At 30.6% G+C, this 56,754-nt stretch carries 66 protein-coding genes and 4 pseudogenes (1 of these 70 only partly in view); 12 read left to right on the forward strand and 58 right to left on the reverse strand.

Annotated features, from left to right (window positions below; genetic code table 11):
• Positions 1-428: 428 nt before the first annotated feature.
• The gene (locus tag J8H85_RS14260) at positions 429-1,490 is read right to left on the reverse strand and encodes a phosphatidylinositol-specific phospholipase C1-like protein (protein ID WP_317195011.1); all 1,062 of its coding nucleotides are present in this window, start codon (positions 1,488-1,490) and stop codon (positions 429-431) included.
• A gap of 368 nt (positions 1,491-1,858) precedes the next feature.
• Here J8H85_RS14260 and J8H85_RS14265 point away from each other — a divergent pair, with 368 nt between their 5' ends.
• From J8H85_RS14265 to J8H85_RS19185, 4 genes and pseudogenes are all read left to right on the forward strand, one after another.
• On the forward strand, positions 1,859-4,906 hold the full coding sequence (locus J8H85_RS14265) for a SusC/RagA family TonB-linked outer membrane protein (protein ID WP_209655891.1): 3,048 nt from the start codon (positions 1,859-1,861) through the stop codon (positions 4,904-4,906).
• A 3-nt stretch (positions 4,907-4,909) separates the two neighbouring features.
• Positions 4,910-6,676, forward strand: a complete 1,767-nt coding sequence (locus J8H85_RS14270; RefSeq protein WP_209655892.1) for a RagB/SusD family nutrient uptake outer membrane protein — start codon at positions 4,910-4,912, stop codon at positions 6,674-6,676.
• A 635-nt stretch (positions 6,677-7,311) separates the two neighbouring features.
• Positions 7,312-7,530, forward strand: a pseudogene (locus J8H85_RS19180) (IS3 family transposase); the annotation flags it as partial.
• A gap of 185 nt (positions 7,531-7,715) precedes the next feature.
• Positions 7,716-7,841 (forward strand): IS3 family transposase, encoded by a 126-nt coding sequence (locus tag J8H85_RS19185; RefSeq protein ID WP_394368996.1) that lies wholly within the window; start codon positions 7,716-7,718, stop codon positions 7,839-7,841.
• Positions 7,842-7,973: 132 nt separating this feature from the next.
• Here the strand turns inward: J8H85_RS19185 and J8H85_RS14285 are convergent.
• From J8H85_RS14285 to J8H85_RS14300, 4 genes and pseudogenes are all read right to left on the reverse strand, one after another.
• Positions 7,974-8,600, reverse strand: a pseudogene (locus J8H85_RS14285) (phage integrase SAM-like domain and Arm DNA-binding domain-containing protein); the annotation flags it as partial.
• Between the two features lie 835 nt (positions 8,601-9,435).
• On the reverse strand, positions 9,436-10,353 hold the full coding sequence (locus tag J8H85_RS14290; RefSeq protein WP_449566797.1) for a HipA domain-containing protein: 918 nt from the start codon (positions 10,351-10,353) through the stop codon (positions 9,436-9,438).
• A gap of 28 nt (positions 10,354-10,381) precedes the next feature.
• Positions 10,382-10,714: a HipA N-terminal domain-containing protein gene (locus J8H85_RS14295; RefSeq protein WP_209655895.1), complete on the reverse strand. Its 333-nt coding sequence runs from the start codon at positions 10,712-10,714 to the stop codon at positions 10,382-10,384.
• A 5-nt stretch (positions 10,715-10,719) separates the two neighbouring features.
• Complete coding sequence (locus J8H85_RS14300) at positions 10,720-10,938, reverse strand: helix-turn-helix domain-containing protein (protein WP_209655896.1); 219 nt, start codon at positions 10,936-10,938, stop codon at positions 10,720-10,722.
• 304 nt (positions 10,939-11,242) lie between these two features.
• On the opposite strand from J8H85_RS14300, the gene J8H85_RS14305 reads away from it, so the two are divergent.
• Genes J8H85_RS14305 through J8H85_RS14320 form a run of 4 tightly spaced genes read left to right on the forward strand, consistent with a single transcriptional unit; the run spans position 11,243 to position 12,825 of the window.
• The gene (locus J8H85_RS14305; RefSeq protein WP_209655897.1) at positions 11,243-12,001 is read left to right on the forward strand and encodes a hypothetical protein; all 759 of its coding nucleotides are present in this window, start codon (positions 11,243-11,245) and stop codon (positions 11,999-12,001) included.
• 40 nt (positions 12,002-12,041) lie between these two features.
• A complete protein-coding gene (locus J8H85_RS14310) occupies positions 12,042-12,443 on the forward strand; it encodes a DUF5675 family protein (protein ID WP_100612932.1) in 402 nt (133 codons plus the stop codon).
• A 3-nt stretch (positions 12,444-12,446) separates the two neighbouring features.
• Positions 12,447-12,662, forward strand: a complete 216-nt coding sequence (locus J8H85_RS14315) for a hypothetical protein (protein ID WP_209655898.1) — start codon at positions 12,447-12,449, stop codon at positions 12,660-12,662.
• Positions 12,649-12,825: a hypothetical protein gene (locus tag J8H85_RS14320; RefSeq protein WP_209655899.1), complete on the forward strand. Its 177-nt coding sequence runs from the start codon at positions 12,649-12,651 to the stop codon at positions 12,823-12,825. The genes J8H85_RS14315 and J8H85_RS14320 overlap by 14 nt, the downstream gene beginning before the upstream one ends.
• 104 nt (positions 12,826-12,929) lie before the next feature.
• Here J8H85_RS14320 and J8H85_RS14325 read toward each other — a convergent pair whose 3' ends face one another.
• From J8H85_RS14325 to J8H85_RS14455, 27 genes are all read right to left on the reverse strand, one after another.
• Positions 12,930-13,319 carry a DUF1398 domain-containing protein gene (locus tag J8H85_RS14325; protein ID WP_209655900.1) on the reverse strand — a complete coding sequence of 130 codons (390 nt, stop codon included), beginning with the start codon at positions 13,317-13,319 and terminating at the stop codon, positions 12,930-12,932.
• 129 nt (positions 13,320-13,448) lie between these two features.
• A complete protein-coding gene (locus J8H85_RS14330) occupies positions 13,449-14,213 on the reverse strand; it encodes a helix-turn-helix domain-containing protein (RefSeq protein ID WP_209655901.1) in 765 nt (254 codons plus the stop codon).
• A gap of 137 nt (positions 14,214-14,350) precedes the next feature.
• Positions 14,351-14,773 (reverse strand): DUF6943 family protein, encoded by a 423-nt coding sequence (locus J8H85_RS14335; RefSeq protein WP_209655902.1) that lies wholly within the window; start codon positions 14,771-14,773, stop codon positions 14,351-14,353.
• Between the two features lie 1,482 nt (positions 14,774-16,255).
• Complete coding sequence (locus J8H85_RS14340) at positions 16,256-17,866, reverse strand: hypothetical protein (RefSeq protein ID WP_209655903.1); 1,611 nt, start codon at positions 17,864-17,866, stop codon at positions 16,256-16,258.
• Between the two features lie 50 nt (positions 17,867-17,916).
• Complete coding sequence (locus J8H85_RS14345) at positions 17,917-19,755, reverse strand: Eco57I restriction-modification methylase domain-containing protein (RefSeq protein ID WP_209655904.1); 1,839 nt, start codon at positions 19,753-19,755, stop codon at positions 17,917-17,919.
• Positions 19,752-20,492 carry a hypothetical protein gene (locus tag J8H85_RS14350; protein WP_209655905.1) on the reverse strand — a complete coding sequence of 247 codons (741 nt, stop codon included), beginning with the start codon at positions 20,490-20,492 and terminating at the stop codon, positions 19,752-19,754. Before J8H85_RS14350 ends, J8H85_RS14345 begins: the two co-directional genes overlap by 4 nt.
• Before the next feature lie 24 nt (positions 20,493-20,516).
• The gene (locus J8H85_RS14355) at positions 20,517-21,623 is read right to left on the reverse strand and encodes a hypothetical protein (protein WP_209655906.1); all 1,107 of its coding nucleotides are present in this window, start codon (positions 21,621-21,623) and stop codon (positions 20,517-20,519) included.
• 11 nt (positions 21,624-21,634) lie between these two features.
• Complete coding sequence (locus J8H85_RS14360) at positions 21,635-23,935, reverse strand: sensor histidine kinase (RefSeq protein ID WP_209655907.1); 2,301 nt, start codon at positions 23,933-23,935, stop codon at positions 21,635-21,637.
• Entirely contained in the window at positions 23,935-24,147 is a 213-nt protein-coding gene (locus tag J8H85_RS14365) for a helix-turn-helix transcriptional regulator (protein WP_209655908.1), read from the reverse strand. The genes J8H85_RS14360 and J8H85_RS14365 overlap by 1 nt, the downstream gene beginning before the upstream one ends.
• 178 nt (positions 24,148-24,325) lie before the next feature.
• Positions 24,326-24,955 (reverse strand): hypothetical protein, encoded by a 630-nt coding sequence (locus tag J8H85_RS14370; protein ID WP_209655909.1) that lies wholly within the window; start codon positions 24,953-24,955, stop codon positions 24,326-24,328.
• A 184-nt stretch (positions 24,956-25,139) separates the two neighbouring features.
• The gene (locus J8H85_RS14375) at positions 25,140-25,751 is read right to left on the reverse strand and encodes a P-loop NTPase family protein (protein ID WP_209655910.1); all 612 of its coding nucleotides are present in this window, start codon (positions 25,749-25,751) and stop codon (positions 25,140-25,142) included.
• 126 nt (positions 25,752-25,877) lie between these two features.
• The gene (locus J8H85_RS14380; RefSeq protein WP_209655911.1) at positions 25,878-26,795 is read right to left on the reverse strand and encodes a transcriptional regulator; all 918 of its coding nucleotides are present in this window, start codon (positions 26,793-26,795) and stop codon (positions 25,878-25,880) included.
• Between the two features lie 152 nt (positions 26,796-26,947).
• Positions 26,948-27,235, reverse strand: a complete 288-nt coding sequence (locus tag J8H85_RS14385) for a helix-turn-helix domain-containing protein (RefSeq protein ID WP_209655912.1) — start codon at positions 27,233-27,235, stop codon at positions 26,948-26,950.
• A gap of 89 nt (positions 27,236-27,324) precedes the next feature.
• The gene (locus J8H85_RS14390; protein WP_209655913.1) at positions 27,325-28,173 is read right to left on the reverse strand and encodes an RteC domain-containing protein; all 849 of its coding nucleotides are present in this window, start codon (positions 28,171-28,173) and stop codon (positions 27,325-27,327) included.
• A gap of 146 nt (positions 28,174-28,319) precedes the next feature.
• On the reverse strand, positions 28,320-29,291 hold the full coding sequence (locus tag J8H85_RS14395) for an NAD-dependent epimerase/dehydratase family protein (protein ID WP_209655914.1): 972 nt from the start codon (positions 29,289-29,291) through the stop codon (positions 28,320-28,322).
• 1 nt (position 29,292) lies between these two features.
• Entirely contained in the window at positions 29,293-30,084 is a 792-nt protein-coding gene (locus J8H85_RS14400; protein ID WP_209655915.1) for an SDR family NAD(P)-dependent oxidoreductase, read from the reverse strand.
• 135 nt (positions 30,085-30,219) lie between these two features.
• Entirely contained in the window at positions 30,220-31,239 is a 1,020-nt protein-coding gene (locus J8H85_RS14405) for an AraC family transcriptional regulator (RefSeq protein ID WP_209655916.1), read from the reverse strand.
• 453 nt (positions 31,240-31,692) lie between these two features.
• Complete coding sequence (locus J8H85_RS14410; RefSeq protein ID WP_209655917.1) at positions 31,693-32,463, reverse strand: MerR family transcriptional regulator; 771 nt, start codon at positions 32,461-32,463, stop codon at positions 31,693-31,695.
• Between the two features lie 158 nt (positions 32,464-32,621).
• A complete protein-coding gene (locus J8H85_RS14415) occupies positions 32,622-32,873 on the reverse strand; it encodes a hypothetical protein (protein WP_209655918.1) in 252 nt (83 codons plus the stop codon).
• Between the two features lie 5 nt (positions 32,874-32,878).
• Positions 32,879-33,796, reverse strand: coding sequence for a DinB family protein (locus J8H85_RS14420; RefSeq protein ID WP_209655919.1), 918 nt, complete (start codon positions 33,794-33,796; stop codon positions 32,879-32,881).
• A gap of 156 nt (positions 33,797-33,952) precedes the next feature.
• Positions 33,953-34,567, reverse strand: coding sequence for a YdeI/OmpD-associated family protein (locus tag J8H85_RS14425; RefSeq protein WP_209655920.1), 615 nt, complete (start codon positions 34,565-34,567; stop codon positions 33,953-33,955).
• Positions 34,568-34,586: 19 nt separating this feature from the next.
• Positions 34,587-34,964, reverse strand: a complete 378-nt coding sequence (locus J8H85_RS14430) for a DoxX family membrane protein (protein WP_209655921.1) — start codon at positions 34,962-34,964, stop codon at positions 34,587-34,589.
• A gap of 4 nt (positions 34,965-34,968) precedes the next feature.
• The gene (locus J8H85_RS14435; protein WP_209655922.1) at positions 34,969-35,472 is read right to left on the reverse strand and encodes an SRPBCC family protein; all 504 of its coding nucleotides are present in this window, start codon (positions 35,470-35,472) and stop codon (positions 34,969-34,971) included.
• Positions 35,462-35,794 carry a metalloregulator ArsR/SmtB family transcription factor gene (locus J8H85_RS14440; RefSeq protein WP_209655923.1) on the reverse strand — a complete coding sequence of 111 codons (333 nt, stop codon included), beginning with the start codon at positions 35,792-35,794 and terminating at the stop codon, positions 35,462-35,464. The genes J8H85_RS14435 and J8H85_RS14440 overlap by 11 nt, the downstream gene beginning before the upstream one ends.
• Before the next feature lie 125 nt (positions 35,795-35,919).
• Positions 35,920-36,531, reverse strand: coding sequence for a dihydrofolate reductase family protein (locus tag J8H85_RS14445; protein ID WP_209655924.1), 612 nt, complete (start codon positions 36,529-36,531; stop codon positions 35,920-35,922).
• Between the two features lie 12 nt (positions 36,532-36,543).
• Entirely contained in the window at positions 36,544-36,921 is a 378-nt protein-coding gene (locus J8H85_RS14450) for a VOC family protein (RefSeq protein ID WP_209655969.1), read from the reverse strand.
• Between the two features lie 147 nt (positions 36,922-37,068).
• Positions 37,069-37,884, reverse strand: a complete 816-nt coding sequence (locus J8H85_RS14455; RefSeq protein WP_317195012.1) for an AraC family transcriptional regulator — start codon at positions 37,882-37,884, stop codon at positions 37,069-37,071.
• Between the two features lie 205 nt (positions 37,885-38,089).
• On the opposite strand from J8H85_RS14455, the gene J8H85_RS14460 reads away from it, so the two are divergent.
• Entirely contained in the window at positions 38,090-38,893 is an 804-nt protein-coding gene (locus tag J8H85_RS14460; protein ID WP_317195013.1) for a helix-turn-helix domain-containing protein, read from the forward strand.
• A gap of 13 nt (positions 38,894-38,906) precedes the next feature.
• Here J8H85_RS14460 and J8H85_RS14465 read toward each other — a convergent pair whose 3' ends face one another.
• On the reverse strand, positions 38,907-39,215 hold the full coding sequence (locus J8H85_RS14465) for a phage integrase SAM-like domain-containing protein (RefSeq protein ID WP_209655971.1): 309 nt from the start codon (positions 39,213-39,215) through the stop codon (positions 38,907-38,909).
• Between the two features lie 138 nt (positions 39,216-39,353).
• A pseudogene (locus tag J8H85_RS19190) lies at positions 39,354-39,566 on the reverse strand (fasciclin domain-containing protein); the annotation flags it as partial.
• A 370-nt stretch (positions 39,567-39,936) separates the two neighbouring features.
• Between J8H85_RS19190 and J8H85_RS14475 the strand changes: the two are divergent.
• The 3 genes from J8H85_RS14475 to J8H85_RS14485 all read left to right on the forward strand — a co-directional run bounded on the left by J8H85_RS14475 (position 39,937) and on the right by J8H85_RS14485 (position 42,264).
• The gene (locus J8H85_RS14475; protein WP_209655926.1) at positions 39,937-40,455 is read left to right on the forward strand and encodes a hypothetical protein; all 519 of its coding nucleotides are present in this window, start codon (positions 39,937-39,939) and stop codon (positions 40,453-40,455) included.
• A gap of 235 nt (positions 40,456-40,690) precedes the next feature.
• Positions 40,691-41,275 (forward strand): diheme cytochrome c-553, encoded by a 585-nt coding sequence (locus tag J8H85_RS14480; protein WP_209655927.1) that lies wholly within the window; start codon positions 40,691-40,693, stop codon positions 41,273-41,275.
• A 92-nt stretch (positions 41,276-41,367) separates the two neighbouring features.
• Positions 41,368-42,264 carry a helix-turn-helix transcriptional regulator gene (locus tag J8H85_RS14485; protein WP_209655928.1) on the forward strand — a complete coding sequence of 299 codons (897 nt, stop codon included), beginning with the start codon at positions 41,368-41,370 and terminating at the stop codon, positions 42,262-42,264.
• A 1-nt stretch (position 42,265) separates the two neighbouring features.
• Here the strand turns inward: J8H85_RS14485 and J8H85_RS14490 are convergent, their stop codons facing one another.
• The 24 genes and pseudogenes from J8H85_RS14490 to J8H85_RS14595 form a co-directional block, all read right to left on the reverse strand.
• Positions 42,266-43,399, reverse strand: a complete 1,134-nt coding sequence (locus tag J8H85_RS14490; protein ID WP_209655929.1) for an MFS transporter — start codon at positions 43,397-43,399, stop codon at positions 42,266-42,268.
• Positions 43,374-43,961 carry an HD domain-containing protein gene (locus tag J8H85_RS14495; RefSeq protein ID WP_209655930.1) on the reverse strand — a complete coding sequence of 196 codons (588 nt, stop codon included), beginning with the start codon at positions 43,959-43,961 and terminating at the stop codon, positions 43,374-43,376. The genes J8H85_RS14490 and J8H85_RS14495 overlap by 26 nt, the downstream gene beginning before the upstream one ends.
• Before the next feature lie 47 nt (positions 43,962-44,008).
• The gene (locus tag J8H85_RS14500) at positions 44,009-44,509 is read right to left on the reverse strand and encodes a cysteine hydrolase family protein (protein WP_209655931.1); all 501 of its coding nucleotides are present in this window, start codon (positions 44,507-44,509) and stop codon (positions 44,009-44,011) included.
• A gap of 190 nt (positions 44,510-44,699) precedes the next feature.
• Positions 44,700-45,482 carry an MBL fold metallo-hydrolase gene (locus J8H85_RS14505; protein WP_209655932.1) on the reverse strand — a complete coding sequence of 261 codons (783 nt, stop codon included), beginning with the start codon at positions 45,480-45,482 and terminating at the stop codon, positions 44,700-44,702.
• A gap of 65 nt (positions 45,483-45,547) precedes the next feature.
• Positions 45,548-46,174 (reverse strand): hypothetical protein, encoded by a 627-nt coding sequence (locus tag J8H85_RS14510; protein ID WP_209655933.1) that lies wholly within the window; start codon positions 46,172-46,174, stop codon positions 45,548-45,550.
• Entirely contained in the window at positions 46,158-46,685 is a 528-nt protein-coding gene (locus J8H85_RS14515) for a hypothetical protein (RefSeq protein WP_209655934.1), read from the reverse strand. Before J8H85_RS14515 ends, J8H85_RS14510 begins: the two co-directional genes overlap by 17 nt.
• 34 nt (positions 46,686-46,719) lie before the next feature.
• Positions 46,720-47,145: an ester cyclase gene (locus J8H85_RS14520; protein WP_209655935.1), complete on the reverse strand. Its 426-nt coding sequence runs from the start codon at positions 47,143-47,145 to the stop codon at positions 46,720-46,722.
• Between the two features lie 40 nt (positions 47,146-47,185).
• A complete protein-coding gene (locus J8H85_RS14525) occupies positions 47,186-47,647 on the reverse strand; it encodes a RidA family protein (protein WP_209655936.1) in 462 nt (153 codons plus the stop codon).
• A gap of 31 nt (positions 47,648-47,678) precedes the next feature.
• The gene (locus tag J8H85_RS14530; protein ID WP_209655937.1) at positions 47,679-48,125 is read right to left on the reverse strand and encodes a PaaI family thioesterase; all 447 of its coding nucleotides are present in this window, start codon (positions 48,123-48,125) and stop codon (positions 47,679-47,681) included.
• A gap of 61 nt (positions 48,126-48,186) precedes the next feature.
• Complete coding sequence (locus J8H85_RS14535; RefSeq protein ID WP_245243823.1) at positions 48,187-48,912, reverse strand: TetR/AcrR family transcriptional regulator; 726 nt, start codon at positions 48,910-48,912, stop codon at positions 48,187-48,189.
• Between the two features lie 41 nt (positions 48,913-48,953).
• Positions 48,954-49,163, reverse strand: a pseudogene (locus J8H85_RS14540) (tyrosine-type recombinase/integrase); the annotation flags it as partial.
• Between the two features lie 163 nt (positions 49,164-49,326).
• The gene (locus J8H85_RS14545; protein WP_209655939.1) at positions 49,327-49,566 is read right to left on the reverse strand and encodes a hypothetical protein; all 240 of its coding nucleotides are present in this window, start codon (positions 49,564-49,566) and stop codon (positions 49,327-49,329) included.
• Between the two features lie 29 nt (positions 49,567-49,595).
• Positions 49,596-50,339 carry an SDR family oxidoreductase gene (locus tag J8H85_RS14550; RefSeq protein WP_209655940.1) on the reverse strand — a complete coding sequence of 248 codons (744 nt, stop codon included), beginning with the start codon at positions 50,337-50,339 and terminating at the stop codon, positions 49,596-49,598.
• Between the two features lie 16 nt (positions 50,340-50,355).
• Positions 50,356-50,574, reverse strand: coding sequence for a DinB family protein (locus tag J8H85_RS18975; RefSeq protein ID WP_245243824.1), 219 nt, complete (start codon positions 50,572-50,574; stop codon positions 50,356-50,358).
• Between the two features lie 50 nt (positions 50,575-50,624).
• Positions 50,625-50,867, reverse strand: a complete 243-nt coding sequence (locus J8H85_RS18980; protein ID WP_245243825.1) for a DinB family protein — start codon at positions 50,865-50,867, stop codon at positions 50,625-50,627.
• A 15-nt stretch (positions 50,868-50,882) separates the two neighbouring features.
• Complete coding sequence (locus J8H85_RS14560; RefSeq protein WP_209655974.1) at positions 50,883-51,434, reverse strand: DUF1572 family protein; 552 nt, start codon at positions 51,432-51,434, stop codon at positions 50,883-50,885.
• 85 nt (positions 51,435-51,519) lie between these two features.
• On the reverse strand, positions 51,520-51,960 hold the full coding sequence (locus J8H85_RS14565) for a PaaI family thioesterase (protein ID WP_209655941.1): 441 nt from the start codon (positions 51,958-51,960) through the stop codon (positions 51,520-51,522).
• Positions 51,953-52,483 (reverse strand): hypothetical protein, encoded by a 531-nt coding sequence (locus tag J8H85_RS14570; RefSeq protein WP_209655942.1) that lies wholly within the window; start codon positions 52,481-52,483, stop codon positions 51,953-51,955. The genes J8H85_RS14565 and J8H85_RS14570 overlap by 8 nt, the downstream gene beginning before the upstream one ends.
• Before the next feature lie 39 nt (positions 52,484-52,522).
• A complete protein-coding gene (locus tag J8H85_RS14575) occupies positions 52,523-53,044 on the reverse strand; it encodes a DinB family protein (protein ID WP_209655943.1) in 522 nt (173 codons plus the stop codon).
• Position 53,045: 1 nt separating this feature from the next.
• Positions 53,046-53,690 carry a cysteine hydrolase family protein gene (locus tag J8H85_RS14580; RefSeq protein ID WP_209655944.1) on the reverse strand — a complete coding sequence of 215 codons (645 nt, stop codon included), beginning with the start codon at positions 53,688-53,690 and terminating at the stop codon, positions 53,046-53,048.
• Between the two features lie 210 nt (positions 53,691-53,900).
• Positions 53,901-54,713 carry an isocitrate lyase/PEP mutase family protein gene (locus J8H85_RS14585; RefSeq protein ID WP_209655945.1) on the reverse strand — a complete coding sequence of 271 codons (813 nt, stop codon included), beginning with the start codon at positions 54,711-54,713 and terminating at the stop codon, positions 53,901-53,903.
• A gap of 118 nt (positions 54,714-54,831) precedes the next feature.
• The gene (locus J8H85_RS14590) at positions 54,832-55,422 is read right to left on the reverse strand and encodes a TetR/AcrR family transcriptional regulator (protein ID WP_209655946.1); all 591 of its coding nucleotides are present in this window, start codon (positions 55,420-55,422) and stop codon (positions 54,832-54,834) included.
• Between the two features lie 102 nt (positions 55,423-55,524).
• Positions 55,525-55,866: a site-specific integrase gene (locus J8H85_RS19110; RefSeq protein ID WP_317195014.1), complete on the reverse strand. Its 342-nt coding sequence runs from the start codon at positions 55,864-55,866 to the stop codon at positions 55,525-55,527.
• A 5-nt stretch (positions 55,867-55,871) separates the two neighbouring features.
• A protein-coding gene (locus J8H85_RS14595; protein ID WP_317195015.1) for a site-specific integrase crosses the window boundary here: on the reverse strand, positions 55,872-56,754 show its 3' portion. Its footprint extends 11 nt past the window's final position; 883 of the gene's 894 nt are visible here — the last part of the coding sequence; its start codon lies beyond the right edge, outside the window; the stop codon is at positions 55,872-55,874.

A 56,754-nucleotide genomic window follows, 5' to 3' on the forward strand; every position in this document is an offset into this window, starting at 1 on the left:
AACAAAATCAATTGAAAAGAAAACAATACAAATCAAAAAAGCTGAACAATGATAACATTGTTCAGCTTTAATTTATAAATTTAATCCTTTAATAATCTGTATCGGTTATTTAGGACTAGACATCAGGTTAAAGTATTTCAATTCAATATTCTAACTCATGGAATGGTTTTGATATTATTTTTGATTTTTATTGAATTAAAAATGCTGATGTTTTAGCTATTAATAATATTGGGACTAAACAAATTGCATTATATAAATGGCTTTTTAAAAATTATAAAAGCAATTAAACATATCAAAGCGCTGATTTAAACAAGCAAAAACTACTAGAATTTTACCATATTTTCTATCAATTTTTAAATGGTGCACCTTCCAACAATTTTATAATTGATTATAATACTGGTGCCTTAAAAAATCTTGATTAATGCTCGCTATTTTGCTGTTACAGGATTGTGTCTTACAAAAGTGTTGTTTTCAAATGAAACATGATAGTCACTTTCAAAAAGTTTACTTGGTAAATAATAATCGGTTGTAATTATTTGTGCGCCTGATTTTTTTGCGGCTTCAAAATTAGTATAATCATTAGTTCTTGCCTGTTTGGTATTTGCATCAGCACGTGTTCTAATGATATAGCCCTTTTTAACTAAATTTGGTATGTTTTCATCATCAGGATTATTAAGAATCATGGCAGCCGCTTCAGGTGTCCCTGCTCCAGCATTTATAAATAAGACCCTTCCTTTTAAAGAAGGATGATTTTTAGCATAAATCGCTTGTTTTTCATCATGAGCATCTAAAATAAATAAGAATTTACCTTTAGCTTCTTTTACTGTAGGCCAATTGTTATGTAAAATGGCATTTTCTAAAGTCGAATAATGCCCTCTAACATCATCTGGTATAATAAGATGATCTTTGCTCAAATGCTTAGTAATTGTTGCATCTAATTCATCGTAGACATCCGTTGTGAAAGGTTCTGCCATGGTGCCAAACATATTAGCTTTATCATCTTTGGGTTCTAATGTTATAAAAATAGGTTCATGGTTAGGATGTGCTTCTGACCATTTTTTTAAATCATCTAAGCAATCAGAAAGCAAGTCATACTCACTTCTAAAATCAATATCCATGACATGAAACATTTTAAAACCAGGTATATTCATATTTCCTTCAGAATTATAAATAGGTTGGTCTTTAACCAAATCCATACCTCTTGGGTGTGCAAAACGTCCACCTCTAGCATCTGCATATACATCCAGTTCCAAGTTGCGCAAGCCCATATCTAATTGTTGCAACACAGGAATATGTTCGTATTGTAAAGCATACATACGGTTTGTGCTATCCTTTTCAGTCAAATATTCAAAAAGCTTCGGGTCAATAGCTTTCTTATAGCTATTGTGAGAGCCAATAACTTGAAGCTGATTTATTCTTAAAGTATCTTGTTGAGCACTTCCATAGGAAAACATCAAAAAAAGAATTAAAGCAAATCTATAATACATCATACTGTAAAATTTTAGACAACCAAAGTAATTAATGTGAGTTAAATAGATGTTATCAAATGAAAATAAAACATGTTTATTTAATTTTTTTTTAAATTCAATTAAAATATAGATAATCAATTATATAAGATTTATTTTTAATAAACTACACTAAGATTCTTTTAATAATTCTATAACATTCAGTTAAAACATTCTTGCTCATTTTTTTATTTTTTAGCACTTTGTTACAAACGAATACTTATAAAAAAACTCTCACTAAATTCTCTAACCCTATGGATTAAACAGTATTATTTACAAATTAAAAAAACCGCAATTGCTACGAACAATAACGGTCTAACCATTAAGCATTGTAAAAAACAAATCACTTAAAAATGTATAGTAAAATTAATTATTTCAGATTAAAAAACACAGTTTTTTTAATTTTAACCATCCTATTGTGTCAATTAGGATATTCAAGTAGTAAAACATTAATAAAAATAGGCTTTTTTAATGTTCCCGTTCAAAACACAATTAACGGCAAAATTTTGAATGAGGCAGGAATACCTTTACCAGGAGCTAGTATTTTATTAAAAGGTAGTACGAGTGGTGCTACTACCGATTTTGATGGGAACTTTTCCATTCAAGCAGAAATTGGCCAAACTCTTCAAATCTCTTTTTTAGGATATAAAACTAAAGAAATTGTAATTGATGCCAAAGTATTAACCATTGTTCTAGAAATGTCAACAGCTTCATTAGATGAAGTTTTAATTGTAGGTTATGGAAGCCAAACAAAATCAGATGTTACTGGAGCTCTTGCTCAGTTAAAAGCAGATGATTTCAAACAAGGCGTTAACATATCGGCAGATAATTTAATTCAAGGTAAAATTGCAGGTGTACGGGTTGTGGCTTCTAGTGGAGAACCTGGTGCAGGATTAGATGTTTCTATACGTGGTGTAGGATCTATACGAAGCGGAAGTACTCCATTATTTGTTGTAGATGGAGTGCCTTTAAGTAACGAGAGTGTAAGTGCTTCTAGTCCAAATTTTGGACTTGGAAATTCAAGTGCAAAAAACCCTTTAAATTTTCTTAACACTAGTGATATAGCATCTATTACGGTATTAAAAGATGCTTCTGCAGCTGCTATTTATGGAGCAAGAGGTTCTAACGGAGTTGTTATTATAACAACTAAGCAAGGAAAAACAGGTGATGCCTCTATTACTTTAGATTCTTATATGAGTGTTGCTTCGGTAATAAAAAAGATTGATGTTTTATCTGCCAGTGAATTTCGAAATGCTATAACAGATAGTGCTTATGACCATGGTGGAAGTACCGATTGGCAAGATGAACTATTCCGTGATGCTATTACACAAAATTTAAACTTTTCTTATTCAAAAAAAACAGAGAGTGGTAACTACTACACATCACTATCTTATATGGATCAAGATGGTATTGTTGAAAGTAGTGGGTTTAAAAGAACTACAGCACGCTTAAATGCTGAAGAATCCTTTTTTGATAGAAAACGTTTAAAAGTAAAGGTAAATTTAACAGCTAGTCAAATTAACGAAACTGGTATCCCTAATGGTGCTGATGCTGGTTCGGATGGACAATTAATTATACACAGTTTAATTTCTAACCCAACACAGCCTGTATTTGATGCCGATGGTAATTATAACAACTTTAATTTAAACCAAAATTATAACCCTATGTACTTGTTACATATTTATGATGACCATACACAAACACTGCGTGTTTTAGGAAATATTGAAACAACTTTTAGAATTGTGAAAGGATTAGAGTATAAATTCAATTATGGAATAGATCGCTCTGTTTCAGAAAGAAATTCTACTATCTATCCTAATTTTACAGACAGAACACAAGATGGTGCTTATGTACAAAATAATTTAGATTCAGAAAGTATTTTGATGGAGCATTATTTAACCTCTAATTTTAGTTTTGACAAAAATAATTTTGAAATCTTAGGAGGGTTTTCTTATCAAAAATTTAATTTTTCAGGAACATCTTTTTCTATTAGTAATATTGATGATATGGGTACTGGTGTTGCTCCAGAATATGATCCAGGATATTCTGGAGAACAATCTGGTGTTAGTGGTTATGCACAAGAAAACGAAATTCAATCTTATTTTGGTCGATTTAATTATAATTTTGATAATAAATATTTATTAACAGCATCTTTAAGAGCCGATGGTTCCACCCGTTTTGGTGAAAATAACAAATATGGCTATTTCCCTTCTTTTGCTTTAGGATGGAACTTAGATAAAGAATCTTTTTTTAATAATCCAGACGTTATCAGCCAATTAAAATTAAGAGGTAGCTGGGGGCAAACAGGTAATCAAGAAGTACAAAATAAAATTACCCAAGCAAGTTATTCTCAATCGGCTTCTGGAGGATATTATTTGTATGATGATTATAATTTAATTAATGGAATTGTGGTAAACAGAACTGCAAATCCAGATTTAAAATGGGAAGTAGTTACACAATTAAATATTGGAGCAGATTTCAGTTTATGGAATAACAAATTATACAGTTCTTTAGATTATTACAATAAAACAACTACCGATCCTATCTTAAATATTCCTTCAGAACCTTTAAGTCCTACAACTACTGTTTGGAAAAATATTGATGGTAAAATAGTAAATAAAGGTTTTGAATTCTCCTTAGGTTCTGAAATAGTAAAGACTGATAATATTACATGGTCATTAGATTTAAATGGAGCCACTTTAAACAATGAAGTACAAGACCTACCTGTAACAGAATTATATTCGGGTAGCGTTGCAGGTCCTGGATTATCAGGTGTTGCCGCTAATGTTTATAAAAGTGGTTATGAAGCTGGTTCTTTCTTTATGTTGAAACACCTAGGTTTTGACGAAAATGGAAATGATATGTTTGAAGATTTGAATGAAGACACCGTTATAAACAGTGATGACCGTCAAATATTTGAAGGTGCACTTCCAAACTTTACTTTTGGCATCAACAGTAACTTAAATTACAAACGTTGGAATTTAAATCTTGCATTTATTGGTCAAACAGGTGGTTTATTGGTAAACAACACCAATTTAGCCTTAAACATCAATAATATAGCTTCAGATAGAAACGTGTTATCCGAATACTATTATACAGGTGCAAGCTCATCTAATACCGTACAACTTTCTACTCTTTACCTAGAAAAATCTGATTTTATCCGGTTAAACAATGCACGTTTAGGCTATTCATTTAATACCGAAAGTCTTAACATCAATTGGTTAAAAGGTTTAAATCTTTATGTAAGTGCTCAAAACGTATTTACAATCACAAACTATTCAGGTTTTGATCCTTTAGTAAACAGTCCACGATCAAGCGGAGGTAATCAATCTATAGGTATAGATTACACAACATACCCGTCATCTAAATCTTATATGATAGGTGCAACTTTAAAATTATAATTTATGAAAATTTCAAATATATTATTAAAAATAGCATTCGCTATAATTTTTGGTGCAGTATACAGTTGTACTGATTTAAATGAAGAAGTAATAGATGAAGTCATTGGAGGAGAAAGTTCAAATCCAGAAAGTGCTATGGCTGCAGCTTATGGACAGTTAGCAAATGGTACCTTTGTAGACCACGGCAATGTATTTGGTTTACAAGAATACCCAACGGATGAATGTATGCTTCCAACACGTGGAAGCGACTGGGGTGATGGCGGTAAGTGGCGAGCATTAACCGAATTCACTTGGGGAACAAGCAATGCCGCCGTATCTTCTACGTGGAATAACTTAACAAGTGGAATCACGAAAACGTTAACTGCTATTGAGTCTTTACAAGAAAATCCAGATTATGAAAATTATGATTTATTTTTAGCGGAAGCTAAGGGCTTATTAGCTTTTTATGTATATAATACTTTAGATCTTTTTAACCAAGCACCTTATAGAGATCCATTTTCTAACGATGATTCCTTAGTAATTCTTCAAGCAGAAGATGAAATTGATCATTTAATTTCAGAGCTTGAAAGTATTATTCCTAATCTAGCAAATCTTGGAGAGAAGCAAACTTATAATGGTCGTTTTACAAAACAAGCTGCTTATGCTCTACTTGCGGATATGTACCTAAATAGAGCCGTTTTTAAAGATCGATATAATAAAACCTCAGCATTTAATTTTACGGAAGCTGCAGTAGATAATAATGGTACAGATATGGATAAAGTAATTTACTATACATCATTATTAATAAATGGTAGCTTTAGCTTAGAAAGTAATTACTTTGATAATTTTTCTATAAATAATACAGGTGGATCTGAAATTATTTTTGCAGTAGCTCAAGAAAATGATAATACTAGAAGTAGTGATAACGATTTTGCTTACATGTCTGTAGAACGGGGTCAAAAACCAACCGCTGATAACAGAGGAACCAATGCGTCTTGTGTAGAGCCTGAGTTTTATCACACATGGGACGGAAACCATGAAGATCCGCGTTTCCATAGATATTACCAATATTCAGATGGTACCTGGTTTATGAACGATGGCACTACAACAAGTGTTCCTGCTGAAGATATACGGCCTGATACTGGTAAATATTGGTTTCACTTTAATAGAGGTTTACAAGTAGGTCAACAATATGGCCCTACGCTTGACGGGAAAGGTGGATTTAACATGACTAGCGATGGTAGAATTGCAGTTAGCATGTTATATATGGAAAAAAGTACCCCTACCTCCATGGATTTTACACCAGAATTAAATTTTGATAATCCATTGCAAGCAGTATTTTCGCAAGATCAAATAAATAGAGGTGTTAGAAACTTTAAATGGGAATTTGATCCTGAATACGGCAATGGAACTAGTGCTGTTGATATTCCTTTATACCGCTTGGGTGGTATTTATTGCATGAGAGCTGAAGCTTATTATCGAAGTGGAGAAACAGGACTTGCTCTAGCAGACATCAATATGCTTCGTACCAGTAGAACCAGAGAGGCTCTTTTTGGTAATGCACCTGGTGTAGCTATCCCTTCTCTATCAGAAGAGATTCTTTATAATGAAATTGGTTTTGAAATGTATTGGGAAATGTACAGAAGAAAACAAATGATTCGCTTTGGTACTTTTGATAAAGCTTACACAGCAAAACCACTAACAGCTCCTTATTTAAGAGTTTATGCTATTCCTCAAGCAACTATTGATGTAACCGATGGAATAAAGCAAAATTTTGGATATTTAAATTAAAAGTTAAAAACCCCGATTTTAAGTCGGGGTTATATTTTTTACATCAATTATTTTATGACCTTCCTATTTAAACACCAACTTTAACGGAAAAAAGTGAGCATCATTAGTGTGGAGTTATTACTTTTACTCGGACACAAAATTTAAGACAGTTTGCTATAAAACAAATATCTTAGAAACATGAAAAACGATATTACAGTCCAGAGCTAAAAGAATAAGCTGTTCGATCGAGTTACCAGGGAGAGAACATAAATGAATTAGTAGAGAAACTAGGCATAGAGGTACAAAGGGATTTGCAAATGGCTCAGAGCGGGCAAATCACCTACCAATGCTAAGGCAGAAAAGTCAATAGTCTATGACACCTTAGAAGTTCAAAGGCTACGTAAAGCCCTTTAGTAAAAGAACTTGGGCTGAAAATATTAAAAAAGGCCGTGCACATCTTCTCCATGAGCGATGGGTATTGAAAATCAGCTTAAGCTAAATCTATGGGTTTATAGCCAGCTATGAACATTTATATCCCATCGAGAAGACGTGCAGGGTTTTAAAGTAAGCAGGAGCAGTTTTTACAGGTGGTGCACAGCAGGTTCATCCAAACGAACACTGGACATAGATTGTTTGCAGATTAGGTTAAAAAGGAATTTGATTTAAGCAAGCAGCGTTATGGATCTACTAGAATAGCAGAACAGTTAAAACGCAAAGGTTACCTTATTTCCAGGCGTAGGGCGGCTAAAATTATGAGAAAGAACAATTGGTTTAGTAAACATAAAAGGAAATTTAAGGCAACCAGAAATTCCAATCACAGCTATCCTGTCTGTAGACACTTATTAAACAGAACTTTAACCCCGTATATTAATTAAAGCTTGGGGAAGCCACATCACTTATATTATATCCAAACCAAACTATCGTACGTGCATGGAAAATGGCCATAAGTAAGCGTAAGGCAAACATGGATTTAACTTTTCATTCATATAAAGGCATACAATATGCCTCAAAAACATTTAGAGCAATTATTTAATTCAATACTCTGGTTACGCAATCGACGATCAGAAGAACTAATTGTTGGGATTACGCCGTAGCTGAATCTTTCTTTAAAACTTTAAAAGTAGAACTTATTTACGGGCATGATTTTAAAACTATAAATCAAGCTAAAACTTGCATCTTTGGATAAATTGAATAAAAGGAAGATATCTCGAATTAATGATAATCTTTCTGTTTTGAAATTTATTTCAATGATAGATTGGATTTCAGTTTCAGTTAGATAAACTCGTTCTACTTCTTTAACTTTTGATTTGTAGTTTGCAAATGGGTTTTTATCAAGCCAATCATTGGCCAAACAAATTTTGATTATTTTATTGAAGTTCTTGATGTATTTAACAGCTGTGTTATTAGAACATTTTCTAACGCTGCGTAACCAGAATTCATAATCGGTAATAAAAGCATGATCAATCTTGGAAATATCAATGTCTAAAATATTGTATTTCCATTGCATGAATTCAATGGTATGTTTCAAAGAAGTGGTGTAACGTTCTAATGTACCTGGTGCATATTCTTTACCAACTAATTCTTTGATTTTGTTGTTGTGGTCTTGAAAGATGGGTACTAACATTCTTTGACGCTCTTCATTACCAAGCAATTTATTTTTAAAGTTTTCAATTGATAAAGTTTCATTACGGTGGAGTAGTTCCATTTGAGCATCTAAAACTTTTGATTTCATTAAATCAAGGTAGCTATTGATTGAACGTGCTTCTTCGGTCATGCCTTTCATTTTGGATAGCTCATTAGACCATTTGGATTTTTCTACAAACTTTTTGGTACTGAATTCTAACCGTTTTCCATCAACTGTTAATCTTACATAAATTGGAAGTAGTCCGTTTGTATTGGCTTTTGTGCTTTTGGCATAAAAGTGAAGTGTGATTTTTGTTTTCATTGTGGTGACCAATTAATTATTATTCAATTTAATTTTCTAATTGAAATCAAACAAGATGTTTGATGAGTGAACAAGCTATTGAACACGTCATTAAACCTCCTGTTTGCAATGCTTTCGAGAATTTAGCGAGACCCTAATTTTCGGATTTTCTAGGGTCTCGATTTTATCTCGATTTAAATAAGATTAAATGAATAATTTGGTATGTCTGGAAAAGCAAAAACCCTGTGAATCATAAGATTTACAGGGTTTTGATACCGTTTAGGATTTTTTCAGCGGAGAAAGAGGTATTTGTCATCCATTTCTAACCGTTTGATATTGTTTGTTTTAATATCTTGAAAGCTCCTAGGGTCTCGCTTTTGCATCTATAAATAACATGCAAATTCTTCGAAATCTTATAGTTCAAATCTATGAAAACTAGATGATTAAACAAAGTGAATTGTTGAAATTATTGTTCAATAAATGAACTGGTTATTGGACTTATTTAATAGTATTTAGAAGTATAATAGTTAATACTTTCTTTAAGAACCTCATCCAATAATTAAAGGTTGAACCTGTTCAATCTTTAAGCTTGTGTAGTTACAGAACTCTTCAACTGATACAAACTCGTTTTCAAGTTTATTAAGGTCACTTCTTATCTTTTGCAACAATCTGGCACTTTGTCTATAACTCTTTCCTGTAATGCGTTGTATATCCTTCGGGTAGATACATAACCTTTTTTGTTCATTCCTCATACTTTATCTATAGCTTTGATTGGGCTTTGACTAGCATTAAAATAGTATTAGTTAATACATTATTTTAGTAAAGTTATAAAAAATAGTTTTTGACTAATAAACGTTTATTGGAATAGGATTGCGTATCTGTCTTCTAAAAGGGCTTTGTATTTTTCTTTGTACTCTTCTGATAAGAACGAATTGTTGATCCATTGAATGGCAATGGGTTTGTTTTTTTTGAAGCGTTTTGCAATGCTAGTAATTTGTTTCTCATTTAAGTCTAACATTTTACCTAATCGTTCAAAATGTTCCCATTTTAGTTTTTTCTTTTTTCCTTCTAAGGTTAAAGCGAGTTCTTCGGTGTCGTCTGGGTTTACTATAGCTACGTTCAATAGGTCGTAGGCTGGAGATAAAACCCAGAGTTCCCCAGTGTTTAACATAGAAAAATTTTTTAAATGCATGTCGTTGTTTCCTGTTAGAAAACTGAAAATAGCTAATTCTAGAAAATATAATTTGTCTAACAACGTGTTATCTGAGTACTCATTTAGGGCTTTGCCTATTTTTTCCATGGAGCTTTTGTATTTGTCAAAAGCTTCTGTGATTTGGAACATGTCGAGCATGTGTATTTTTTCTCCAGTTTCTGTTCTGTCGATACGTTTGGTAATATAGGATAGTTCACCAGACTGTAATCTTATTAAACTGGAATTTACGGTCTTTATTCCGAAAGCTTCAGCGATTCGCATGGTTAGATGTTCGTTCTCGGGCATTTGTGGAAATTGTTCAGAAGGAGGTTTGAAAATATAGTTTCCACCTAAAGCACCAACAACGGTTAAGCGCCCTTTGTTTCCATCCTGGATAGTATCATTTATTAGCGATAAGGAAAGCTTAGGCTGTACTCCAGGAACGGCTATACTTCTTTCCACTACATTTTTTGCTAATGCTGCCATTTGCTTTAATGAATGTTCAAACAAAGGTTGTTGTTTTGTTCCAAAAAAAGCCAAACTGCATTTTTCGTGAAAATCACCAACTGTGTTTTTGTCCAATGTTTTGTAGCAATATAAGCACTTTCTATTATTCATTTTCTTGTGGTATTGGTTGAACACTTACAGCTCCGATACAATTTTGGCAACAGGCTAAGAGTAAGCCCATGCGGTCATTTTGATTGATTTTCCAGTTTTTGGAAGCAATATCCAATAGCCATCCTTCGGGAATCAATCCTTCAAAAAAAGGAAACAGCCTTTTGTCAACGTAAGGTTTAGAGTTTACTGGCATGGTAAAAGTGAGAAACTGATTTGGATGTTCTTTGGTATATTTTTCTTCATATTGAAAAATGTATTCGCCTTCATCTGTTTCTGTAAGTATTCCTGCTAAGTTATGGTTATAGTATATGGCTGCCTTTTTCATCCTTCTTATGGGTTAGTTTTGGTTAATTCTCTGGCATTAACGGGCGCCAAAGCATGTCCAAACATTTTTAAAACCTGATTGACCTTTTCCATATTCAGATTTTCTTTGCCTTGTTCTATTTTTCGAATCACTGTAAGTGCCACTCCAGCACGTTCGGCAAAAGCCTCTTGTGTTAGGTTTACTTCGTTTCTTTTTTCTTTTACAAAATCGGCTAGTGTTATCATGATTATATGCTTTTACAACGAATTTAAGCAAATTTAACCAATTATATGTAAAAGCATATAATTTTATTTGATTAATTAAATTTATATGCTTTAGCATATAGTTATAATAATGTAATTATAAGGCCAAACATGTGGAATTTATGTCTAAAAATGTCATTTATGCGTTTATATGTCATTTGGAACAAGTCATTATTTAATACATTGATTTAATATTAAACTTTGCTGTAATCATTCAAAATATAGTTGCAACTAATGGTAAGAATGGAGGAGAATTTAAATGAATGTTTAATTAAATTTTAAAGTTATGGCTAGACAGAAAGGCATAATTAAATTAAAAGGTACTATTGGAGATATTACTTTTTACAAAACGCAAGATGGCCATTTGGCTCGTGAGAAAGGTGGCATCGATGCTAGTAGAATTGCTAGCGACCCTGCGTTTCAAAGAACTCGTGAGAATGGTTCCGAGTTTGGTAGAGCTGGAAAAGCCGGCAAGCTTTTGAGAACAGCTTTTAGATCCTTACTATTGAATTCTGCGGATAGTAGAATGGTAAGCCGCTTAACGCAACGCATGGTTAAGGTTATTCAAGCGGATTTAGTGAGCGAAAGAGGCTTGAGAAACGTTATTGATGGAGAAGCTGAATTGTTATTTGGATTTGAATTCAATATTCGTGGTAAGCTTGGAACTTCTTTGTTTGCTCCGTTTGTAGCGACTATTGACCGTGTTGCTGGTGAAATTAAAGTGGATTTAGCATCATTTATCCCTGCGAATATGATTGCTGCTCCAAGTGGAACTACTCACTTTAAAATCATTTCTGGAGGAGCGGAAGTGGATTTTGAAACAGAAACTTTTGTGGTTTCTAGTTCTGAAACTGCGATTTTACCTTGGGATAATACAGAAACTGCAGTTATAAGCCAAACGAATGCTATTACTGCTAACTCAACGAAACCATTGTTTTTAGCATTAGGTCTTGAGTTTTATCAAGAGATTAATGGACAAATGTATCCATTGAAAAATGGTGCGTTTAATCCGTTGTCTATTGCTAAAATTGATGGTGGTGTTTAATGGACTTCGACAAGCTCAGTCTGACAAAAAAGGTTAAAAAATGATATTAGTTTTAACCAGAACTTATTTCCCTGATGGAACTAACGGAAAACTCGAATGTGAGGGTAAATTGATTTGTAATACTATTGAATTGCCTTGGAAGAATAATGAAAAGAGAGTTTCCTGCATTCCTGAAGGGAAATATTTTATTAGAAAACGGTACAGTCAGAAATTCAAATGGCATTTGGAAATTATTGATGTACAAAATAGAAGCTATATTTTGTTTCACCCTGCCAATAATGCTTTGAAAGAATTAAATGGATGCATCGCTCCAGTAACAAAACTTTCTGGTCCAGGGTTAGGATTGATGTCTAGAAAGGCTTTTGAAAAACTGAAAATTCATGTTTATCGAGCAATTGATCAGAAAGGAAGTGTTGAATTATTAATTACATCTAATTTATAGATTATGAAAAAAGTTTTAAATAGAGCTTCGGCTCCTACTCCAAAGTTTTTTAAAGTGCTTCGAACTGTTGGTTTAGCTTTAGCAGCTGTAGGTGGCACCATTTTAGCAGCTCCTGTAGCTTTGCCAGTAATCGTTACTACTATTGGTGGCTATGTTGTTGTTGCAGGCGGTGTATTGACTACGGTAAGTCAATTGACTACAACTAATGACAGCGAATAACCATACTTTGTCGGGTACGGCTGGAGGCACATTTTTAAGTGTTTTACCAAATATTCATTCTGAAGATATTGCAAAAACAGTTATTTTAGCCACTGTTGGAGCTATCGTAAGTTTTACTATTTCGTTACTGCTTAAAAGCCTACAAAAGAAGCACAAAAAATAAGTTTAACCTTAGTTGTGGTGACCTTTGGGTTAAATAAAATGAAAGCCAAGTTGAAAGACTTGGCTTCTTGATTTAATAAAAGATATTGTTACTTTCTTTTTATTTTATTGAGGGATTTTTTCAACTAAAATTTCGTTGCCCAATTTGTCAAAATAGATACAAGACATTTTTTCTATATTTACTTCCCATTTTTCAATACCAAATGTTGCACAACTATTAATGAATGTTAGATAATCTGTTTTTCCTTGTTGATGTTCTTTTAATTCTGTTTTAAACTGCTGAATATTTGCTTTACCGGCGACGTTTAGGGTATCATATTTTGGTGGAACTGTTGCGGTGTTGTTATTTGTTCCGTGGTAATCAATATGACCATCAGTTACATAGCATTCATAATGTGTCACACCTAATTGTTTGATTTCTTTAATGTATGCAGGAAAGTCTGCACCTGATTTTACCTTGCTGTGAGCTGCTTTAATTTGTTCTACTGTAAACATATTTTCTTGATTTTAAGTGATTAAACGAGTTGAAATACATGAAATTTTATTATCCATTTTTATTTCATTAAGTATTACAATGCAAAGTTGTAGTAGATTAGTGAGGTGCCATTGTAAAAAATCGTTTTTCTATAAAAATCGTTTAAAATTTTCAGGAGTATCTCCTGTGAACTGTTTGAAGTCTTTTATGAAGTGGGCTTGGTCAAAGAAATTGTTGTCGTAGCAGATTTCTGTTAAAGATTTGTTTTTATTTAAATGATCAAGAACTGAATTGAATCGAATAATCGAGGCAAATTTTTTAGGACTTATCCCTACAATTTTTCTAAATCTTTTTTCGAATGGACTTTGACTAATGCATAATTTTTCATTCAATTCTTTGATTCGAATTGTTCCTTGACTTTGGTAAATTAATTTTACAGCTTCAATTATTAACTTATCTGATTGAAAATCTTTTAATTGTGAAATTAAAAACTGTTCTGTAATTTTAATTCTTTGCTTGTCGGTTGAAGCTAAGGTTAATTTTTCTTCAACTTCATTTACTTTAGTTTTAGTAAAAATGTCATCAAGCGAAATACTTAAATTAAATAATTCATTGACAGGATTTGAAGAAAAATGAGCAAATCCAATTTCGGTAAAATAAATCAGTATTGTTCCAATATTTGCCGAATTTTTAAAAGTTTTATAACTATCAGAAACGCCCGTTATTCCGGATGAAGAAAGTTTAATTTCTAGATTGTCTCTTACATTAAATAGTTGTCCTTTGTACTGAAATCCAATGACCAGATTTGCAGAAGGAAAAACTTTATACTCTTTTTCAAAATCATTTTCAGACACTACATAATACTTAATGTAAGGTCTTAATTTATCTGAAGGTATATGTTTTTCAAATTTCATTTAGTTTTCCAAAATAAATTCCAAATTTAATTAAAAATTGATTAAATATATAGATTCAGAAATCACCCTTTATATCATGATTTATAGAAGTTTTTGAGATATATCAATACGAGTCTGGTCGTTAGTTTAAGCTTTTATTATCTGTTGCAATATCTATATAAAATCACTCTTCTCATATCATTTATAAGATTTAGGTTTTGATTGAAACGTTTTTCAGATTGTTCTAAAAGCTTTAAAGTATGCACGTTTTTAAGATGCTTTTCGTGTTCTTCCATTAATGCTTTAGATTTTGAGAAAAATTCTTTTTTGAAATCAGGTAATCTTAAAAATGGAATAACAGAACCTACCAAATGTTGATGCCAAAACTTTGTTTTCCAAAGACTGTAAGCGATGAAATAGACATTTTCTAAATCTTCATCGTTTTTAAAAACAATAACAAAGCTGTTTGTGAATGGTTCTTTTTGAGGTTTTCCACTATTTAATCCTTTGTTTAGAATAAATAAATGAGGTTGTGTGTAATACGTTCCTTTCTGATGGGTTTTAATGATAAAGTTGAGCATGGCTTCCGATTTTAAAAATTAGCTTCTCTTTTGTTCTTATTTTCATCTGAAATACAGGATTGCCTCTCTACGCTTTGAACATTAAATTTTTTTTTAGCCAAATTTTATTTTTAATTGGTAGCGAAGAATGATTATTTCAAAAGAAAAAAAGAAAAAAAAGAAAGCCGTCTGTTCAAGTGGAAGGTTTCAGAAAAACAGGTTTTTAAAAAAAATACTACCCGATAATTAAATAAGCATTAAACAGTTGCAGTGCGCGGTCATTACATAAATTAAAAACTAGAATTGCCTTCGCGCCTGCTTGCCCCTTCGCTAAAATAGTCCGCGGGACTATTTTTTAACGCTCGGTCAGGGTGGAGATTTTTTTAAAAACCCGTAGGGCTTGAACTTGTTTTTCTGAATACCTGGAACTTATTTTTGCTTCCTTTTTTTTATTTATTTTTTTTGATTTCCAATTCAACCACCTAATTCAATTTAATGGGTTTGCTGCAAGCAAACTGCAAGGACTTACGTAGTGCGATGAGGCAGTAGCGCAGGCATGGGTGTTGTTTTTTGTTTGCTTCCTAGGGATGTTGTGATTGCTTTTGTAATAGCCAATACCACGATTTTGCGTATAAATGCTGATATATTTTATATAGATAAATTTTACTTATGGAATGGTATGGTATTGAGCTATTGCGGAAGCAATTTTTTGGGATGTTTCTGGCAAATAAAAAACAATACTTATGCTGGCTTTTTTGGTTTTGTGGGTTTTAAAAATGGCTTTATCCGATGATTGATAGACTGAATTTTTAAGCCATTTTTAAAACTTACAAAAGCAATGTCCTTCGACAAGCTCTGGATAAACTCCACTACCGATTTAAACATACAGATGATAAAAATAGTTGTGAATTTCATGCGATGTATTATCAATCAATTTTAGATAAATGTGATACGGAATTGTGAAAGTGGTTTGTGAAGGATGCCTTTTTTAAAAATCGGCTGGTGCGAGCCCTTCGACTACGCTCAGGATGACGGTTTTTAAAAAAGGTGTCCTGGAGCAAACCACACGAGCGTTGGGTGAGGGAGATATTTTACATAATGTTATTATAGTGCATACAAGTAGTTGAATTGGAGCAGGATTTTTGTTCATGCACTATAATGCCACATTATGTAACATAGCTTGGGGAAAAAAATTACTGGCATGAGTTGTGAAGCATACGAGTTTTTGTTGGAGCGATGGGCAAGCTCTTTGACTGATGGCTTATCGAATTTTTCTGTTTTAAACTAAACACTCTAGCCAACAGGCAATGTGCTTGATGTGCGGTGGGACAAAAACCATGACAGTAATTTTTTTAGGAGCGTTGGGAAGGAGTGGCAGTTGAGCACACAATATTCAGCTAATCAATTTATTTGAAATTTAGAATATTTATATATACCTTCCTTTCTTAAGATGCTTTTACTGTCTACTAATTATAAACTTTTTTAAAAAATTATTGATAGATATTATTTAGTAATTTGATTTTCAATCTGTTGATTTTTTAACATTTGTTTTTTAAAATAGTATCTATTATTATTTTTTGTTTCTTCTACAATTTCGCAACTCAATTCACCTAATTCATATAGATTAATAATCGAGGTTAAAACTTCAATTATTTTTAATTGTAGTTTTTTACTTTTAATTGTAGCTGGAACTCTAAAAATATAGTTATTACTTTCCCTATTTGTTGTTGTCATTGAACCATCTGAGCCAACATTAGTAAGTATTTCTGTTATACCTTCAGATTTAAATACCAAATAATTACTAAACACACTTAAAGTAAATTGTTTTACAAATTCTTTCGTTGATATTTTTTCTCCTATTTGGGAGAAAAATATTTGACTTTCTTTTTCAATTTTCAAATCAATAAATGGATTTTTATTTTGTTTATATTTTAATGTAACATATGTAAATTGAATGTTTTTCAAAAGTTCCGATAACTTATTTTTTTTATTTAATTTGGGAATAATTTCATTTGATTCTATTTCAGACCTTAAAAATAATTCTTCATTAAATATAAGATATTCAATAATTAATTTTTTAGAATTGGCATATTCCCAAAGATTATATAAAAACTGAGATGAATGGATTGCTCTTTTTTGAAAATCAGGATACTCCTGCATATCTTGTAATTTTAAAAGTGCTTTTTCATCAGTTATTGTCATTTCAATAACTTTAAATCCTTGAGAGGTGATTGGTGAATAAAAGTCTATTAATTTACTTTCCTCTCTAACATTAAATTTAGCACCAAATTTTTTTGTTGCCTTTTGGATTTTAGTTAAATTATCGAAACAAAAAATTGTTTCGCTAATTCTCACAATTTTAAAAATTAATAAAATATGTTTTAGCGTTTTTTCTAAATCATCTTGTGAAACTTTGAACTCAATAAAGCTTCCGTTTTTTTTATATGAACAATAAATTTGTCCATCTATAATTTGAGAATTATGATGATACGCAATATTTCTCCATTGATTTAGTCTAACTGTATGTGGATTAATAATCAAAAGGTCATTTAGTTTTGATGTGTTAATTAACTCGTCAATAATCACTCCAAGATCTTTTAAATTAATATCATTTAAGTCATAAGATTTACGTTTCTGAATTCTACTTAAAGCAAGGATTAATTTAAAAAAAGGCTTTAAAATTCCTTCAATTGAAACTCCAATCATATTTAGCGTTTCAATTGCAAAATCTTCAATACATAAGTTTTTTAAATTATTTTGTGTGTTGTAAAGACTCCAATATCTAATAATGCTTTGCGATATTTCGGGCAACCAAAAAGTATATGCATCAATGGTTTCTTGTGGATTTATTTTCTTCGCATCATTAAAAATATTCACAAATAAATCGACTTTTTCAACCGATTCAGGATTTTCTCCTTGTAAAAGAATAAAAGAAAACCAGTTATTTATAAGGTGAGAAATAGCAAATTTTTTTAGATTTTTTTGGTTTTGAAAATATTTAGAAAATGATTCTATGATTTCCAATTTAACATCATCAGGTTCATAGCCGAATTCATAAAAGATTGACATTGGATTTCTATTTTCAAAATCTTTTATTTTATAATTTATATCCATCGTTTAATAAATTAGAATTCGTTTTATGAAAATGATGGCTTTTTAATACTCTACAACATAACATTGTATCTTTCTTCAAAGAAAGTATCCAAAACCTCTTTGTTGTCTTCATTAAGTATAAAATCAATTTCATTATTTGTAAAATCACAAATTCCAAAATTGTTGATGTAATTCCCATTTAAAGAATAATAGTTGGAAGAGTAAGGCTTGCTTGTAGTCTTTATATAATACCAAAACAATCGAGATTCCATTATTTTTTTAATCAATAGCATTTCTTCTACTGAATGGCCTACAACAGCTTGACCATTGTAAAACAATAAATCATTATCATTACTTAAAAGATAATTTGGAGTTTGATCAGAAAATTTAGGGAAAAACAATTTGTTGCCAACTTTCTCTAAAGATTGAGTTCTACCAAAAGCAAACCATTTTTCATATTCGCCTTTTCCTTTATCTCTTTTAGCTAGTTCTTGTTTTTTTTTCTTCAGATATTTGTATGCTTCAGGATATACATCTTTCAAAAATTCTTCTTCTAAAGCTTTTGGTTTATTGCTATCATTATAAGGAAATAATACTTTTTCTCTTACACTATCAAAATCAATACTTCTACTCAGTTTGTTTGAGTTTAGAATATCTTTACAGATTCCTTTTTCAATTGGATATAAATTACCATTTTGTAAATAAAAGAAATCATCATCTTCAGCAACAGGTTTAAAAATAAACAAATCATTTCTTAATGTTGCAATACCATGCCTTGTTTTATATACTTTACCAAAAGGATTTCCAACAGATTCTATACGAGTGATAATTTCATTGTTGTTTAAATTCCAACCTTTTTTTGCATCTAAATTATTAAAATTAACTCTACTAAATAAATTTCTATCATCAGGTAATTCTTTTGATTCCGATTTGTAGTATTCAACAAAATTTTGAGCTACTTTTTCTAAAAAACAAATACAAGTATAAGTGCTTTTGGATTTAAAGATTTGGTTTGTACCAAAATCAATAATTCTAATTGATGTTTGATTATCTACAAAATACTTTCTTAAAGCTCTACCGTTTAAGCTTTTAAAAAATGTATTCATTGTTATATATCCAAGTATTCCGTTAGGTGCTAAATTTTCATATCCAATTTGAAAAAATGGAATATATAAATCAGGATTTCCTGTTGAGCATACTTCCCAAAGTTTTACATTTTCTTTGGCTTCAATATCAAGATTTCGAGCGGATACATAGGGTGGATTTCCAACAATAATTTCGAACCCTTGAAAATCATCAATGACTTCTGACCAATTAAATATTAAAGTATCACCTTGATGAATATTAAATTGAAATTGTTCAATATCTTCACCCTCTGATAAAGCTAAAAGGCTTAATAATAATTTACTTCGAGTAACTGAGTATTCTTGTATATCTAAACCAAAAATTTGATTTTGAAAAAGTGAAGCATATGTATTACCAGTTCTTTGTCTTAATTCTTTAGCAGCAGTATATAAGAATCCTGAACAACCACATGCTATATCTGCTATTTTTATTGTTTGAAAATCTATATCTCTGTTTTTCAAAGTTTGATTAACAATGTAATTTCTAATATCATTAGGAGTATATATAGCGCCATTAATTATTCTATCTGAAGGAGAAATGACAAATTCAAATAATTCAATCATACTTTCTATGTCAAAAACATTTATTTCAGAATTAATAATTTCAACAAAATCAATTAGACTTTTTTGCTCATTAATTTGATTTTCATCAATTGAATATTCCAATAAAAATTGATTTTCTAATACTTGTAATTGATTAATTTTTAAAAAAGCAGACACTATAAGCCTATCAACTTTAAAGGGTTGAGTTGAATAAGATTTTAAGTACCTGAAAATATTTCTCATATTAATATTGGGCAAATTTGGTTAATTGGATTCCATAATATACTTGCTTCTTGAAAAGGTTTCCATTTATTAGCTATTGTATGAAAGTAAGGTTTCCAAAAAGCTTCCTGATACTTATGATTAAGTTTAACAAACTCTCTTTCTTCTTGTAATGATTCAAAAGCAATTGGATAGAAATTTGAAGTAAGTAAACCTATTCCTAATATAAAATCAATAGGTTTATGCATTATTCTAGGTGTATCAATATAGAATAAATCACCCAAATTTGGATTGCTTGATTTTGTTGGATTAAAATTATACTGTAAGTGGTAGATTGGATGTGGCTCTTTTGTGTTAAGATTTCCAACATGTTTATCTATATGAAATCCAAAATGATAGGTTTTATCACCAACACCTTTAATCATTACATTATACCCTAATTCAATAAAAGGATCATTAAATGTTTCCCAATTTTCAATTTTAGCACGCAATCTCATATTCAAAATAACTTCGCCTTTTGTAATATCTTTTGGTTTTACATGATTAAGAGTGTCTAAAGGAATTTTGAAATCATTGATATCATATCCCCAAACATTTTCATCGGTAGAGCCGTCTTTTAATGTTGGAATAAATTCCTTATTTTGAAGTTGAGAAATTACAGTTTCTAAAACAGAAGTGGTTACATCACCACCAACTACTCTTGATAATAATTGACTTAATTGTCTTAAATCTTTGGCTCTTTCATTTCTGAAACTCATATTTTTACTACTTACAGCCATATCTTATAAGTTTCTTTTATATTCTTCAATTCTTTCAATTTCTGAATAATGTGGCTCAATGCCTTTATCGGCTCCAAGTCTTTCTAAAATTGCATAAAGTGAAATATATTTCGATTCTTGCCATGCTTTTAATTCATGTGATAATTTTACTTTAAAGCCCTCCAATGGATCTAAAGGACATTTAGTAGCTTCACAGATTGTCCAAAATTCACTACTAGTATTTAACTTTAATGGTTTAGCGGCAATAATTCCTTCAATAGCGAAAACCTCTTTTAAGATAGCAACTCTTTCCTCAGCTTTTAAAAAAGAAAAATTTTTTCCTGAAATTTCTTTTAATTTTGTATTTAATAAATCTGCCCACCATCTATTCCAACCATTTGAAAATACCCCATTAAATTTACAATCTTCAAATTTTGATAGTAGTTCTCTCCAATGTTCTCCACTTGCTTCAATATTAATACCTAGTCTAGCAGCTAAAATTGTTTCCTTTATTAAAGGGTTAGTTGAGTGAAAAAGTGTTTTTACGGTGAAATGTGCAAAATCATATGGTACAACTATATCTTGATTATAAAAACGCTCAAATATCCTCTGGTCTAAATTTTTCAAATCATTTCTTTGGAATATTTTATTCAGAGAGTTTGCATCAAAAGGTAATTCTTTATATCCTTCTGCTAATGCTTTTAATTTTCTAGAAAACCTTTCATAGTTAGGACTTTCTGATTTTCTAAAAGTATAGTCAAATAAATCATGACTTGTTTTATCTGATTTATAAGTTTCTTTAATTTTATCTAATGTTGAACACAAAATAATTGGAAAAGATTTTAACTCATTCCTTGCACAAACTGATCTCAGCTCTGAGCTTATAGAAATAGCACTATATTCTAATTGATTTGGACCTTCACCATCTAATCTTAAATCGATTAATAATCCATCATAATTCTCATTTGTTATTTTACTTTTTATTAATGATTCTAATATAGAAAAACTCAACCCCTTTTCAATAGAAAGTTGATGTACTTCTATTAAACCAGTATCGTTAAAACCATTTATTAATGATGTTATTGAACCATCATTCTCGTCATCGATGTATATATATTTAGGTCTTGACATAAGTTATTATTTTATTTTTTTGGTATTTCAATTCTTATTGTTGTATTAAAACCATCTGTAGGAGTTGATACATATATTTCTCCATTGTAGAACTCAATTATATCTCTTATAATTTTAAGTCCTAAACCTGTTCCTGTAAGCGCTGTTGCATCATCCGCAGTATGATTAGAGACAGTTGATGTAGTGTAGAAAGCATTGAAAATATTTTCTTCATTTTCTTTAGGAATTCCATCACCGTTATCAGAAAACTCTAGGTAAACAATATTATCTTCTTTACCACATTTAATAAAAATTTCACCGTCAGATTTACTTCTTTTTATAGCTTTTTTTGAATTAGTATATAAATTAAATAATATAGATGCCCATTCAGAAGGATGCATTGGAACTGTGAACAAGTCATATCCTTCGTATTTGGTTGGTAGCATTTTTATTGATGCTCTTTTCAAATCATTTGTAATAACTGACTCAAAATTTCTAACCACATCTCTCAGTTCTATTGGCTCCAATTCTCTATGGACATTTCTTGAAATCGTTTTATCGAAATAGGAGGTATAAGCACTAAACGATTTTACATTAGTTTCTAATAATTCAGTCCTTTCGTAAACGTCTTTATAATCCTTAACTGCATTTTTAAGAAAACTGATATCTGCATCAAAACCTGGTAAAAAACGTTGTACTTCATGCACAAATTCTCCAATTACTAATCCTAGTCCAGCAAGAATTCGAAGCATATTAATTTCATCAATCAGTTCCTGATTTTTTATTTTTTCTTCTTCTCTAGCTTGTTTTAAATTCGAGATAATTTGATTAGCTTTTTCATTCGCACCTTTACCTAAAGGTAGTTGATGAGAGTTATCATTGTTTGTTTCAGTTTCTTTAAATAATTCTTCTATTTTCTCAATAGCACTATCAACTTTTTCAGTAGGATTTTCTTTTTTGAAACCTTTTTGAGAAGCAGTAGCTTTTCGACCTCTCAATTCAGAAACTTTTATAACCGCACTTGTTATAGAACGATATACAAAGCTTACTAATTCATTTAAATATTCATTTTCAATTAAACCTTCTCTACTTGATGTTTCTTCGAAATTTCCAGATTTATCCTCAAGTTCAACAAAGCCGAAAAAGCTTCTATTCATATGAGGCCCTAATACAATACTTCTGTTATTTGATTGATCTAACCCTAACCAATCATCACCTTGCTCTCCATAAGGTAAAACACGAAAACCATTTCTATATAATTTAATTCCTCCTTTTTCATAACTTAAATCTCGTATAAAAGTAAAATTACCTGGTGAAAATAAAGAACCTTCATATATAAAGTAATATGCTTTAAAATGGACACCTTTTATTAACAGAAAAGGAGTAGTTGTATCGTCTTTATCCTTATCATTATTTCCTATAAGGAAAATTTCTTCTGGAAAATTAAGTTTGTCACTTTTTAATGACCAACAACCTTGACCGTCATTTAAAACATAACCTTCTATTTCTGCTAATGCATGCTGAAAAATTGCTTTTTCTTCGTCTACAATTGCAATTAATTCTCCTTTTTCTCTTCGGTAATAATTACTCTTAAATCCTTCGTCAATAGAGTTTTCTTTCTCTTCTTCTTTCTTTTTTGAAAGCGGGAAGGGTTGTAATAATTCAGAGGTATAACGGTATACTCTCTTAATCATAGTATCAGACCATCCTTCTCGAAGTCCTTCGATTATTAGTGATGTACCACTATCTTTAGTTTTTGGAATAAATTCAATTGAATTAGAAATAGATAGTAAATCCTTATCTGTTGCAAAATCATCCCAATTAACGACTACTTTTAAAGCTTCTGAAGATTGAGTGGTTTGAGTAATAATTATTAATTTATCCCCTAAACGTTGAGTAGCAAATCGACCAATTCCTTTTTTACCTGCTTTTTGACGTTTATACTTTTCAGAAACTGGATTGTGTATTTTATCAGAAGATGATAATCTCATAAAACCGTTAACTAATTGCTCACGGTTCATACCATGACCATTGTCCTCAATCGTTAAAACACCACCTTTATTCCATGCATTTTCAAAAATCAAATTTACTTCGGTAGCATCTGCATCATAAGCATTTTTAATAAGCTCAGAAACAGCTGTTTCTTGTTTTCCAACAAGTTCTTTTCCTAATCTATTAATGATTCCAGCATCTACCGAAAACCTTACAGTAGATTCATCTAAACTTGCTATTTCGTTAGATAAAGAAATAATTAAATTGTTATTTGAATCCTCTTTTAAGATTTCTTCAGATAACTTCTTCTTTAATTCTAAAATTTTATTTGAATTATCCATTAATTAGATTCATTGTTATTTATTAAATCAGAAGGGTAAACTCCTAGTATTTGTGCTATCTCTACTAATGTTTTCAAACTTGGTTGAACATCATTGGTACACCATCTTGAGATAGTAGCTTCATTTTTACCTAATTTTTCAGCTAACCACTTACTAGTTAAGTTCTTTTCTACTAATACTACTTTTAACCGATTAATTGCTTTTTTGCTCATATTCTTTGCATGATATGCAAATGTATTGAATTTAATTACAATTTTGGAGTCTCAAAGTTCGCAACATTAAATTTCTAACAGATAACTCAAAACATCTTTTTTATTCCTCCATATTATATAGTTTTAAAAATTGGATATTAATTAAACTTTGGCAGTAAATTATATTTACTGCCGAAACTTAATTGTAATTAACAGTGTCGATGTAAAGCTGCAATTCATATAATTCAATCAGTGTTTCGGTTTGTTTTGGCATTCTTGCTAATTGTACAAAGTTGATGTTTTGGTATAGTGATTTTTCTCCTAGTAAGTCTTGAAGTATGATGTATATGGCTTGTAGTAGTATTTTAGTATTGCAATGAATGTTATAGTTTTTTAAGTAAATTATGATGTCAAGTTTTTTGATTTTGTCATCGTAATTCAGTGGTAAGAATTTGATTTCGCTGGTTTTGATTGTTATTTCTGGGAATATATACTGGTCATCTAATCCATCGATTATTTTATCTATGTTTTCTGTTGGTTGAATAAATGCTGTGAATTTCCAATGTTTTAGTTGTGGAGCATTGTTGATTAAATCGGTTACTTTGATGAAGTATTCCGGATTACCGTTTGCCGTAATGATTAGCTCTGTTGTTTGGGTTGCTTTTTTTGGGAAAACTATCATAAAATCTAATGCTTTGCAGTAATAACCTAATCGTTTGTTTAACAAATAGCAGATTTGTTTTTGTTTTATTGGCGTTTCGTTGATGAGGTTTTTTATGGTTTGGTTGTTGTCTTGGAACCAGTTCCAGAAGGTGTTTATTTTTCTCATGTGTTTATTAGTTGATGCGTTGATTTGTTTATTCGTTTATAGTAAAATAGCACTTCGACAGGCTCAGTGTGACATTATTGTTGATGCGTTTATTTGTTTATATGTTTATTTGTTTAGAGTAAAGTACTTCGACAAGCTCAGTATGACAATGAGATGAGATTGCTTCGTTCCTCGCAATGACTGATTAGCGTTTGTCTTGGGTGGTTTTGTCGAATGCAATGAGGTTTAGCATGGCTCGTAATCTGGAGCGTACTCGGTTGCCATACATGGTTTCGATTTCTGAAGCTGATAGGTTGGTAGTGATATGGGTTATGACTTTTCTTGAGATAAATAGATCATATCTTGAGAGAATTATTTCTGCCATTACGTTGCATTCATTTCCATAGTATTTTAAATTGCTTTCTACTCCCAAATCGTCAAAACAATAGTTTTTATATTGTGATTGGGAGTAACTACCTCGACTGTATTGATGGATTATATCGTATCCTTCTTTTATAAATTCAAAGCTTATATCTCGACAGGTTCGCATATAGAATTTATTTTCTTTTTGGGTTATATATTTCATTATTGTCATTAATGAGGTTTTACCTGAACCAACTGGACCAGAGAGAAGGATTCCTTTTGTTAGGTCTAATCCGAATTGATTTGCTGTTGGCTCATCTTTTAAAAAGTAAGCGACAAGCTTTGTAATGTTTTCCATGTCTTCTGCGATGAAATGAAAGTTTGAGTCATAATCTTGTTTCGCTTTTTTTTCTAACCATGTTAGGATTTCTGGATAGTTGTATTGGGAGCTCATTGTAAATAGTTGGTGGTTTATAGTTTACAAGTAGGTTATCTGTTATCAGATTCTAAAACTACACTTCGACTGCGCTCAGTGTGACATTGCTTGAGATGCTGAAACAAGTTCAGCATGACAGAAAGGTCAAAGTGGTTCTGCATAGTTTTTGTCTTCTGTAACTTGTAAGTGTTTCGCTTTTGGTTGTTCTCTTTGTTGAAGATTTTGCGGAAGATTTATTGTGAATTTGGCCGTATTTAGCATCCAGTTACGAGCTGCTGCATTCCAATCTATCATTTTTGTTTTTCCACCAATGAGCCAGCCGTTGCTAGTGTAATAATTGTAAAATCGTTCTGCTTCAAATTCTGAATATTCTTTTTGTTTGAAATACTCTTTGACTTGTTCGATAGTTGGTATTGATTTTGAATTATGCGACACTTCGACAAGCTCAGTGTGACAACTCTCTTTTTCTTTTTTTTTCGCGGAACTTTTTTTTATTTTCATTTCATTGGTGTCAGCGAATGTTTGAAGTATTTGCCGATTTTCATCGTCCAATGTTTCCAACATTTCTTTTTTTTCTGTTATTAAAAACTCTTCTTTATTTAAAATTTTAAAATTGTTGTCTATAGATATGTTTTTATTGTTTTTAGATGTTTTGTTATTATATATATTGGGTTCATTGGCTTGTTCAGCATCGTTACTATTAGCTTGGTTATTTATTGGTAGGGTTTGGTCAATAATTGAACTGGTTTGATTTTTAAAAACAGCTTTTCTGTCTGACAGGTCATGCAGGATTACTTCGGAGCCGGCATACGGATTGTATGACGGCAAATAGTCTATAAATCCCATACTTTGTAGTTCTTTAATGTACTTATGATATGTTGCTTTTGAAGCTATTCGACTGGCTTTCATCATTTCGTCTCTTGAAATGGAAATTGGATTTTTGAATCGATTAATGTTCCAACTTTGAAATAAGGCTATATACAAGCTAATATGTGTTGGGTAAATGGTTTCTTCAGAGGCTATGCGAATGAAGAAACCGGTTAGGTGTTTGATGTAGTTCATGAGAATTACGAATTAAAAATTACGAATTACGAATAATGTGATTCCTCGACACTTCGACAAGCTCAGTGCAGGCAAGCTCGGAATGACATAGCAATATTTCAAAAGATTGCTTCACTTCGGCTACGCTCTGTGCAAGCTCTCGCAATGAAGGATTACTTGAAGAGTGTAGGCAAAGCATTTATCTTGTTTCCATGCAAGAGTTTTTCGATGTCTGTATTGTCGTAATACATGATACCACCAACTTTAGTATAGGTTAGTGTACCATTAATTCGTAAATTTTGTAAAGTACCTGGAGAAATGTTTAACAGCTTACGGACTTCTTTGGATTTGATCCACTGTTTAGTTTGTTGTGGTTTGGAGTGAATGATTTCTTTTAAATCATTTAAAAGAAGATTGCGGAATTCGTTGAGGTCTTCGATTGTGATAACTTGTACTGCCATAACTGTTATTTTAGATTGTTATGGTACAAAATTGTGAAGATTGATTTGTTTTATTTCACAACGGGGTTCGTGTTGTGAACGATTTTTATTTAAATGACCTCATCTGAATTTTCCATTCTTTTTAATAGGGCTTCATTTAAAGTCGTTAAAAACTTTGTCTTATCGCTTTTTCTTGCTCGAATTTCAAGGAAAGCACGACGGTATTGCCCTAAATCTATTTCAAAAATATGTTCAAAATATTCAGCAATATCCTTTAAATCGGATGCTCCATTATTAAAAACACCTTCTGTATGTAACGCATACATTAACTCAATGAGTGCCACTTTTGAACCGGTCCATGTCATTTTTATGTTCGGTTTGCGTTGTGATTTTTCAGCGCCATCTTTGTTGTCAATCAAGATTAATTGGTTTTCTAAATAAAGTTGAATTAAATCATTAGCTAGGATTTTAGCGACTTTGAAGTCGTGTGAGGTTGAAAACTTTGTGTCTGATTCAAAGTAATGATTGTCTAGCGACATTTTTATGTCGAATTTACCACGAAGAAAATATTTGTAATCTAAATAAGTGCTACCGGAACGGTAGTATTTATAAAATTCGAGTTCATTGTCAAAAAAGGCTTTTAGCTTACCGAGTTCGTTGTTGTAGTATTTTTTTAATATTCTGTTACCACCATTTGGCTTTTTCATTTCAATTTTAAAGATGGTATTGTAGTAAATTAATTTTGAAACAAATTGAGGTTTTGTTTCTTTAAAAAATTGAATTTCTTCTCCTTCACTTTTAAAACTATTTTTATTGATTGTTAATTTTAAAGCTTGAATTGTTTTGAGAATAATATCAATAGCACTTTCACAACGTGTTAACTGATTATCAATCTCTAAATTGATAAAGTTGAGTTGTTCATTGAGTTCATTAAGAAGTTTATTGATTTTTGATTGCAATTTTTTTTTAAAATTATTGTCTTAATTAATTGTTACTTTTGAATAAGGATCCCTTTGAATAAGTACTTTGAAAATTTGTATTGTATTTTTGCGTTGTATATTGGATAAGAAAAATAGAAATAGGATATATTTTCACTTTTACATATCTATTTTATTTGCTTGTTGTTGAAGTATTTTATAGCATCCTTAATAGCATAATCTACGGATGTATATTTCAATTTTAATTCTAAAATAGATTTTTTGTTATCATAAAAATTGTCAATACAAAGTATTTTCATATTTATACTACTTATGTTTGTTTTAATTTTGCAAAGCCTTAAAATATCTCCTAAATATCCTATTCCAATTAGTATTTTTCTTGGTATTTTTATCATTAAAGAATTTTGATTTTCTAAATGATTCAATTTTTTAAAGAAATCTTTAAAACTTAAATTTTCATTTGCTATAAGATATTTTTCTCCACTTTTTCCATTATGTAGACTCGAAATAATACCTTTTGAAACATCCTTTACATACACAAAATTCTTCCCACCTGGGGGGAAAAATATTATTTTCTTTTTCCACCCCATGAAAATGATTTTTCCAGAACTTGGTTTTGTATCAAATGGTCCTAACATGAAAGTGGGATTAATAATTATTAGTTTGATATTGTCCTTTTTTTTCAATAGATCATTTTCCGCATCTAATTTGCTTTTAGCATAAAAAGAAAATTTGAATGGTGATTTTATCTCCTTTATTTCGGTTCCCAAATCATTTATTGTACCATACCCTAAAGTATTGGCAGTACTTACAAAAACAAATGTTTTTACTTTACACTGAATTGAAGAAGTAAGAATTTGATTAGTTAAATTACAATTGATTTTCCAATAATCCATATAATTTGTGATATTTTGACTTGTTTCAGCAGCAATATGAATAACTGTATCAACTCCTTTTAGAATTGGTGTTAAATCATCAAATAAATTCCCTTCTATTAGTTCTAAATTAGGATGATTTTGTCCTTGAAATTTTGATTTGTCTCGTAGAAATCCTTTTACAACATAACCGTTTTCTAATAAATCAACGGATAGATTTGTGCCTAACAATCCATTTACACCTGTCACAAATATTTTTTCCATATTAAATTTCTCTTTTAATTGCATTAGTCATTAAGGGTAATCTTATCCAAATTGGTAAAATTTTTAGAATAGCATAACTTAAAGGATTTACTATAATTACACTATTATTTTTAAATAATTGTTGAAGCGATAATTTCGCTACTCTTTTAGGGTCTAACAATGTTAATTTTCCTAAAATGCCCTGTTTTTCAATTCTAGCTTTTACCTCATTATTAGTTTTCATTGCTCCAGGATTTACAACACTTACGGATACATTTGAATCTTTGAGTTCTTCGGATAATCCACGCGAAAAAGAATAAATAAAACTTTTGGAAGCAGGATAAACAGTTTTATATCCAATAGGCGAAAAAGCAGCCATACTAGAAACATTTAAAATATATGATTGCTTATGTTGCATCAGATTTGGTAACAACTGATGGGTTAGAATTGATGTTGCAACTACATTTAGTTGTATAATAGAATTGATGTAATTTACATCTGCCTCGATAAATTTTTTGCTTCCACCAACTCCGGCATTATTGATTAAAATGTCAATATTGAAGTTTTTATTTAGCCAATTGGTTAGTGTTACTACATTATTATATAGGGTCAAATCAGTTTCGTAGTAGTACGTTTTTACACCATATTTTAAGGCTATTTCATCTGATAAAAATGAAATGTTTTCATTAGGTAAGCTTACCATAATGATGTTCATTTTTCTTAAAGCCAATTCATTAACGAATGCTTTTCCTAGTCCTTGACTTGCTCCTGTTATTAATACAAATTTCTCTTCTGCTTTTTTTTCTAATTCCATAAAATTAATTTTTATAGAGCAAAAATACAGGGAGCGTAAGGTTCAGTTGTGCCGATTTATAAATATGAACCTATATTAGGGTGTTATTTTAATTTACTGATAATCAGTCATTAAATTATATTTTAAAGGTTGAGTTTATAAAGTCGAACAACTTTTCTTAAAGTCTGATGGTGTTTGATTTGTAAATTTCTTAAAAGTGGTATTAAAAGTAGTTTTAGAATTGAAACCAGCCTCGAATGCAACAGCTATTAAGGAGTATTGATCCATTTTTGCGTTGAGTAGTAATGATTTTGCTTCTTCAACTCTATATTTATTTATAAAATTATAAAAATTCATATTGAAACCCGAGTTAATGATGTAGGATAACTTGTGAGGGGATGTTTCAAACAATTCGGCAAGATTTAGTAAGTTAAGATTAGAGTTAAGATATGGCTTTTTATTTTGCATTAATTGTGAAAGTTCGGACTTAAATATAATCAGTTCTTCATCCGATACAATTTTTTTTAGGGATCCGTCAATCTCTGATTCTGTATTTAAAGATATAATTTCTTTGATTTTTTCTTCTTTGAAAGGATAAATTTCCTTTTGTCTCATACAATGGAAAGCACTATAGAAAATTGCAATAAGTATTATCACATTTAAAGCAAGGTTTAATCGTTCAAAATTAAAAAAAACATTGTACAAAATAATAATTGAAACACATACAAGAAGCCCTACCGCTATTCTTTCAAGCCAAGTTAAATCAATTTCATTTGTTTGAGACGAATAAAGCATAACGAATTTCTTATGCTTTCTAATCATAAAATAAGAAGCAGTGATATAAAAGAAGGTCTGACCTAGCATTAAAACTAAAAGGATGTAGTTTATTATTTGGTAATGTGATATGCTGAAAGCATACAGTAAAGCAATATAAATGATGGGTAGGATAAAGTGTGGAAATATTATTTTTTTTAATTGTAACTTAGGATTAGAATAAAACAACACAATGAAATAAAACAAAATAGGTGTAAAATACTGAAATCCTCTAAAAAAAATCCGCCATTTTTGATTTAACTCAATGTCAGATATAAGCAATATGATTTCATCTATCCAGAAAGAAGCCCATAACAAAAATAATATACCGAATAACCTATTGGCAATTTTATTTGCCCTCATTGGATTTGAGATACTTAAAAACGAAAGAAGTATAAGTGAGCTAAAGTTTACAATTACAAATAAATAATTTAAATTATTGGATACCATATTTATGTATTTGCTTCATTAAGTTTAAATGTTTTTTGTAGTTGTTGTATTAATTTAAATACAAACGTAAATATTTGAAGAAAATTATTTAACCTAAACTATAAATTATTCTATAGATCAAACTTGAAAAGATTATTTAAACAGTGCTATTATCTAATAAGCAAACTTGATTGTTATTTTAGTTATTTCTCTAATACATTTGAGTGATTTTTTAAGTATTGTGTATTTGGTTTAAATATTTGCCCGTTCTGAAAAATAGTTTGATTTTAATAAAATAGTTTCGTGTGATAATCGGAATGTTAATAAGGATATTGAAAAATATTGGAGGAAGTCAACTCAACAAAAATTACCTCCCTCCATTATTTTTTAATCTAACTGTGAATTTGCAAAAAAGCGAATTGCTTCAGAAAGAAATTTAGCAAATTCAGGTTGTGGTTCACCATCTATAAATGTAAACCTAGGATCTTCAACATAAAGTTTGCCTAATCCTCGATACTCTTTTTTTTGGGCATCTGAAGAACCATCTGTTCCCCAAAATTTTCTAATATTGGAGTAGTGGCGTGCAATTTCTAATTGAACCTCTTCAGTTTCTGGACTGTTTGAAGATAGTCTGAACAAGTTTTTAAATATGTCTTGTTGCTCCTTTTTCAGTTGTTCAAGTTGTTCTTTTGAAAGTTTTTTTAAATACTTCTCACTTGTTTTAATGGTGTTGTTACCATATTTTTCAATGGCTTCATTACGGATTTCATTCCTTTCTTCTTTGGAGAATCCTTCATACAATTCATTGTCTGTAATCATTGTTTTGTTTTTTAAATTAGACATTGTTTTTTCAATTGTATTCAGCATTGAAGAAATTTGCTGTTGTTTGGATTTAAGGGCCCATTTGTGATTTTCAAGCGCTTGAATCAAATCAAAATTAGGATCTTCCAAAATGCCGATAATTTCTTGCAGGGTGAATTCGAGTTCTTTATAGAAAAGAATTTGCTGCAATTTCAACAATTCGTTCTCCCCATACAGTCTGTACTTGGCCTCGGTACGGATTGCTGGTTTTAGTAACCCAATATCATCATAGTGATGTAGTGTACGAACGCTTACACCAGCTAATTTTGATAAATCTTTCACTGAATACTTTTTCATTTAATAATTAATTAAAATGACAATGCAAAGAAAAGATATGACGTTGCGTAAGAGTCAAATGTTTTTATGATTATTTTATTCCTTCAAACAAACTAAAATTAAATTTGCTCATATCTTGCTCCCCTGAATCAGTATTGTTTCCTTTATTGATATTTCCTTTAAGTGTAAAATCTTGTTTTTTTTTTATCTATTTTAAAGCTGTCAAAATCTTTCTGACTGGCAAATTCTACGATATGAATTTCGTATGGCGTTTCAATATTGCTTTCAATCACATTTGTATCCGTAGGACGTAACCGAAGCAACAACCGTCCATTGTATTTAGAGATTAATGGTATGGCTACATTTTCGAATTGATGAAATGCAGCTTCCTCATTGGTATTAATATAAATAATTTGAGTTAGGTAGATCATTTTTGTTATAGTTTTTTAACTAATTGATCAATTTGATTTACATGTCGTGAAATATGAAAGACAGAAAAATTTAACCATTCATAAACACTCATTAAACCAAAAGGAGGAAGCTCAAAAGCTCCACATTTTTTATACATATCAAGGGTTTGAATGCAATCGTTTATTTCCGACTGTATTTTAGCAAGTTGTGTTTTATGGTTTTCTTTATCATACTTTTTAGATGATGGTATTAAAAAATCAGGAGATTTTTGTTTGTCTTTTTCGTTTAACATCATAGCCCTTATGTTTGGAATATGAATGTCATAGGAAGTAGGAGAATCAAGAGGTTTTTCTGTTAAAAATTGTTTTAAATCAGAATTGCCCATTATTATGTGTTCTATAACTTGTGCAATGTTCCATCCATTAGGTACGGGTTTGTTGTATAATTCATGAGAAATTGAGTCAACCATAGAAATCAGTTTATCACAAACCTTGTTATTTAAAGTAGTTAAATAAAGCTCTTCCGATTTGCTTTTAATAATGCTAAAAGTATGGTTCCAAAGTTCTACTGTATCATTATAATGTTTTTCATCTCTAAAACCTTCTTGAAAAATTGTGAGTTCACAACTGAAATTGTCCAATGAATTAATTTTATATGATATGTTACAATACTCTTCGGGGATATCTGGGGCATTCCAAAAGGAGCTCCAATAAGAAAATTTTAAAAAACTATTTTTTTCGATAATCTGAACCATTCCTTTATCTGAATATTCCACATTTTCCCAAGTGCCATTAAATTGAATATTGGTGCCAGGTTTCCACGAGGTTTTAAGTTTTGCATCCCAAGCGGTTTGGTATAAATCATCCGACAATAATATTTCCCAAACAGATTCTTTAGAAGCGTGAATTTTTGTAGTAGTTGAAAATGTTATTTTTTTATTCATGACTTTGATTTGTAAAAAGAGATAACAGTGTTGTTAAAAATGAATTGTTATTTATAAGTATTCGATAATAGAGAGCAATAAACACTTTCCATTATTTTTTTTGCGTAGATGCAAATTTAGAGTATGACGTTGCGTAAGAGTCAAATGTTTTTATGATTATTTTTTAGCATACTGCCAAAACCTATCTTTTCCTTCCGCTATCCATTCCAAAGATTGCTCGATTCTTTTATTCCGTGTGGCTTCTGTTTTTGCGTCTATAATCCAAACTAAATAGTTCTTGCGAAATGAATCGGATTTGGTTTCAAAAATTTCTTTTGCTTTGGGATTCGTTGTCAATTTTTCAGTAAAGTAATCAGGTGTTTCAATCACTTTTGGTTTGTCCGACTTTTTCGCTACGACCTTAATTCCTTTCTCGTTTAATTCCATTGCCTCTTTAATAAAATTAACAAATTCTTTGTCTGTCGGTAAATCGGATAGCGTTGTGATTTTGCCCAAAAAACGTTGAATGGGTTTCAGGTCTTTGCTTTCTTTCAACCTTTCATCTTTCATTAATTCGGCCTTAATAAATGAGAACGAGCAATGATTTTTATAGGAAGCCATTACACACATAAAATCGCCTTTATAGTCAAAGTGTGGAATTCCCCATTTAATGGCTTCATCTACATTTGGGCAAGTGTCGTGAACTAATTGTCTCCAATGTTCTAAAATTGGTTTCGCAAAATCTTCTGCCTTTGCTATGTAAGCATCTACATCTGAATTAAACTTTTTCATTGTAATTGTTCTTAAGCTGTTATTTAATTAGTACAAAATACTTTTCTTTATTTTCATAGATAATCCAAAGGTTTATGGCAAGTAATACTAGTACAATAGGCAAACCTGATGGAGCAGAAATGATGTTTGTTAAAAGTATACCAATCATTACTGGGAAAATTACGATGGCACCATGTGCTCTTGTTTTAGGAATGGCAAATAATAAACCACCAAGAAATTCTGCAAATCCTACCAATGGCATAAGCCAAACAATCTCCATAAATGCAGTCATTAGCTTTACCATATTTTTGGGTATATCATCAGGCATTGGCATATAATTAAAAAATTTATTAAGTCCTGCGTTGATAAACATAAGCCCGAATAACAGACTTACAACGAAAATTATTTTATTTTTCATCTTTTTACTTTTTTAATGTTTCTAATAGTTCATCCAATTTCTCCAGTGTTGAAATCATACCTTCTTTCATTCCCATATTGATCACTGTTTCGAGGTCGTTTAACGAATCGTAAGTAACCACAGTTGTAACTGTGGCATTTTCGCCCTTGTCATTAAAAGTCACTTTCCAGTTTGCCGTAGGAAGCTCTTGATTTATGGTGCCTTCACTATCGCAAAATGCATCAATTGTTCGATAATAATCAATAGGGTTTACATCGTGATATTTGGTATAACCCCAATATTCTGTGCCATCTGGGTCAATCATTGCGTAATGCCAATGTCCATCATTTTTAAAGTCCATTGACTTTGTTTTGGTGGTAAATGGTTTTGGCGCAAACCATTGGTCCAACAACTCTTGTTTGGTATAACAATCCCAAACTAATTGTCTTTCTGCATTAAACTCTCTTATGATAGTAAGCGTGTTATTTTCCTTATCTACTAGGAAATCGAATTGTAAATTACTTTTCATTTTTTTGATTTTTAAGTGTTGCTAATAAATTGTCTAATTGGCCAAAGCGGTTTTCCCAAATTTTTCTGAATTGTTCCAACCATTTATCTATTTCTTTCATTTTATCGATTTTTATTTGATAATAAATCTCTCGACCCTGTTGATGAGATTCTATAAGTTCACACTCGTTTAAAATTTGAATGTGCTTAGAAATCGTAGGTCTAGCTGTGTCAAAATTTGATGCAATGTCTCCAGCTGTCATAGTTTGCGTTGTAAGCAAAACTAATATGGTTCTTCTTGTTGGGTCTGCAATTGCTTGAAATATGTCTCGTCTTAATTTCATTATGAAGTTATTTGACTACAAATATATATGAAGCCATTTAACTACGCAAATATTTTTCGTTTTTTTTAAAATTTTCTGTTTTATCAATAGTTATTTCATTTTTGATGGATATAAGTAAATCAGTACTATTTATTGATTACTGGGTAACGTAAATGAGTGACTCCTAAACCCGAAATTACGGTCGGATTGCCAAGTTCATACGGAATATTTGCGAGATGTTCAAAGAGCCGAACTCCAGAACCTAGAAAAACTGCTGCCATGTCAATGTGTATTTCATCGAGTAGACCAGCGTTTAGGCATTGTTGGATTGTATTAGCTCCATGAACTGCAACTGCTTTTCCAGCTGCCGCCTTTTTAGCTTGTTTGATGGCAGATTCTAGACCATCTGTAACGAAGTTTACGTTCGAATTGGGCTTTGGCCAGCCATCGGGAATAGTGTGAGTCAGCACGAATGCTGATCCCCAACCGTGATTTCCTCCCCATCCTTCGGCAACATCAAAGGTGCGTCTACCGGTTAGTACAGCTCCAAGTTCATTTACAAGACTTTTATAATGATTTGCACTGGAACGAGAGAGTCGAAAAGTCATTGCATCTGCTCCACCAGCAGGAATTTCTATATCGCCAGAGAAGTACCAATCGAAAACTTCTTCTACACCATCCTTATCGTCTGCAACAAAACCATCAAGAGATATTGACATTACTGCGATAACTTTGGAATTGTTTTTGTCTGTTTTCATTGTCATTGATTCTTAATTTTTTGGTGAATATTTAACTATGTCGATTCCAATACCGTTGGGGTCTTGAATTGCAAAATGCCTGTCGCCCCAAGGTTCATCTCTGATGTCAATTTCAATTTTTACACCTTGCTTTTTTAGCTCGTTATAAATCTTATCCACATCATCTACTTCAATGGTCAAATACATACCTTCTCCTGTAAAAGGTTTTTGAAATAAAGGTTGCTGACTTGGATGATTCGGCATCAAAAAACTTACTTCATTTTCTTTGTTTGGAGTGTGCATTAAGAGATAAAACTCATTTTCAAAAGTGACACCAAAGTCTAAAATTTTGGTGTAGAATTTTTTAGTATCTTCCATTTTATCTGTTACAATGCCTGCGTTTAGTTTCATATTCATGTTGTGTTTGGTTTGTGAATGACAAGTGATTACGGTGTTAATTAAAATTATTAGACTTAATAATGTTTTCATATTAAATAAATTAATGTTTTTACAAATTTGAGATTATCTCATTTAATAATATTGTAAAAAATGGACATATTACCTACCAAAAGCTTTGGTTGGAGTTACGCCATAAAAAGTTTTAAATTCTTTGATAAAATGCGCTTGGTCGTAATAACCCGAATCGTAAAATAATTTATTTTCTTTAAGACTTTTAGAAGAAGGTTTTGCTCTAAGTATGTTTTGAAATCTAACTACTTTACTAAAGGATTTAGGTGTGGTGCCAATATAAAGATCAAATAATCTTCTTAACTGCCTACTGCTAATGCCAACATTCAAATCTTTTTGAATATTGAGCACACCTTGTTGTTGAAGAATTACATGTATGGCATTGTACAACCTTGTATCAAAATTGAATGCCGTTCTTGAGATTAGATCTTTAAAAAAATAGTCAAGTTTTTTTCTTATAATATCAAATTCAGAAACAGCATGCAATGAGTTCATTAGGAAAGCATGAGTTTCATTAGAAACTATTTCTAAGTTTATATATTGATTGCTAAGTTGAGAAGCATCTATTTTAAAAACTTGAGGAAACATTGTTGGCAAGAACCTTATTCCTATATAATGAAATGAATTTTTTAGTTCAAACTCGGTATATTTATTACAAAAGCCCATGACATAACTTTCTTGAATATTATTTATTTCAAAGTAAATATCAATACAGCCATCAGCAACAACTCTATAAGTAAATGGAGTATCTAGTGGTTTAGTGGTTTTCAATTCCCAATAGCAAAATATTACATTTTGAAGGGTAACATCTGGTAGATATTCACAATATTGAACACTTTCACCTGACTTTTTTACGGTGGGTTGAATAGGCAAAAATAGTTCTCTAATTTTTGACTGATTTATCACTATTATTCTTTTTGTGTTATGATAGATGGTAGTTTATTATTTTTTAATACAGTTTGATTTTATTTACAACCTCCAATTGTATAAAAGCCAACTAAACGTTACCAAAACTAACTATAGTATATCTTTTATAATAGAATAAAACCGACATTAAAATTTTGATTTTAGGTGTTTTAAATTAATTTTATATAAATTATAAAGTGTATTTATGTACGTAGAGCAAATTTTGCCACCCCATAATTTGAGAAAATTTATTCGCTTTTTTTGGGTAATTGAATATAATAGCATGGTTGACAATGATCATGTTTTTAAGGTTTTTGCAAGACGATATCCAAGAATTGTTTTTCAACATAACAATGGCAATTCAGGGATTTATAATGGCAAGGACTTTTTACCATTGGCTTATTTTAGTGGGTTGAATATAATGCCTTACGAATGCGGAATACAACCAAGTATAAGCATTACAGGAGTTAGTTTTTATCCCTATGCGATAAAGCAATTGTTTGGTATTGATGCTTACGAATTGTTGAATGAATTACCAGAAGTTAATTTCTTATTGCCAAAATCATTTACTGAAAAAATGATTGATACTAAAGAAAAAAATAAAAGAATCCAGTTATTGATAGATTATTTTAATGACAAAGTAGACCAGATAAAAAAATATGATGCTTTTAACGAAATAGTTTGGGAAACGTTTCAAAATGAGATTAAGGAAAGTAATGTGCATAGTTTTTTGAAAAAATTTAAAATTTCTGAAAGGCAACTGGAAAGAAGGTTTAAAAACAATATTGGTTTAACACCTAATCAATTTTTAAGAATTAATAGATTTGAAAAATCGATACAATTAATTAAAGAATCAAATGTGCTCAGTGATATTGTTTTCAAATTAAATTATAGCGACCAGTCACATTTTTGCAGAGATTTTAAAGAGTTTTCACAGTTTACTCCAACCCAATTTATGAAACTTAATGTTTTGCTTGAGGAAAATTCATCGGTTATTTTAAAAAAATGATTCATCTTCATTATTACAAATGACATAAATTAATTGATTGAAGTTCAGCTTCAGTAAGGTAAACTCGTTCCACTTCTATAACTTCAGATGTGTAGTTTGCAAATGGGTTTTTATCTAGCCAGTCATTGGCCAAACATATCTTTATAATTTTATTGAAGTTTTTGATGTATTTAACAGTTGTATTGTTAGCACAATTTCTAACGTTTCTTAACTGGAATTCATAATCAGTAATAAAAGCATGAACAATCTTTGTAATATCAATAGCTGAAATATTGTAATTTATTATTCTCTTAGTGTATCCAAAAATTTTGTTTTCATTGATGAATTTATAATTATTTTTTTAATAGAGAAACCCATAATTTTCTTGGAGTTAAAAAACATGGGCTTACTTAAAATTAGTTGCTATTAACTAGTTTAGAATTTATAGAATTCTGCATTTGTTTTTAGAATATCCACTATATTAATTTTCAGTATTTGGTATAAGTACCGATTTAATAACATGAATTATTTCATTTTTTGTTTTGATATCAAAATATGAGATTTCAATATTTTCATTTCCAGAACCATCTTTAATGGTGATTTTGTCAGTGGATTTTGTAAACACTAGATTATCACTTTCTAAACTTGCAGCAGATTGTAAACCATCTGTTAGTGTTTTTTGGATATGTCCTTGGTTGTGATGATATGATGTTTTAAGATAGGGGAGAGTGTACTCTCACCAATGTCCTCAATTTTATCCCAATTGTCGTTGGACATATTTAAAATAAATAATTGTTTGGTTGAGAGAAGTGGGAGTGTTGTAAGTACCAGGTAAAGGGCTTGACTGAGCTTAATTAATTATCAGTTTCTTTAGAGCTTTTCAATGCCGTTTTTATAATAAACTTTTTTAGATTCATTTTTGAGGTTTACTGTTGTTGATTTGTTGATACTTTAAATTAGCAATTTTGAATAGTAAACTCTTTGAACATACTATTTCCTTTGCAGAAAAATTAAATTTTTTTAAATACTGGATTAGTTAAATAAATAGTTTAAAATTAATTATTATGTTAAAAAGAAAACATCTTGTTTTATTAATGTGTGGGATTTATTCTTGCGCTTTATTTTTTATGTCTTGCAATGATGACGATACGTTGTCTAAAGATGAGGTTATTAAAGAAAAGTTAAACGAAGTCAGAAATATAACTTCTGATATACGTACAACTGAGAAAGCAGCTGAAAAAGGTTGGGATGAAGCTCTTTCGGAATGCGTTGAACATCCCACCGAAGGAGCTATGGGATACCACATTGCTCGTATGGAATATATGGATGGAAGAGTGAACCATAAGGAACCGCAAGTGCTTTTATTTGCAAAGAAGAAGAATAGTGAAGATTTAGAGTTAGTTGGAGTGGAATATATTGTTCCCTTTGGTATTCATCCGTCAAGTAAGGAAGCTCCAGAATTATTTTTTCAAAAATTCCATAAAAATATGGATCAGGAAATTTGGGCTTTGCATGTATGGACTGAAAGGGAAAATCCAAAAGGAATTTTTTATGATTGGAATCCTGACGTTTCTTGTCAATAGGTCATTTAGTATCAATTAAGAATAGTATAAAAAAATAGATTTGTCCAGTAAATGTCAATAAATTAAGCATGTGAAAAATATTGCTTTTATTGTTGAATACTTAAAAAAATATAGCATTTAAATTAGCAATTATTAATAGTAGTTTACAAATACAGCCTTGTTTTTGTGTGTATGTTTATTACAAAATCATAATTAATATAACGTTGAATTTGATTATTAAGTTAAAAAAAGAAAAATGAAAAATATTATTTTTAAAGCATTATTGTTATCCTTAATCATAGCATCTTGTAAGAAAAATACGGAAGTAGATACAGTGAAGTTAGGAGATAAGATTCAGCTTGAAGAATCTGTACGAAGAGGAGAGTATTTAGTTGGTATAATGGATTGTGCTGCCTGTCATACTCCAAAATTGTTCACTCCTAATGGCCCTGTATTAGATGAAAGTCGATTGTTTTCTGGCTTTAATTCAAACAATGAATTGCCAAAACTCAGTAATACAGAACTGGAATTGGCAAAAAAGTGGGTGCTTTTTAGTGGTGATATGACATCTTCTGTAGGGCCTTGGGGGATTTCTTATACTGCGAATATCACATCGGATGATACAGGTATTGGGACATGGTCTTTTGAACAGTTTGAAAGGGCTATTAGAAAAGGAAAATATAAAGGTTTAGAAAATGGAAGACCTTTACTACCTCCAATGCCGTGGCAAGCTTATAAAGATTTAAGTGAAACGGATCTAAGAGCAATTTTTGATTTTTTAAAAAGTACTAAGCCAATCGAGAATATTGTACCTCCTCCAACACCTCTTATTCAAAATTGAGTAGATTTTTTTATAATTTATTTAATTAAATTTTAAAAGTGCTTGCAAAAATATACCGATTGGTATATTTTTGCAAGCATAACTATTGATATATGATTGTAGCAAATAAATTTCCAAGTCAAGAGATAAAGAATAAATTAAAGAATATCGTATCGGATGGAGGATTAAATTCTATAAAATGGCCTGATATTGTTATACATACAACAGTAAATAAGCACTCATCGAATATTCCTGAGAGTTCATTTTCAATTTTATCTATAAATCAAGAGGGGGTTGCCCATATTAATCTTAAAAATAGAAAGTTAAAAATATGTAACAATACATTTATGGTTTTAACTCCCTTTCAAACTTTTGATTATATAATAGATTACAGTTTACCTATTGAGATTTTGAATGTTCATCTTAGTATAGAAACTTATCATGGTATAAATGCTGCTTTTACTAAAGATCATGGAAAGTTACTCGATTTTCCTTTTGATATATGGGACGGGGATGTTTTAACTAGTCACATAAATTTTAAGCCAGAGGCATTTACATTTTTGCTCAATAATTATAATAATCAACAGGATGATGAAACTTATATTATGAATATAGTTAATCATATGATTTTTTTGAATAGAGAAAATCTAAGATTAATTAATAATATTCAAGGGACTAAAAGCAGTACTAAAATAGAATTGTTTAAAAGAATGTTTTTGGCTAAGGATATAATTTACAGTCAATTTAATGACCCTCAACTCAATCTGGAGTATTTAAGCAGAGAAGTGTATATGTCTAGGTTTCATTTTTTAAGAGTGTTTAAGCAAACATTTGGAATAACGCCTTATCAAATGATTAGAGATATTAGGATAAATAAAATTATTGAAATGATTTCTCAAAAAAATAAGAATATTAATGAAATATCAATGAATGTTGGACTTCGAGAACCTAATTCAGTTTATGCTCTATTCAAAAAGGGAGCTTCATTTAATAAGAATTTAGTAAAGTAATTTATCCTATATCTTTTTTTAGAAGTATTGGTAGAATAGAGGAAATAATACCATAAACTAAAAATATATATACAAATGCAGATTGGTGTTCAATTATAAGTTTTCCTATTAATAAAGAACCTAATCCTATTCCTAGCTCCATAAAAATATATAAGGTAGATAAAGCTTTGCCGTCTTCTCCAGAATTTTCATTTAAAGACCATAAATTTAAAACAGGAATAAAGATCCCCATTGATGCTCCATAAAATAAAGATGCAATTACAAACGCAGTTTTATTTTCCCAAAGTGAAAATAATAATGAAGCAAAAACCAACATTAAAGTGGCGTATAAAAGTAATTTATTTAACGGTAGGCCCTCTATTTTGTTTTTGAATAGAAGTCTAATGAAGATTGTACTTATAGAGAAAAAGACGAAAAAGATTCCTTTGTTATCAAATCCTAATTTGTTAGCCTGTATTGACGAAGAAATCAACAAAATTCCAAATCCAAGGTATATCCAAAACATGATAAGCGATTGTTTCCAGATACACATATCTAGTATAGATTTAGAAACTTTTATTGTTGCAATTTTTTGTTTATTTTCTTCTTTTAAAGGAATAACCATCAGTATTGCTACTACACCTAGTAAAGCTCCAAATAAGAACACATAATTAATACCCAAATGAACATGAATAAGACTGCTAAACATTGGGCCAAAAGCCATTCCTGCTGAATAAAATGCTGTTTGAATGCTTATTGCTCTACCGCGGTTAAAAAAATTGTTTTTGATAAAAAAAGTATAGCCTGTTGGTGCAAATCCGGTAGAGAAACCATGAATGAATCTTAATATAAGAAAGCCTAAAACAAAATCAATCCATGGGTATAATATATTTACAAATATGGTAACAAATAATCCAATATAAATAGCGTATTTTCCGGCTCTTAAATCAGATAGCTTACCGCTTAAAGGCCTCGAGAGAAGTGCCGCAATTGTAAAAAGAAGTATTATTAACCCCAAATAAGATTTGCCGCCAATATGTATTAGGTATGAAGGTAGTACTGGTAATAATATATTGTAGCTTGCAGAAAAGAAAAGTGACGAAGCACTTAAAAGCCATAATGAATAATTATTACTTTTCACAACGTATGTGTCCATCTTGGATTAATTTATCTAGATAGTTTAAAGTTAATTCCCATAATTTTTCTGAACCCTTATTTATAGGATTTAGTTTATTTATTAAGTTTTCATATGAGATATTATGTTTTTTCCAAGTGCCCCCCTTATTGTTGAAGTTTAATAATACTGGTGCAAAACGGTCTATAGACTTTGCATAGTGCTTTTCGGGAGTGTCTCCATATTCAAACTCATACCATAAACCATAAAGTTCATTTTCATTTGATTTGGGTAAGATTTTATAAAGATTTTTAGCTGCATGTAATTCCTGATCATTATTATCATGACTATTTTGGTTGTCAAATAAAAAAGTATCGCCAGCATATATCTCCACCAAGTCATGTATAATAAGCATCTTTACAACTTTGTTTATGTTTATTTTTTCATTTGCATAATCTTTTAAAAGAATAGCCATGAGCACTAACTGCCAAGAATGTTCGGCGACATTTTCTTTACGTGGAGAATCGATAGGACTTGTGTGACGCTCCACTAATTTTAATTTGTCGGTTTCAGTCAAAAATTTCACAATACTTTCTAATGACATAGTTCAATTTTTTTAATACTAATTTATCAAATATTATATTTCATTCATTAGGTTTTATGGATTATTTCAGAATTATACTTCTGATTATTTATCCCTATTCTGTCAAATGTAGCAGTAGCATCAGAAATTAAATAGGTTTCATAACCAAAATTTCCAGCCATTCTAACTGTAGTTGATACACAGTGGTTAGTAGTAATACCAATTATCACTAGAGTGTTAATTTTCTGTTTGTCAATTTCTTCTTTTAAAGTAGTTCCTATAAAAGCACTGTTTACACTTTTTGTTATTACTTGCTCTCCTTTAATTGGTAATACGTGCGAATTAAATTTAAAACCTTCATTTGAAGTATGTAACAGTGATTTTGGGTTTGTTGAACTATGCCTGATGTGAAAAATAGGCAGTTTTAATTTTCTCCATTTTTTCAGAATTTTTCCAGATATAATTTCTGCGTTTTTGTTGTTTCTATTACCTCCCCAGTAAGCTTCATTTAAAAAAGCTTTTTGTATGTCTATTAATATTAAGGCTGGTTTTTTATCATTTAGTATCATAGGGTATTGTTTTTTAATGATGGCTAGAATTTAATAGCTATTGTTTACATTAATCATTAATCATTAAACCTTAAAAAGCAATTGTTTTGAGCAAATTCAATAAATAAATGTTTTTTGGAAATAAATGCCAGATTGTTGATCAATGCAAAACACATTACTTTTAAAATTAAATTATTCCTACTGTATATTGTCAAATAAATTTAAGTGTTTGTCCATCCTCAGGTATAATAACATGGTCTGAAATCCCTATATCATTGATATACTCATGCAGTTCTATTCTACTCAATGTACAAAGGTTTATAGTTTCAAGGTGAATTACTATAATGATAGCTTCAGGCAACAATTGGTGTACTTTATAAACATCTTCTTTACCCATAATTATAGGACCAAAAGGTTCTAGTATTGCGAATCCTGCATTTAATACAATAATATTTGGTTTAAATTTGAGGAGGTTTAGTTCAACTTCATCAATCCAAATAGTATCACCAACAAAGTAGACTGACTTTTCGCCTAAGTTATTAAAGTATAGTCCTGAAGATTGCCCCAAAATTGATGCGATTTGTGAATTATTATAGGCTTCGTCTGAACCGTGTTGGCACTGTGTTTTTTTTAAGAGTACGCCGTTATAGTTTGTGTTTTTATCAATTACCCTCACATCTGTAAACCCATCAGCCATAACGGTTTTAGCATCTTGTATGTTTTGGCAAAATACAGGCTTGCTTTTAGGAAGAATTCTAACAGCTTCTTCATCCCAATGATCTGGATGTAGGTGCGTAACAATAATGGCATCTATATCCAAAAGATTATTAGTAGAAACAGGTAAGTTTACCATTGGAATTTTTTGATTTGAACCAGTTAATCCTGGAAATCCAGGATAAGCATCTTTCTTGGCTAACATTGGATCGATCAAAAATTTTTTGCCAGCATAATTAAACATTACAGTGGCATTTCTAATTAATTGAATACTTGTCATGGCATCTGTCTATTTTATAGATAATTAATTATTATATAATAACTGATATGTGACTTATAAAGTGATTATTCTTTTTGACCAGCTTTAATAGGAGTGTTGTTGTCAAGATTATAGGCGTACTCTATTAAAGTAACACGTTCGAGTGTTCTATTAAATTGTAGCTTTAACCAACCATAATGTTCTTTTTGGTTAACAACATGCTTAACTCCAATATAAATTTCGTTTTCATTTTTCAAACTTCCTTCACACCACGAATTTCCATTATTCTCAGTATGTTTTATAACCAGAAAATTACGACTTGAAGTCCAAGTTTGATTATTGGCAACTTCATTATTAATTGTTTTTTTGTACTCTTCACCTACAATTAAGCCTAGATTCAGGTAATAATTATCATTAGGTAAACCACTTTTAATCATATTGGAATCAATTGGTTTTATCCCAAAGTACAAATGGTCGCCATTTTGGTCCGATGTTAAAGCACTGAAAGTTAAAAAGTCTAAAATCTGATCGTTATTAATATCTATTTCAATTTGTAGTGGGCTTCCGGCATCTATTGTACGCCCGTCTACTTTGTAGAAAATATTGTTGCCAATTGGATTAGTGCTAATGTCCTCACCTTTATCACAGGCGAAGAAAGCCATTAATCCGATTAATAATGTAAAATATGTTACAAGCTTAATTTCTGTTTTCATGGGTTGTTTTATTATTATTTATATTTAGATCAAATATCCATTTAAATGCTTCAGAAGCACCATTGAAATACCCTTCCGAATTTGTGCTGAACATAAATTGATATTTATTAATTTTTGAAACGTCATGGTGAATATGTGCCGCGGCAACGCATCTTATACCTCGGTTATTGGATAGCTCTAAATTTTTTGATTCATCAAATAGATCTAAATATCCAACTCTCCAACCATATCTTGATAACGTTAAAGGAATTATTTCTCTGAATCTTTTGTGTGTGTCAACATCTATTGCTTTAAATCCAAGTAAGTCAATGTAAATTTTAAAAATGCTATTATCTAATAGGGTTTCTAAAGTATTTAAAAGAGATTTTTCCCAATTTAAAACATCTGTTATATCTACTTCTCCATTAAGACGAGTAAATAGTAAATTGTTTTTGTTGTCCCATAAACTACCTAGATTTGGGACGCTTTTCATCATATTAAGAGATGAAAAATATATTTCCATTTTATTCATAATCTATAATAATTTTGAACATGAAGCTTAATTGTTAGATGGAGATTAAATCTTGATAAATCTCAAAAGCATTTCGTTCTACCCAACACTCTTTAAGCTTTCCTTTTTCTATCTTCCAAATTGCTATTCCAGTAAATGAAATTGGTTGATTATCTGGAGGTAGGTTAAAAATACCATTGTTGTTACCTGTACATACAAATCTTGAAACCACATGGCTATGTTTTTCACTTACAATGATTTCTTGACTTATAGTGATTGCATTTGTTAACTTGGTCTGGAATGTTTGAACCCATTTTTTGAAATTGTCCCTACCTGAAATGGTTTTACCACCAGTGGTAATTACATAATCTTCAGTCATGAGTTCGTCAATAGCTTTAAGGTCATGGGATGATCCCCATACGCGATTAAAAAATTCTAGAATGATTTTATCTGCCTGTATGTTGCTAAAGTTTTTATTCATAATCAATTGGTTTATTAATTATTTAGAAAGAGATTAATGTTTAAAGTATAGTAAATGTTGCTGTCAATCCAACCGAAAAGTTTCTGGGCAGGGAACAAACACCAAAAAGAGTTCTACTATGACTTCCTTTGTCTTTTAGTACCTCATTGAATAAGTCTGATGCCCCATTTACAACTAATGGCCCATCATCCCACTCATTACTACACCTATAATAAGCAAAGACATGATTTAAACCTTCTAATTTGTTATATGAAACATATTGGTTTATTTGAGCCAATACGTTTAGTGCGCATAATCTCATTGCTAAATAGCCGTCATTGGTTGATAGTTCTTTTCCTAGTTTTCCTTGATGGCAATTAATTCCGTTATGTATCGGAAATTGTATTGCAACATACCCAACATTTCCTCTTATTTCAACGGATTTATAATTACCCCCTGGTTCTGGAATGTTTGGTAATTGAATTCCTATGTCAGCAACCTTTTTTTTTATTGACTCATTCATTTTATACCAATGTTAATTTCTTTTTAATTAGCTAAGGAATTATTGTTTCAGTTTTAAAATCGGTTTTATAAAGATTAGAGTACCCTTTTGCAATAAGCCTGCTTTTATCTTTATTCCATATACTACATTGGGCATTAATAAATTTTTTTCCATACTTTATGATACTTGTTTCTGCGATAATTACTTCATTTGGCTTAGCAATTGAAAAATAGTCAATAACATTGTTAATTGTTGTGAAGAAAAATGGATCATCAAGAGTAAACATTGTTGCTCCTAAAACATCATCAATAATTGCAGATGTAATACCTCCATGCAAATTTCCTACTGGATTAAGCCATTCAGGACGGATTTGATACTGAAATTCAAGACTTCCTGTGTTCGCTTTGAGAACCGTAGGGTTTAGCCACCTCATAAGTGGAGATGGTGATCTATCAAAACTCTTTCCTTTAAATGATTTTATATAATCTAATTTATTCATGTTATTCAATATGTTTTAGATATTTATAATATACCGAATGGTATATTTTTAATTAAAAAAATTATAATTTCATTTCATTGTGAATCAAATTTTCAATTCTTTTTAATGAAATGTTTAAATATTCTTTGTCTGCCATTGTTTTAGACAATAAAACTCCTCCTTCTATTAGCATTACCATAGTTGACGCATATTCTTTAATATTTAAATCATGCTTAAATATTCTCTCTTCTATACCGTTTTTAATGATGTCTTCAAATATTTTAGTAAATCCAATGAATGATTTTCGAACTTCAATATTCAATTTTGGAAATGCATCGTCCGATTCTGTTGCAGCATTTAATAAGGGACAGCCGCCAGTTTCAATAATTACGGACCAATTATTTTTATAAAAATCTACTATAGCCATCAATTTATTAATTGCTCCACTTGGGCTTTGATTTAACGCTGATATAATTTTATTACCTATGCGCTTAGCATTATACTTGTAAGCCGCCTTAGCTACTTCTTCTTTATTTTCAAAATTACCGTAAATACTTCCTTTTGTAAGACCTGTTAAGTTAGTTATATCTCTTAAGGATGTGCCTAGGTATCCTATTTTATTGAAGTGTACAGACGATTTTTCAATTATAAACTGTTTCGTTTTTTCGGTTTTTGTCATGTTCAAAAAGAATATTTTACTGCAAATATAACAAAAATACCAATCGGTATAAAATATAATTGATTTTTTTTTTTTTTTGATACAACCAAAGATTATTTCTATATCTTCATCTTTATTACCGGTATTCATACTTGTTTAATAAAATTGTATGAGAGCGCGACATTACTTATTTAAACCAATTTAGAATTAGGAGTACTAAAAACAAATTTTTCTTTAAGGATTCTCATATCATCACTCACTTTTCTATCTAACACTTTTGCATAATGCTGTGTGGTTCTTAAATTTTTATGATCAAGCATTTTGCTAACACTCTTAATTGGAACACCATTTGTAAGAGTTACAGTAGTTGCAAAAGTGTGTCGAGCTATGTGAAAAGTTAGTTTTATCAACCACAGCAATATCATTTAAAAAGGAGACACCATCATTGAAAGTAATATCGTAAAGTTTATTGCCAGAGTTAATATCAAGAGCAATAAGCCTGTCAATATCCGCAACGAATAAAATATTTTTTGAAATTGCTAATCCTTTGGGTGCATTAAGTTTTTATTTTGAAAAAGTTGAATCAATAATGGCTCCTTTGAAATCAAGTTTGATGATTCTCCCGTCTCCAACTTTTTGTGTAGGATTAAGTTCTTTTCCTATATCTGCAGCATAAATATATTTACCATCGGAAGCCACGCTTTCAATGTGATTGAAGCCTTTAACCGTAAAGATAGTTTGAGCACACATACTATTAGTTGAAATAGAAATGCTCAAAACGAAAATTATAAATGTTATTTTCATGATGCTATATTTTAAAATTCATAATTACATTAACGTCCTCCTGTAACATCAATAAATATTCCTGTTGAATAAGATGACTGTTCAGTGGCAAGCCAAAGAATAGCTTCAGCAACTTCGCTTGTTAATCCACCTCTTTTTAAAGGAATACTATCTTTTATTCGTTCTATTCTCCCTGGTTCTCCTCCAGAAATGTGAATGTCTGTATGAATAAAGGCTGGTCGTACACCATTAACTCGGATTCCGTCTTCTGCTAATTCTTTGGATAACCCAATAGTTAGAGCGTCTATCGCACCTTTTGATGCCGCATAATCTATATATTCAAATGGCGCTCCAGTTCTGGAAGCGATTGAAGAAACATTAACGATAGTTCCGCCGTTGCCACCATATTTGGGTGACATCCTTTTAATTGCTTCACGACAACAAATAAAGGGGCCTAAAGTATTGGCTTGAAATATTCGCTGTAATCTTTCCCAAGTTAAATTTTCTAATGTAGATTGATGTTCCAGAATTCCGGCATTATTTACTAAGCAAGTTAAGTTTCCAAACTCTGTATCGATCTGGTTAAATAGTTGAATTATTTCAGTTTCATTAGAAACATCTGCCTGAAACGCCTTTGCCAAACCTCCTTTTAATCTTATTTTTTCTACTATATTTTCTGCTGATTCTTTACTCTTATTGTAGTTTACTGCTACTGCAAATCCTCTTTCAGCAGCAAGTAAAGCCGTAGCTGCACCAATACCACGGCTAGCTCCTGTTATTAATATTGTTTTCATTTCTTATTGTTTTTTGTTACAGTATGGATTTTATATGAGCCAAATGATGTTGACAGTGCCAGGAATACATACCAATTGCTTCTTCCAATATGAATTCCTTCCCGTGTTCGGGATGAGTATATTTTCTTTTTAATGTATCAGCATCAAGATTTTTTAAAAGAGTATGCCATCTGTAGTGAATCCCTTGTATAATAGATAGGGATGAACTTATAGGTAAATATTTACTATCCTCCAATTCTGCCCAAATAGATTCATTATAAGGTTTAATGACAGGGTTATCTTCTGTTATGGCAAGCTTGAAAATGCATTCATGTGACTATCTGCACAGTGATGTACAACTTGTCTAACTGTCCATCCATCTTTTCTGTAAGGCATATCAAGTTGATTTTCTGATATTGCTTCTAGCGTATTGTTCAATACAGAAGGAAAAGAACCAATTATTTCAATCCAATTATCTAAAAGGCTCTTTTCTATATTCTCTGGTTTTGTAAATTGACCGATCGGGTATCTTAAATTTAGTTCTTTCATTTTGTTTTAAATTATTTATAAATCATCTGTGAAATGTCTTCTTTCTTTATCTTGAGAAAACTTGCGACTGTTGTAATCTGTTGATTTGTTTCGAGCAATAGATAAAGTTTGCCATTCATTGTTTTTAATCATTTTAGCAATGAATACCATTTGTCCAATATGGTATGGGTAGTGGGCTAATTGACGATTGATAGCTTCTACAACAGAATGTCCATCATTCCGGATATATACTACGCGTTCCATATCTGGTTCTGTAAGTTGTTCAAGTACTTGGATGAGACATTCCCAACCTTGTTTCCATCGATACAGTAATTCATCTTCACTACTGAAAGGGTTGATGAATTCTGCATCACGATTTCTCCATGGTTTTTCTCCATCGGTAGTTAAAAAGTCAGTAAAACGAGATAGCATATTACCAGTAATGTGATTAACGATAACAGCTATACTATTACTTTCTTCATTGTATTGCCAGAACAATTGTTCTTCATCTAGTTGTTCCATTGCTTTTTCGCCAAGCATTTTGTAGTATTCAAATTGCTTTTTTACGCTGCTTAAATAGCTTTCCATATGATTTATTTTAAAGTTAAAAATTACTTTTTTTAATTGTATTCTTTGAACTAAGACCAAACAGTGGTGGTCTTCAAATTTTAGTTTAATCTATTTGTATTTCTTTGCTTTTATTTTGAAGACACATTAATGTAACTAAAGAAGTAGACACTAAGTTTTCCTTTTCATTGATAGCCGCGAAGATGTCTGAACGAACCACGGTAAGCAATTTTCCTCTTTTGATAACATTAGCTTTAGCAATTAATTTATCACCCACAGCGGGACTTAAATAATTGATTTTTAATTCTACTGTTGCATAATATCCAGATGAAGATTTGGTTAATGCACTGGCGTACGAAGCTATGTCTATTAATGAAGCTATAGTTGCACCATTGAACATACCAGCTGGCCGCATCATAAACTCTTTTTTTGAAACTTCAATTTCGACATAATCTTCATTAAAATTAGATATTTGGCCTCCAAATAGCTTCATTAACTTTGAATTTTCAAAGTTTTTTATTAATTCATTTTTCTTTTTATTATTCATATCTCCCTAAGTAATTTAAATAATCAGATTTGTAAAACTGTTCTTTTATGCCATTAAATCGGTTTCTGGTAAGCACATACTTTTCATCGTTTAAGTGAATAAAACCAATAGGGTAGGGATTAAACTCATTTATAAAAAGCTTAGAAATAGACAGAGGGAAACTTTTATTGTAATTAAATTGTATTCGATTTAAGTTGTATAACTCAAAAGCGTTTTTGACACCTTTTCTTAATAGCATTTTTAAATCATCCTCAGGAATATTATCGCCTTTAAGTATTAGGAATTTGATGATGGCGCTTTGATTATTCTTTTTAATTGTAATAATAAATAAACCGACAATCATTTTATTATATTCCATTAGCCAATATTTTTCATAAGGTTTTTTAAAACCAGAAATTTTAAAGAGGTTCATTAAGAGTTCTTTGTAATTATTGCTATCTGTGATTTTGTCGTGAAATAATTCACCTATAAATAAATCGAGATTTAATTCTTTTATTTCAATATGCTTGGTTGTATGTCTCATGTTTAATAACCTTCTTTATTTTACCTTAAGACTTGTTTTTTATTTGAGGATGGTTAAATATTCAATCCATGGACCTACTTCCTTTTTATATTGATTTGCCATGATTCTAGAAATTTGAGCTATATGGTTGAGGTCGTGTACCATCCATGTAGCAATTAATTGTGCCAATGTAACTTCTCCAAAAACTGTATGAATTCCTTTTGAGTTTAAATCTGTTTCGGATATTTTTTTTGAAATCAGGTAGCTAATATTTTGTTTACGGAGTTGGACGAATTCGTCCAGTAATTGTTTTATGGTTTTATTTTTGCTTTCAATAAATTGTGCATTTCGGTCGTACAAAGGGAATGATTTATCTGGCTTGTTAGAGAGGATGGTTTTTACACGAGGAATCCAATCTGTTTTTTCACCATGAATGAGATGTCCAATCACATCAAATACAGACCAGGTTTCATATCCTTCATTTTTTAGAGTCCATTCATTAGAAATATTGTACAATAAGTGGTGTAATGTAACAGGTGTTCTTTCTAATATCTCTATAGATTTATTCAGATTAAAATTCATGTTAATATTGATTATGTAGAACAATAAATTCTTTTGTATCCATTATTTTGACACCGATATTTGATAATTCTTGTAAGCCTTTCTCATAGACCTGAGAAGTTGCATCTTTTAAAAAGATAATTTTATAGTCTCTTTCGCTGGCCTCATACATACTTGTTCTGGGGCAATTTGGAAAGTTACAGCCACAAAACACTAAGGTATTGATGTTGTTATTTTGCAGATGTTCATTTAACTTTGTGTTATAAAATGCACCCCATCTGGATTTATAGATTATCCATTCATGGTGGCCTATTTTTTGAGTTTCGTTCTTTAATAAAAGTTCAAAATCTATGTTTATGTCAGTTTGAGGTAAAACCTCTTCAACTATTTGAGCACCGGGAGTATTGGGTATAGCAATTTCTTTCCCTTCCAGTATCATTTTTTTTCTGCACAAATCTACATTTGAAGCGTCTTTATTATAGATTCTAATGATATGGTATATAGGTCGTTTTAATTTGCGATAAAGCGCTACAAGGTCTTTGATTTTTGGAATTACATTTATGGTTCCTTTTATTTCAGCTGTTGCGTTGGGAATGGTGAAATCGTTTTGAATGTCTATAATAATTAATGCGCTTTTTTCTAATATTGGTTTTGTATATTCATCCATAATTCAAAAAATTAAAATTAATATCGTTCTTATTTATCTTCTATTTTATCAATAAAAGTATTTGCTAGCCTTCTGTAATTAATATTGCTTTATTCATATGTAGGTGTTTATTGTTATTTAATGGTTGTATGTAATTAGTATACCTTCATTTGTGTATGTGACTGAATTTTGATTATGTTCATTTCATAATTGCATTTTTTAATATGTAGATTATAAACTCAAAAGGTTATTTAGTTCGTTGGAACTAATTGATTTCTGTGCATAACTAAAATTCTTGGTTTGACTTATTTGTTTTATAGTATCAACAAAGGAGGTCATTGCATTTCTATATAAAGAAGCTCCAAGACTGATTCTTTTAACTCCTAATTTTGATAAATCCTCATAGTTAAGAAGGCTACCTTTTATGCCTATCAACACATTTAAAGGTTTATCTATTTCGTAAAGAATAGACTGAACTTCCTCTATGGTTTGAATACCTGGAGCAAACAAAACATCGGCACCTGCATTTTGATATGCCTGTAACCGTTTTATAGTATCTTTTAAGTCTTGGTTACCGATGATATAATTATCTGATCGGGCAGTAAGCGTGAATGGAAAATCTAGACTTTTTACAGCTTCGACAGCAGCAGTGATACGCTCAGTAGATAATTCGATTGAATAGGCACTGTTTCCATTTACATCTTCAATGGATGCACCTACTATACCGGTTGTAACTGATAATTTAATCGTCTCGAAAATCTTTTTTGGATTTTTATAAAAACCGTTTCCTAAGTCGGCAGAAACAGGTAAATCGGTTGCTGACACGATTTTTTGTAAATGTGTTAAAATATCATTTATAGGTACTGAATTGTCATAAGCACCCTCCGAAAAAGCGTGTGCAGCACTTGATGTAGCCAAAGCTTTAAAACCAAAGTAGGTTAAAATTTTAGCAGATGCCACATCCCAAGGATTTGGTATTATAAAAGTAGACGTATCGTTGTGTATTTTTTTAAATAGTTCAGCTTTTTCATTTTGGCTTTTCATAACTAGATATTTAAATAGTTGATTTTTATTTATAAGGGATAGATAAATTTTATAATTTTTTGTAGCTGTTTTTATCTATGTAAAATAAACCAATCGGTCTTTTTTAAAGTAAATTTTTTTAGTTTTTTAAATTTAAAATGATTTTTTCCAAGAATTCCATTGCTATTTTTAATTCTGTATTCCTACTTGTTACCTTTGCTTGCATAAATGCACCTTCAATCATAGAAATCATAATTACTGCTGTTTCTGTAGGGTCTGTATCTTCATTTATTTCTTTCCTTGCAATGCCTCTTTTTATCTGATTTTCTATAGAATTTTTCCAAAAGTCCAATGCTTTAATGGCTTTATCTTTCAATTTTGGATGTGTATCGTCAGCTTCAGTAGATGTGTTTAAAATGGGACAACCAGCCTGTAAATATGAGTATTTGAAATAGTTTTTATAAGTGGTAGGATATACTAACAACCTTTCAATTGAGTTGTCAGTAGCTAAAATTCTTGTCTTCATATGTTCATTAACCTTATTATGATTAAAGTCAAAAGCAGCTAAAGCAACTTCATCTTTGTTTTCAAAATTGCCATAAATACAACCCTTTGAAAGTCCGGTTGCACTCATGATATCACTCATTGAAGTACCAGCATAACCTTTTGTATTGAAAACTGGTGCTGTTTTCTCTACTATAAATTGTCTGGTGTTTTCTGACTTTGACATTATTTGTTAAGTGTAAATGATTATAAAACAATACAAAACTAATCAAAATAAACCAAACGGTCTATTTTTAAATTAAAATATTTTTGGAGCAAATATGTGATACTAATTTGCTTTCTTTTCAATTTTCTCTTTTATAAGAAATTTGTCTCTCAAAGCCTTCATATCATCACTCACTTTTCTATCTAAGACTTTTGCATAATGTTGTGTAGTTCTTAAATTTTTATGTCCAAGCATTTTGCTAACGCTTTCAATTGGAACCCCATTAGTAAGCGTTACCGTTGTTGCAAAAGTGTGTCGAGCAATATGGAAGGTTAGTTCTTTTTCAATTTCACAAACCCCGGCTATTTCTTTTAGATAAGCATTCATCTTTTGATTGGATAGAATAGGTAGGAGTTTATTTTCATTGATGCACTGTGGATGATTTTCGTATTTATCGATTATCATTTTCGTTACTGGAAGAATTGGAATTTTTGAACAGATTCTGTTTTCTGTCTGTGTGTAAATATCCATTTCTCTCCATCAATTCCGTAGCTTATATGTGACTTTGTTAAGTTTTTGACATCTATGTATGCCAAACCAGTAAAACAGCTAAATAGAAATATATCGCGAACTAATGAAAGTCTTTCAGTTTTAAAATCTTTTTCAATGATAGATTGAATTTCAGTTTCAGTAAGATAAACACGTTCTACTTCTTTAACTTTAGACTTATAGTTTGCAAATGGATTTTTATCTAGCCAGTCATTGGCCAAACATATCTTTATTATTTTATTGAAGTTCTTGATGTATTTAACAGCTGTGTTATTAGAACATTTTCTAACGCTGCGTAACCAGAATTCATAATCGGTAATAAAAGCATGATCAATCTTGGAAATATCAATGTCTAAAATATTGTATTTCCATTGCATGAATTCAATGGTATGTTTCAAAGAAGTGGTGTAACGTTCTAATGTACCTGGTGCATATTCTTTACCAACTAATTCTTTGATTTTGTTGTTGTGGTCTTGAAAGATGGGTACTAACATTCTTTGACGCTCTTCATTACCAAGCAATTTATTTTTAAAGTTTTCAATTGATAAAGTTTCATTACGGTGGAGTAGTTCCATTTGAGCATCTAAAACTTTTGATTTCATTAAATCAAGGTAGCTATTGATTGAACGTGCTTCTTCGGTCATGCCTTTCATTTTGGATAGCTCATTAGACCATTTGGATTTTTCTACAAACTTTTTGGTACTGAATTCTAACCGTTTTCCATCAACTGTTAATCTTACATAAATTGGAAGTAGTCCGTTTGTATTGGCTTTTGTGCTTTTGGCATAAAAGTGAAGTGTGATT

This window comes from Mariniflexile gromovii (assembly GCF_017814435.1).
In the GTDB taxonomy this organism is placed as follows: Bacteria; Bacteroidota; Bacteroidia; order Flavobacteriales; family Flavobacteriaceae; genus Mariniflexile; species Mariniflexile gromovii.

What these genes read in the sequence shown, in the direction of transcription:
- J8H85_RS14490 (WP_209655929.1), bottom strand. Translation starts at nt 43,399, where the DNA reads ATGGACACATACGTTGTGAAAAGTAATAATTATTCATTATGGCTTTTA.
- J8H85_RS14310 (WP_100612932.1), top strand. Translation starts at nt 12,042, where the DNA reads ATGATATTAGTTTTAACCAGAACTTATTTCCCTGATGGAACTAACGGA.
- J8H85_RS14570 (WP_209655942.1), bottom strand. Translation starts at nt 52,483, where the DNA reads ATGAGACATACAACCAAGCATATTGAAATAAAAGAATTAAATCTCGAT.
- J8H85_RS14580 (WP_209655944.1), bottom strand. Translation starts at nt 53,690, where the DNA reads ATGGATGAATATACAAAACCAATATTAGAAAAAAGCGCATTAATTATT.
- J8H85_RS14520 (WP_209655935.1), bottom strand. Translation starts at nt 47,145, where the DNA reads ATGAATAAAAACTTTAGCAACATACAGGCAGATAAAATCATTCTAGAA.
- J8H85_RS14445 (WP_209655924.1), bottom strand. Translation starts at nt 36,531, where the DNA reads ATGAAAACAGACAAAAACAATTCCAAAGTTATCGCAGTAATGTCAATA.
- J8H85_RS14260 (WP_317195011.1), bottom strand. Translation starts at nt 1,490, where the DNA reads ATGATGTATTATAGATTTGCTTTAATTCTTTTTTTGATGTTTTCCTAT.
- J8H85_RS14270 (WP_209655892.1), top strand. Translation starts at nt 4,910, where the DNA reads ATGAAAATTTCAAATATATTATTAAAAATAGCATTCGCTATAATTTTT.
- J8H85_RS14265 (WP_209655891.1), top strand. Translation starts at nt 1,859, where the DNA reads ATGTATAGTAAAATTAATTATTTCAGATTAAAAAACACAGTTTTTTTA.
- J8H85_RS14375 (WP_209655910.1), bottom strand. Translation starts at nt 25,751, where the DNA reads ATGAGCTCCCAATACAACTATCCAGAAATCCTAACATGGTTAGAAAAA.
- J8H85_RS14440 (WP_209655923.1), bottom strand. Translation starts at nt 35,794, where the DNA reads ATGAAATTAAGACGAGACATATTTCAAGCAATTGCAGACCCAACAAGA.
- J8H85_RS14535 (WP_245243823.1), bottom strand. Translation starts at nt 48,912, where the DNA reads ATGAATACCGGTAATAAAGATGAAGATATAGAAATAATCTTTGGTTGT.
- J8H85_RS14500 (WP_209655931.1), bottom strand. Translation starts at nt 44,509, where the DNA reads ATGATACTAAATGATAAAAAACCAGCCTTAATATTAATAGACATACAA.
- J8H85_RS14525 (WP_209655936.1), bottom strand. Translation starts at nt 47,647, where the DNA reads ATGAATGAGTCAATAAAAAAAAAGGTTGCTGACATAGGAATTCAATTA.
- J8H85_RS14435 (WP_209655922.1), bottom strand. Translation starts at nt 35,472, where the DNA reads ATGAAAAGTAATTTACAATTCGATTTCCTAGTAGATAAGGAAAATAAC.
- J8H85_RS14475 (WP_209655926.1), top strand. Translation starts at nt 39,937, where the DNA reads ATGTTAAAAAGAAAACATCTTGTTTTATTAATGTGTGGGATTTATTCT.
- J8H85_RS14480 (WP_209655927.1), top strand. Translation starts at nt 40,691, where the DNA reads ATGAAAAATATTATTTTTAAAGCATTATTGTTATCCTTAATCATAGCA.
- J8H85_RS14305 (WP_209655897.1), top strand. Translation starts at nt 11,243, where the DNA reads ATGGCTAGACAGAAAGGCATAATTAAATTAAAAGGTACTATTGGAGAT.
- J8H85_RS14315 (WP_209655898.1), top strand. Translation starts at nt 12,447, where the DNA reads ATGAAAAAAGTTTTAAATAGAGCTTCGGCTCCTACTCCAAAGTTTTTT.
- J8H85_RS14505 (WP_209655932.1), bottom strand. Translation starts at nt 45,482, where the DNA reads ATGACAAGTATTCAATTAATTAGAAATGCCACTGTAATGTTTAATTAT.
- J8H85_RS14400 (WP_209655915.1), bottom strand. Translation starts at nt 30,084, where the DNA reads ATGGAATTAGAAAAAAAAGCAGAAGAGAAATTTGTATTAATAACAGGA.
- J8H85_RS14420 (WP_209655919.1), bottom strand. Translation starts at nt 33,796, where the DNA reads ATGAATAAAAAAATAACATTTTCAACTACTACAAAAATTCACGCTTCT.
- J8H85_RS14370 (WP_209655909.1), bottom strand. Translation starts at nt 24,955, where the DNA reads ATGAGAAAAATAAACACCTTCTGGAACTGGTTCCAAGACAACAACCAA.
- J8H85_RS14530 (WP_209655937.1), bottom strand. Translation starts at nt 48,125, where the DNA reads ATGAATAAATTAGATTATATAAAATCATTTAAAGGAAAGAGTTTTGAT.
- J8H85_RS14385 (WP_209655912.1), bottom strand. Translation starts at nt 27,235, where the DNA reads ATGGCAGTACAAGTTATCACAATCGAAGACCTCAACGAATTCCGCAAT.
- J8H85_RS14550 (WP_209655940.1), bottom strand. Translation starts at nt 50,339, where the DNA reads ATGAAAACAATATTAATAACAGGAGCTAGCCGTGGTATTGGTGCAGCT.
- J8H85_RS14590 (WP_209655946.1), bottom strand. Translation starts at nt 55,422, where the DNA reads ATGTCAAAGTCAGAAAACACCAGACAATTTATAGTAGAGAAAACAGCA.
- J8H85_RS14460 (WP_317195013.1), top strand. Translation starts at nt 38,090, where the DNA reads ATGTACGTAGAGCAAATTTTGCCACCCCATAATTTGAGAAAATTTATT.
- J8H85_RS14415 (WP_209655918.1), bottom strand. Translation starts at nt 32,873, where the DNA reads ATGATCTACCTAACTCAAATTATTTATATTAATACCAATGAGGAAGCT.
- J8H85_RS14430 (WP_209655921.1), bottom strand. Translation starts at nt 34,964, where the DNA reads ATGAAAAATAAAATAATTTTCGTTGTAAGTCTGTTATTCGGGCTTATG.
- J8H85_RS14585 (WP_209655945.1), bottom strand. Translation starts at nt 54,713, where the DNA reads ATGAAAAGCCAAAATGAAAAAGCTGAACTATTTAAAAAAATACACAAC.
- J8H85_RS14360 (WP_209655907.1), bottom strand. Translation starts at nt 23,935, where the DNA reads ATGGATAATTCAAATAAAATTTTAGAATTAAAGAAGAAGTTATCTGAA.
- J8H85_RS14345 (WP_209655904.1), bottom strand. Translation starts at nt 19,755, where the DNA reads ATGAGAAATATTTTCAGGTACTTAAAATCTTATTCAACTCAACCCTTT.
- J8H85_RS14320 (WP_209655899.1), top strand. Translation starts at nt 12,649, where the DNA reads ATGACAGCGAATAACCATACTTTGTCGGGTACGGCTGGAGGCACATTT.
- J8H85_RS14575 (WP_209655943.1), bottom strand. Translation starts at nt 53,044, where the DNA reads ATGAATTTTAATCTGAATAAATCTATAGAGATATTAGAAAGAACACCT.
- J8H85_RS14340 (WP_209655903.1), bottom strand. Translation starts at nt 17,866, where the DNA reads ATGGATATAAATTATAAAATAAAAGATTTTGAAAATAGAAATCCAATG.
- J8H85_RS14425 (WP_209655920.1), bottom strand. Translation starts at nt 34,567, where the DNA reads ATGAAAAAGTTTAATTCAGATGTAGATGCTTACATAGCAAAGGCAGAA.
- J8H85_RS14350 (WP_209655905.1), bottom strand. Translation starts at nt 20,492, where the DNA reads ATGAGTTTCAGAAATGAAAGAGCCAAAGATTTAAGACAATTAAGTCAA.
- J8H85_RS14515 (WP_209655934.1), bottom strand. Translation starts at nt 46,685, where the DNA reads ATGAATAAAATGGAAATATATTTTTCATCTCTTAATATGATGAAAAGC.
- J8H85_RS14365 (WP_209655908.1), bottom strand. Translation starts at nt 24,147, where the DNA reads ATGAGCAAAAAAGCAATTAATCGGTTAAAAGTAGTATTAGTAGAAAAG.
- J8H85_RS14450 (WP_209655969.1), bottom strand. Translation starts at nt 36,921, where the DNA reads ATGAAACTAAACGCAGGCATTGTAACAGATAAAATGGAAGATACTAAA.
- J8H85_RS14545 (WP_209655939.1), bottom strand. Translation starts at nt 49,566, where the DNA reads ATGAAAATAACATTTATAATTTTCGTTTTGAGCATTTCTATTTCAACT.
- J8H85_RS14560 (WP_209655974.1), bottom strand. Translation starts at nt 51,434, where the DNA reads ATGGAAAGCTATTTAAGCAGCGTAAAAAAGCAATTTGAATACTACAAA.
- J8H85_RS14330 (WP_209655901.1), bottom strand. Translation starts at nt 14,213, where the DNA reads ATGAAATTTGAAAAACATATACCTTCAGATAAATTAAGACCTTACATT.
- J8H85_RS14335 (WP_209655902.1), bottom strand. Translation starts at nt 14,773, where the DNA reads ATGCTCAACTTTATCATTAAAACCCATCAGAAAGGAACGTATTACACA.
- J8H85_RS14300 (WP_209655896.1), bottom strand. Translation starts at nt 10,938, where the DNA reads ATGATAACACTAGCCGATTTTGTAAAAGAAAAAAGAAACGAAGTAAAC.
- J8H85_RS14565 (WP_209655941.1), bottom strand. Translation starts at nt 51,960, where the DNA reads ATGAATAATAAAAAGAAAAATGAATTAATAAAAAACTTTGAAAATTCA.
- J8H85_RS14510 (WP_209655933.1), bottom strand. Translation starts at nt 46,174, where the DNA reads ATGAAAACAGAAATTAAGCTTGTAACATATTTTACATTATTAATCGGA.
- J8H85_RS14410 (WP_209655917.1), bottom strand. Translation starts at nt 32,463, where the DNA reads ATGAAAAAGTATTCAGTGAAAGATTTATCAAAATTAGCTGGTGTAAGC.
- J8H85_RS14405 (WP_209655916.1), bottom strand. Translation starts at nt 31,239, where the DNA reads ATGAGGGCAAATAAAATTGCCAATAGGTTATTCGGTATATTATTTTTG.
- J8H85_RS14495 (WP_209655930.1), bottom strand. Translation starts at nt 43,961, where the DNA reads ATGTCATTAGAAAGTATTGTGAAATTTTTGACTGAAACCGACAAATTA.
- J8H85_RS14325 (WP_209655900.1), bottom strand. Translation starts at nt 13,319, where the DNA reads ATGTTTACAGTAGAACAAATTAAAGCAGCTCACAGCAAGGTAAAATCA.
- J8H85_RS14395 (WP_209655914.1), bottom strand. Translation starts at nt 29,291, where the DNA reads ATGGAAAAAATATTTGTGACAGGTGTAAATGGATTGTTAGGCACAAAT.
- J8H85_RS18980 (WP_245243825.1), bottom strand. Translation starts at nt 50,867, where the DNA reads ATGAAAGAACTAAATTTAAGATACCCGATCGGTCAATTTACAAAACCA.
- J8H85_RS14380 (WP_209655911.1), bottom strand. Translation starts at nt 26,795, where the DNA reads ATGAACTACATCAAACACCTAACCGGTTTCTTCATTCGCATAGCCTCT.
- J8H85_RS19110 (WP_317195014.1), bottom strand. Translation starts at nt 55,866, where the DNA reads ATGATAATCGATAAATACGAAAATCATCCACAGTGCATCAATGAAAAT.
- J8H85_RS14355 (WP_209655906.1), bottom strand. Translation starts at nt 21,623, where the DNA reads ATGTCAAGACCTAAATATATATACATCGATGACGAGAATGATGGTTCA.
- J8H85_RS14485 (WP_209655928.1), top strand. Translation starts at nt 41,368, where the DNA reads ATGATTGTAGCAAATAAATTTCCAAGTCAAGAGATAAAGAATAAATTA.
- J8H85_RS14295 (WP_209655895.1), bottom strand. Translation starts at nt 10,714, where the DNA reads ATGAAAAAGGCAGCCATATACTATAACCATAACTTAGCAGGAATACTT.